At 72.8% G+C, this 50764-nt stretch carries 42 protein-coding genes (1 of these 42 running past the window's edge); 21 read left to right on the top strand and 21 right to left on the bottom strand.

Annotation, left to right across the window (positions count from 1 at the left end; genetic code table 11):
• On the bottom strand, positions 1-657 hold the beginning of the coding sequence (gene sthA, locus AB0M29_RS27620; RefSeq protein WP_365387265.1) for a Si-specific NAD(P)(+) transhydrogenase. Its footprint begins 747 nt before the window's first position; only the first 657 of its 1404 coding nucleotides appear in the window; its start codon is at positions 655-657; the stop codon falls past the left edge of the window.
• Between the two features lie 63 nt (positions 658-720).
• Positions 721-1887, bottom strand: a complete 1167-nt coding sequence (locus AB0M29_RS27625) for an ROK family transcriptional regulator (protein ID WP_365387266.1) — start codon at positions 1885-1887, stop codon at positions 721-723.
• Between the two features lie 220 nt (positions 1888-2107).
• Between AB0M29_RS27625 and AB0M29_RS27630 the strand changes: the two genes are divergently transcribed.
• Both AB0M29_RS27630 and AB0M29_RS27635 read left to right on the top strand, forming a co-directional pair.
• On the top strand, positions 2108-4249 hold the full coding sequence (locus tag AB0M29_RS27630) for a CBM35 domain-containing protein (protein ID WP_365387268.1): 2142 nt from the start codon (positions 2108-2110) through the stop codon (positions 4247-4249).
• 194 nt (positions 4250-4443) lie between these two features.
• A complete protein-coding gene (locus AB0M29_RS27635) occupies positions 4444-6654 on the top strand; it encodes an alpha-galactosidase (protein WP_365387270.1) in 2211 nt (736 codons plus the stop codon).
• Between the two features lie 45 nt (positions 6655-6699).
• Here the strand turns inward: AB0M29_RS27635 and AB0M29_RS27640 are convergent, their stop codons facing one another.
• On the bottom strand, positions 6700-7029 hold the full coding sequence (locus tag AB0M29_RS27640; protein WP_365387272.1) for a nuclear transport factor 2 family protein: 330 nt from the start codon (positions 7027-7029) through the stop codon (positions 6700-6702).
• Between the two features lie 194 nt (positions 7030-7223).
• On the opposite strand from AB0M29_RS27640, the gene AB0M29_RS27645 reads away from it, so the two are divergent.
• The 4 genes from AB0M29_RS27645 to AB0M29_RS27660 all read left to right on the top strand — a co-directional run bounded on the left by AB0M29_RS27645 (position 7224) and on the right by AB0M29_RS27660 (position 10853).
• Positions 7224-7523 (top strand): trypco2 family protein, encoded by a 300-nt coding sequence (locus AB0M29_RS27645; protein ID WP_365387274.1) that lies wholly within the window; start codon positions 7224-7226, stop codon positions 7521-7523.
• 4 nt (positions 7524-7527) lie between these two features.
• Positions 7528-8661 (top strand): trypsin-like peptidase domain-containing protein, encoded by a 1134-nt coding sequence (locus AB0M29_RS27650; protein WP_365387276.1) that lies wholly within the window; start codon positions 7528-7530, stop codon positions 8659-8661.
• A 114-nt stretch (positions 8662-8775) separates the two neighbouring features.
• Positions 8776-8952: a hypothetical protein gene (locus tag AB0M29_RS27655; RefSeq protein ID WP_365387278.1), complete on the top strand. Its 177-nt coding sequence runs from the start codon at positions 8776-8778 to the stop codon at positions 8950-8952.
• A gap of 29 nt (positions 8953-8981) precedes the next feature.
• Entirely contained in the window at positions 8982-10853 is a 1872-nt protein-coding gene (locus tag AB0M29_RS27660; RefSeq protein WP_365387280.1) for an HEXXH motif-containing putative peptide modification protein, read from the top strand.
• A 26-nt stretch (positions 10854-10879) separates the two neighbouring features.
• On the opposite strand, the gene fxsT is transcribed toward AB0M29_RS27660, so the two are convergent.
• The 3 genes from fxsT to AB0M29_RS27675 form a co-directional block, all read right to left on the bottom strand.
• The gene (gene fxsT, locus AB0M29_RS27665) at positions 10880-14848 is read right to left on the bottom strand and encodes an FxSxx-COOH system tetratricopeptide repeat protein (protein WP_365387283.1); all 3969 of its coding nucleotides are present in this window, start codon (positions 14846-14848) and stop codon (positions 10880-10882) included.
• Positions 14849-15122: 274 nt separating this feature from the next.
• Positions 15123-16631, bottom strand: a complete 1509-nt coding sequence (locus AB0M29_RS27670; protein ID WP_365387285.1) for a hypothetical protein — start codon at positions 16629-16631, stop codon at positions 15123-15125.
• Positions 16632-16865: 234 nt separating this feature from the next.
• Complete coding sequence (locus AB0M29_RS27675) at positions 16866-17375, bottom strand: Lrp/AsnC family transcriptional regulator (protein ID WP_365387287.1); 510 nt, start codon at positions 17373-17375, stop codon at positions 16866-16868.
• A gap of 120 nt (positions 17376-17495) precedes the next feature.
• Here AB0M29_RS27675 and AB0M29_RS27680 point away from each other — a divergent pair, with 120 nt between their 5' ends.
• Complete coding sequence (locus AB0M29_RS27680; RefSeq protein WP_365387290.1) at positions 17496-18476, top strand: aldo/keto reductase; 981 nt, start codon at positions 17496-17498, stop codon at positions 18474-18476.
• Positions 18477-18524: 48 nt separating this feature from the next.
• Here AB0M29_RS27680 and AB0M29_RS27685 read toward each other — a convergent pair whose 3' ends face one another.
• On the bottom strand, positions 18525-20366 hold the full coding sequence (locus AB0M29_RS27685; RefSeq protein ID WP_365387292.1) for a SpoIIE family protein phosphatase: 1842 nt from the start codon (positions 20364-20366) through the stop codon (positions 18525-18527).
• Positions 20367-20555: 189 nt separating this feature from the next.
• On the opposite strand from AB0M29_RS27685, the gene AB0M29_RS27690 reads away from it, so the two are divergent.
• From AB0M29_RS27690 to AB0M29_RS27700, 3 genes are all read left to right on the top strand, one after another.
• Positions 20556-21938, top strand: a complete 1383-nt coding sequence (locus tag AB0M29_RS27690; protein ID WP_365387294.1) for an NAD(P)/FAD-dependent oxidoreductase — start codon at positions 20556-20558, stop codon at positions 21936-21938.
• A gap of 54 nt (positions 21939-21992) precedes the next feature.
• Positions 21993-22862 (top strand): helix-turn-helix domain-containing protein, encoded by an 870-nt coding sequence (locus AB0M29_RS27695; protein WP_365387296.1) that lies wholly within the window; start codon positions 21993-21995, stop codon positions 22860-22862.
• A gap of 150 nt (positions 22863-23012) precedes the next feature.
• Positions 23013-23483 (top strand): VOC family protein, encoded by a 471-nt coding sequence (locus tag AB0M29_RS27700; RefSeq protein ID WP_365387299.1) that lies wholly within the window; start codon positions 23013-23015, stop codon positions 23481-23483.
• On the opposite strand, the gene AB0M29_RS27705 is transcribed toward AB0M29_RS27700, so the two are convergent.
• Complete coding sequence (locus tag AB0M29_RS27705; protein ID WP_365387301.1) at positions 23480-24202, bottom strand: hypothetical protein; 723 nt, start codon at positions 24200-24202, stop codon at positions 23480-23482. The genes AB0M29_RS27700 and AB0M29_RS27705 overlap by 4 nt on opposite strands.
• 265 nt (positions 24203-24467) lie before the next feature.
• Here AB0M29_RS27705 and AB0M29_RS27710 point away from each other — a divergent pair, with 265 nt between their 5' ends.
• The 3 genes from AB0M29_RS27710 (at position 24468) to AB0M29_RS27720 (ending at position 27288) form a co-directional block, all read left to right on the top strand.
• The gene (locus tag AB0M29_RS27710) at positions 24468-26030 is read left to right on the top strand and encodes a Na+/H+ antiporter (RefSeq protein WP_365387302.1); all 1563 of its coding nucleotides are present in this window, start codon (positions 24468-24470) and stop codon (positions 26028-26030) included.
• Positions 26031-26205: 175 nt separating this feature from the next.
• Positions 26206-26799 (top strand): hypothetical protein, encoded by a 594-nt coding sequence (locus AB0M29_RS27715; RefSeq protein WP_365387303.1) that lies wholly within the window; start codon positions 26206-26208, stop codon positions 26797-26799.
• Between the two features lie 174 nt (positions 26800-26973).
• Positions 26974-27288 (top strand): hypothetical protein, encoded by a 315-nt coding sequence (locus tag AB0M29_RS27720; RefSeq protein ID WP_365387304.1) that lies wholly within the window; start codon positions 26974-26976, stop codon positions 27286-27288.
• A gap of 70 nt (positions 27289-27358) precedes the next feature.
• On the opposite strand, the gene AB0M29_RS27725 is transcribed toward AB0M29_RS27720, so the two are convergent.
• From AB0M29_RS27725 to AB0M29_RS27760, 8 genes are all read right to left on the bottom strand, one after another.
• Positions 27359-28765 carry an aminobutyraldehyde dehydrogenase gene (locus AB0M29_RS27725; protein ID WP_365387347.1) on the bottom strand — a complete coding sequence of 469 codons (1407 nt, stop codon included), beginning with the start codon at positions 28763-28765 and terminating at the stop codon, positions 27359-27361.
• Positions 28766-28934: 169 nt separating this feature from the next.
• Positions 28935-30254, bottom strand: coding sequence for an NAD(P)/FAD-dependent oxidoreductase (locus AB0M29_RS27730; RefSeq protein WP_365387305.1), 1320 nt, complete (start codon positions 30252-30254; stop codon positions 28935-28937).
• Between the two features lie 83 nt (positions 30255-30337).
• Complete coding sequence (locus AB0M29_RS27735) at positions 30338-31417, bottom strand: ABC transporter ATP-binding protein (RefSeq protein WP_365387306.1); 1080 nt, start codon at positions 31415-31417, stop codon at positions 30338-30340.
• A gap of 5 nt (positions 31418-31422) precedes the next feature.
• Positions 31423-32271 carry an ABC transporter permease gene (locus AB0M29_RS27740; protein WP_365387308.1) on the bottom strand — a complete coding sequence of 283 codons (849 nt, stop codon included), beginning with the start codon at positions 32269-32271 and terminating at the stop codon, positions 31423-31425.
• Entirely contained in the window at positions 32268-33197 is a 930-nt protein-coding gene (locus AB0M29_RS27745; protein WP_365387310.1) for an ABC transporter permease, read from the bottom strand. The genes AB0M29_RS27740 and AB0M29_RS27745 overlap by 4 nt, the downstream gene beginning before the upstream one ends.
• 1 nt (position 33198) lies before the next feature.
• Positions 33199-34332, bottom strand: a complete 1134-nt coding sequence (locus tag AB0M29_RS27750) for a spermidine/putrescine ABC transporter substrate-binding protein (RefSeq protein WP_365387312.1) — start codon at positions 34330-34332, stop codon at positions 33199-33201.
• Positions 34333-34450: 118 nt separating this feature from the next.
• Positions 34451-35095 (bottom strand): TetR/AcrR family transcriptional regulator, encoded by a 645-nt coding sequence (locus AB0M29_RS27755; RefSeq protein WP_365387314.1) that lies wholly within the window; start codon positions 35093-35095, stop codon positions 34451-34453.
• Positions 35092-36312 carry an aromatic ring-hydroxylating dioxygenase subunit alpha gene (locus tag AB0M29_RS27760; protein WP_365387316.1) on the bottom strand — a complete coding sequence of 407 codons (1221 nt, stop codon included), beginning with the start codon at positions 36310-36312 and terminating at the stop codon, positions 35092-35094. Before AB0M29_RS27760 ends, AB0M29_RS27755 begins: the two co-directional genes overlap by 4 nt.
• 363 nt (positions 36313-36675) lie before the next feature.
• Between AB0M29_RS27760 and AB0M29_RS27765 the strand changes: the two genes are divergently transcribed.
• The 7 genes from AB0M29_RS27765 (at position 36676) to AB0M29_RS27795 (ending at position 44143) form a co-directional block, all read left to right on the top strand.
• Positions 36676-37143, top strand: coding sequence for a hypothetical protein (locus tag AB0M29_RS27765; RefSeq protein ID WP_365387319.1), 468 nt, complete (start codon positions 36676-36678; stop codon positions 37141-37143).
• Positions 37140-38429, top strand: coding sequence for an NADH-ubiquinone oxidoreductase-F iron-sulfur binding region domain-containing protein (locus AB0M29_RS27770; RefSeq protein ID WP_365387320.1), 1290 nt, complete (start codon positions 37140-37142; stop codon positions 38427-38429). Before AB0M29_RS27765 ends, AB0M29_RS27770 begins: the two co-directional genes overlap by 4 nt.
• A 95-nt stretch (positions 38430-38524) precedes the next feature.
• Entirely contained in the window at positions 38525-38716 is a 192-nt protein-coding gene (locus AB0M29_RS27775; protein ID WP_365387322.1) for a ferredoxin, read from the top strand.
• A gap of 2 nt (positions 38717-38718) precedes the next feature.
• Positions 38719-40776 (top strand): acetate--CoA ligase family protein, encoded by a 2058-nt coding sequence (locus AB0M29_RS27780; protein ID WP_365387323.1) that lies wholly within the window; start codon positions 38719-38721, stop codon positions 40774-40776.
• A gap of 37 nt (positions 40777-40813) precedes the next feature.
• A complete protein-coding gene (locus AB0M29_RS27785) occupies positions 40814-41986 on the top strand; it encodes an acyl-CoA dehydrogenase family protein (protein ID WP_365387325.1) in 1173 nt (390 codons plus the stop codon).
• Positions 41987-42024: 38 nt separating this feature from the next.
• On the top strand, positions 42025-43197 hold the full coding sequence (locus AB0M29_RS27790; RefSeq protein ID WP_365387328.1) for an acyl-CoA dehydrogenase family protein: 1173 nt from the start codon (positions 42025-42027) through the stop codon (positions 43195-43197).
• An 85-nt stretch (positions 43198-43282) separates the two neighbouring features.
• Positions 43283-44143 carry a 3-hydroxybutyryl-CoA dehydrogenase gene (locus AB0M29_RS27795; protein ID WP_365387330.1) on the top strand — a complete coding sequence of 287 codons (861 nt, stop codon included), beginning with the start codon at positions 43283-43285 and terminating at the stop codon, positions 44141-44143.
• An 18-nt stretch (positions 44144-44161) separates the two neighbouring features.
• Here AB0M29_RS27795 and AB0M29_RS27800 read toward each other — a convergent pair whose 3' ends face one another.
• On the bottom strand, positions 44162-45049 hold the full coding sequence (locus AB0M29_RS27800) for a hypothetical protein (RefSeq protein WP_365387332.1): 888 nt from the start codon (positions 45047-45049) through the stop codon (positions 44162-44164).
• 66 nt (positions 45050-45115) lie between these two features.
• On the opposite strand from AB0M29_RS27800, the gene AB0M29_RS27805 reads away from it, so the two are divergent.
• On the top strand, positions 45116-45622 hold the full coding sequence (locus AB0M29_RS27805; RefSeq protein ID WP_365387335.1) for a MarR family transcriptional regulator: 507 nt from the start codon (positions 45116-45118) through the stop codon (positions 45620-45622).
• Here AB0M29_RS27805 and efeU read toward each other — a convergent pair.
• The 4 genes from efeU to AB0M29_RS27825 form a co-directional block, all read right to left on the bottom strand.
• Positions 45611-46456, bottom strand: coding sequence for an iron uptake transporter permease EfeU (efeU, locus tag AB0M29_RS27810; RefSeq protein WP_365387337.1), 846 nt, complete (start codon positions 46454-46456; stop codon positions 45611-45613). The two genes, AB0M29_RS27805 and efeU, sit on opposite strands and share 12 nt — an antisense overlap.
• A gap of 52 nt (positions 46457-46508) precedes the next feature.
• Positions 46509-47870, bottom strand: coding sequence for an iron uptake transporter deferrochelatase/peroxidase subunit (gene efeB, locus AB0M29_RS27815; protein WP_365387339.1), 1362 nt, complete (start codon positions 47868-47870; stop codon positions 46509-46511).
• A gap of 71 nt (positions 47871-47941) precedes the next feature.
• Positions 47942-49087: an iron uptake system protein EfeO gene (gene efeO / locus AB0M29_RS27820; protein WP_365387341.1), complete on the bottom strand. Its 1146-nt coding sequence runs from the start codon at positions 49085-49087 to the stop codon at positions 47942-47944.
• Positions 49088-49304: 217 nt separating this feature from the next.
• On the bottom strand, positions 49305-50087 hold the full coding sequence (locus tag AB0M29_RS27825) for a hypothetical protein (RefSeq protein ID WP_365387343.1): 783 nt from the start codon (positions 50085-50087) through the stop codon (positions 49305-49307).
• Positions 50088-50764: the final 677 nt, after the last annotated feature.

Genomic DNA, 50764 nt, shown 5'->3' on the forward strand with positions numbered 1-50764 from the left:
CTCGACGATCTCCGCGTCGCAGAAGTCCAGCATCCCCTCGCGCTGTTCGACCACCGTGATCTTGCTGCCGAGGGCGGCGAACATCGAGGCGTACTCCATCCCGATGACGCCCGCGCCCACGATCACCATGGACCGCGGCACCCGTTCCATGTTCAGGATGCTGTCGGAGTCCATGATCGTGACGTCGTCGAACTCCACACTCGCCGGCCGGGCCGGCCGCGTGCCGGTGGCGATCACGATATGACTCGCCGTCAGCAGCCGTTCCTGGCCCCGCGCGTCCCGCACCGCCACGGTGTGGTCGTCGACGAACCGGCCGGTGCCCGACAGCAGCGCGACCTGGTTCCTGGACAGCTGGCTGCGCACCACGTCGACCTCGCGGCTGACCACGTGCTGGGTCCTGGCCGTCAGGTCGGCGACGGTGATGTCCTCCTTGAGCCGGTAGCTCTGGCCGTACAGATCGCGCTGGTTGAGCCCGGTGAGATAGAGCACCGCCTCGCGCAGGGTCTTCGAGGGGATCGTCCCCGAGTGGATCGACACCCCGCCGACGGTGTCGGGGCGCTCCACGACCGCCGCGCGCCTGCCCAGCTTGGCCGCCGCGATGGCGGCCTTCTGGCCGCCGGGACCTGAACCGATCACCAACACGTCGAAGTCGGGCACGCGAGTGAGTGTGCCAGCCCGCGGGACCCGCCGGAAGGCTCTCGGAGCACCCGCTACCCGACGCTACCTGACCGGTGCGAAGAGGTGCTGCGCGGCGACGGCGGCGCCGCCGCGGGCCCACTCCTCGAAGGGCAGCGGGCGCAGCACAAGATCGCACTCGGCGGCGGCGCCGAACGCCCGCGCGGCGAACGTCTCGCGGATCTGGTCGGCGAACAGGTCGTACGTCGCCACGCCTTCGCCGGAGATGATGATGCGCTCCGGGCCGATGAGGTTGGCCACCGAGGCGATGGCCAGCCCCAGCGCGTGCCCGGCGCGGGCGAAGACCGCGCGCACCGCCTCGTCGCCGGAGTGCGCCAGCCGGACGGCCTCGGTCATGGTCAGCGCCGGGTTGCCGGTGGCCAGCCGGGCCTGGTCGGTGATCGCGTGGGTGGACGCGACGGCCTCCACGCAGCCGGTGTTGCCGCAGGTGCAGATCCGTTCGGCCCCGCCGACCGGCAGATGGCCGACCTCGCCGGAGACGCCGTGCGCGCCGGAGACGACCCGGCCGCCGATGGACAGCCCGCAGCCGATCCCGGCGCCGACGGTGATCAGCGCGAAGGACGACAGGCCCGCTCCCGCGCCGAACCACTGCTCGGCGACGGTCAGCGCGCGGACGTCGTTCTCGATCAGCGTCGGCGTGCCGGTGGCGGTCTCGACGAGCTGGGCCAGCGGCACCCGGCGCCAGTCGAGGAACGGCGAGTACTGCACGACACCGGTCCGGCCGTCCACGTCGCCGGAGATGGTCACGCCGACGCTGTGGATGTCCGTGCCGCCGTCGGCTCCCGCGTCCGCCCCGGCCGCCGAGCGCAGCCGCTTGACCAGTTTGGCGATCTCCAGGACGACGGTGCCGACGTCCCGCGAGTCGAGGGTGACCCGGCGGGCGGCCAGCGGCTCGGCGGTCAGGTCGGCCAGCACACCGATCAGCTCGTCGGCGGTCACCTTCACGCCGACGAAGCGGGCGCGCTCGGGCCGCACCGCGATCAGGGTGGCGGGCCGCCCGGTGGGGCGCCGGGGCGCCGGGGTGCTGAGTTCGGTGATCCAGCCGTCCGCCAGCAGCGGGCTGGTGACCTTGGTGACGGCGCCCGCGGACAGGCCCGTACGCCGGCCCGCCTCGGCCCGGGTGAGCGGGCCGTGGGCGAGCAGGGTCTGGAACACCAGAGCGGCGGCGGGTGGCTGATCGGCGAGAGTCACCCTCCGACCATACCTTTCCAGCGGAAGGTAAAGAAGCCTGGATCCATAGCGGATTCGCTCGATGCCCGGCGCGATGGACGGAGAGTCCCGACGTGGACGGCGCAACGACTATGTTGACGTTGGAAGGAAACCCTGGCTACAGTCGCCGCACTCCCGCCAACTCAACCCTCCTCATCCGACGGCCCGCCGTGCGCGTGCGCGGCGCCGAGATGGAGCAGTCATGGCACCTTCCGACAGACCCGTACGCCTGAGAGACCCCCGCCGCGGGGCAGCCGCCTTCCGCACGGGCGGCGGCGCCCGCCGCGCTCTCGCCCCCGCCCTCCTCGCGACGACCGCGCTGATCGCGGCCTTCTCCGTACCGGCGGCGGCTTCCGCGCCCGCCACCGCCAAGGCGTCCGTCCCTCAGGCCACGGCCGGCAAACCGGCGCCCGTCCTCGCGGCCAAGCCGTACATGGGCTGGAGCAGCTGGAGCCTGGAGTCCACCAACTTCCCCGGCTTCGGCGGCGAGAACTGGCTCACCGAGGCCCATGTGCTGCAGCAGGCGGACGTGCTGGCCTCGAAGCTGAAGTCCCACGGCTACGTCTACGTCAACGTGGACGCCGGCTGGAACGTCGACAACGGGCACAACCTGTCCGACGGCTACGCCAGGCCGACCGCGGACCTGAAGAAGTTCCCGCACGGCATGAAGTACCTCGGCGACCAACTGCACGCCAAGGGACTGAAGTTCGGCGTCTACCTCGCCGTCGGCCTCTACCAGGACTACTACAACGACGGCACGACGCCGATCTACGGCGCCCCGGGCTGCACCACCAAGGACATCGTCTACCCCGACCTGCGCAAGACCAGCGGCTGGGACAACGTCTCCTACCAGCTGAACTTCGCCAGCCCCTGCACCGCCAAGTACATCCAGTCCGAGGCGGACGAACTCGCCTCCTGGGGCGTGGACTTCCTCAAGATCGACGGTGTCGGCCCCGGCTCCTTCCAGGGCGACGCGGCGCACGACAACACGCAGGACATCGCGTCCTGGCACACCGCGCTGCAGCACACCGGCCGCCCGATCCAGCTCACCATCTCCTGGGCGCTCAGCCACGGCAAGGCCGACGTGTGGAAGGCGAACTCCAACGGCTGGCGGGTCGACACCGACGTCGAGTGCTACTGCGACTCGCTGGTGACCTGGAACAACTCGGTCAAGCAGCGCTGGAACGACGTGGTGCCGTGGATCGGCGACGCGGCACCCGGCCACTGGAACAACCTCGACTCCCTCGATGTCGGCGTCGGCGCCATGGACGGCGTCAACGACGTCGAGCGCCAGAGCTACATGACGCTGTGGGCCATCGAGTCGGCCCCGCTCTACACCGGTGACGACCTCACCAAGCTCGACAAGTACGGCCTGTCGCTGCTCACCAACGACGAGGTCATCGCGGTCGACCAGGCGGGCAACCCGGCCAAGCCGGTCAGCCAGAGCGCGAGCCAGCAGGTCTGGTACGCCCGCAACGCGGACGGCGGTTACACGGTCGCGCTGTTCAACCTCGGCGCCGGCTACGCCGATGTGACCGCGAACTGGAGCGACCTGGGATTCAGCGGCAAGGCCGCGGTCCGCGACCTGTGGAGCCACAAGAGCCTCGGCAGCTCCAGCGGCGCCTTCACCGCCAACCTGCCGCCGCACGGCTCCCGGCTGCTCCACCTCACCCCCGCGAGCGTCGGCAGCGGGCCCGGCACCCCCCTCGCCGTCCACGGCACCGCCTCCACCGCGACCAGCGTCTCGCTGGCCTGGGACGCCGTGAACTCCGGTACGGCCACGACCGGTTACGACATCTACGCGGGCGGCGCGAAGGTCGCGTCGGCCACCGGCACCTCCACCACCGTCACCGGCCTGACCGCCGCCACCGGCTACTCCTTCACCGTCGTGGCGCACGACGCCAAGGGCCGCCGGTCGGCGGCGAGCACGGCGGTGCCGGTCACCACGCCCGACACCACCGGACCCGTCGCCTACGAGGCCGAGGCACCCGGCAACACCCTCACCGGCAACGCCAGTGTCAACGGCTGCGACGAGTGCTCCGGCGGCAAGAAGGTCGGCAACCTCGGCGGCGGCAGCAACGCGGTGACGATCAACAACGTGACCGCGCCGAAGGACGGCACCTACCTGCTGAAGCTCGACTACACCGACGGTTCCTCCGGGCGCACGGTCGTGGTCACCGTCGGCGGCACGTCCTTCCAGCTCCCGCTGGCGGGCTCCAACGACAACAACTGGGGCTCCCCGCACACCGTGACGGTCCCCGTCCCGCTCAAGGCCGGTGCGAACGCGATCCAGTTCGGCAACCCGTCGGACTACGTCTCGGACATCGACAAGATCACCGTCTGACCCCGGGTACCGGCAGCCCGTCCCCTACTGCCCGCGCACCTGGCGCCCTGGCCGGCCGGCCGGGTGCGCGGGCTCGGCCGGAACACGCCGATTCGCTCCCGCGGCACACGGACGCCCATCTGGCACACAGACGAAGGCGGTAGCTTCGGCACCATGATCGCCCACCTCACGCCCCCTGCGGAAAGGACCTCTCCATGACCGCCATCCCCGCGCGGATCGTCTCCCTGCGCGCGGCAGGCACCGCACTCGTCGTGGAACTCACCGAGCCGGTGCCCCGGGTCCTCCACTGGGGTGCGGACCTCGGCGATCTCTCGGACGCGGACCTTGCCGCGCTGAGCCTGACCGCCGAGGGCGCGGTGCTCAACAACTCGCTCGATGTGCCACGGCGGTTCACCATCTGGCCGACCGAGGCCGACGGCTGGTCGGGCACCCCCGCCCAGCAGGGCCACCGGTCGGGCACCGCCACCAGCCCCCGCCTGGTCACCACCGGCACCGCCTACCAAGAACTCCCCGCCGGGGGAGGCGAGTTGACCATCAGCCTGCGCGACACCACCGCCGCCCTCGACATCACCGTCGGCTACCGGCTGGAGCCGTCCGGCGTCCTCGGCGTGCGCACCACCCTCACCAGCGACCCCGACGCCACCGTCGACGCGCCCTACGACCTCGCCGGGCTGCACACCCTGCTGCCGCTGCCCGAACGGGCCGCCGAGATCCTGGACTTCACCGGAAAGTGGAGCCGCGAACGCTCCCCGCAGCGGCGCACGCTCGGCTTCGGCACCCACGCCAGGGACGTACGCCGCGGCAAGCCCGGCGCCGACTCGCCGTACCTGCTCACCGCGGGCGTCCCCGGCTTCGGCTTCCGGGACGGCGAGGTGTGGGGCGTGCATGTCGCCTGGAGCGGCGACCAGCGCTATCTGGCGGAGCGGCTGCCGGAGGGCGCGGGCACCCACAGCGCGGTACTCGGCGGCGGTGAACTGCTGCGGGCGGGCGAGGTGCGCCTGGGCCCCGGCGAGTCGTACACCGCACCGGTCTGCTGGTTCGGCTGGTCCGCCGACGGTCTCGACGGTCTCGCCGACCGCTTCCACGCCCTGCTGCGCGCCCGCCCCTCGCACCCGGCCCGCCCGCGCCCGCTGGTCCTCAACAGCTGGGAGGCCGTCTACTTCGACCACGACCTCGACCGCCTGCTGCGGCTCGCCGACCGCGCCGCGCAGGTGGGCGTGGAGCGGTTCGTGCTGGACGACGGCTGGTTCACCGGGCGGCGCGACGACACCTCGGCGCTCGGGGACTGGACGGTCGACAAGGACGTCTGGCCCGAGGGCCTGTCCCCGCTGGCCGACCATGTCCGCGCCCTGGGAATGGAGTTCGGGCTGTGGGTCGAGCCCGAGATGATCAGCCTCGACTCCGACCTGGCCCGTGACCACCCCGAGTGGATCCTCGCCCCGTCCGCCGGCGTCGGACCCAGCGCCCGCCACCAGTACACCCTGGACCTCGCCCACCCCGACGCCTGGCGGTACCTCCTCGACGCGCTCGACACCCTGGTCGGCCGCTACGGGATCAGCTTCCTGAAGTGGGACCACAACCGCGAGCTGCACGAGGCGGTGCACCGCGGGCCCGGCGGGGTGGACACCCCCGGCGGCCGGGCGCAGGTGACCGCCCTCTACCGGCTGCTGGACGCCCTCAAGGAGCGCCACCCCGGTCTGGAGATCGAGTCCTGCGCGAGCGGCGGCGGCCGGATCGACCTGGGCATCCTCTCCCGTACGGACCGGGTCTGGGCCTCGGACTGCAACGATCCGCTGGAACGCCAGACGATCCAGCGCTGGACCGGGCAGCTCCTGCCGCCGGAACTCGTCGGCGCCCATGTCGGCCCCACCCCCAGCCACACCACGGGACGCCCGGGCACCGACACCTTCCGGATGGTCACCGCCCTGTTCGGGCACGCGGGCATCGAGCAGGACCTCGCCGTCTGCACCCCGGAGGAGATCGCCCGGCTGACCGCCTGGGCCGGTCTCTACCGGGAGTTCCGCCCGCTGCTGCACACCGGCCGGGTGGTCCGCGCCGACCTGCGCGGCGACGCCACCCTGCTGCACGGCGTGGTCGCCGCCGACGGCGGGCGCGCCCTGTTCTGCTGGGCCCGGCTGACCACCTCGGCCGAGGGGCAGTCCGGCCGGATCCGGCTGCCGGGACTGGACTCCTGCGTCTCCTACCGCGTCCGGATCCGCACCGAACTCGGACTGCCGTCGGCGCACCAGACCGCGGGCCCCGCCTGGACCGCCCGGGCCGCCGACGACTGGCTCCCGCTGCCCGGCGCGCTGCTGGCCGGCGCGGGCCTGCCGATGCCCACCCTCAACCCCGAACAGGCCCTGCTCATCGAGGTCGAGCGGGTCTCCCCGGCGGCCCACCCGTAGCCGCCCCGCACCGGGCCCGTGCCGCGCGTCGTCGGCGGCACGGGCTCAGCCGGTGATCCGCATCAGCACGATGCCGTTGTCGCCGACGGTGAAGGCGAAGTCGGACGGGCCGTTGAACCCGTCGCCGCCCACCGTGCTGCTGACGGTCACCGTGTCGCCGTCCCTGCGTACGCCGTTGACGTCCAGGGAGACCCGGACGCCGATGAACTCGCCGTCGCTCCACCCCCTGATCGCCTCCCGGCCGCGGAACAGCCGCCCCCAGTCGTCCACCGCCCCCTCGGTGGCGAAGGCGTCGAGGAACGCGTCGGTGTCGCCCGCGTTGGCGGCGTCCAGCGCGCGCCGCACCGCGGGGTGCATCGCGGGGTCGGTGGTCATGGCGGGTTCCTTCCACGCAGGGGCGGCTCACCCACGAGTATCGGCCGGACCGCCGCCGCGGGCGCGGCGCCACACGCCGGTGCGGGGGGAGGGACGTACGCCAGTCGGCGTAGCCCGGCACGCGCCGCCGGTCGGATACGGTTCCCGGTCGGGGCCGCCGCGTGGCCGGGCCGGACGAGGGGTAGGGGACGGGCGTGATCGAACTCGCCGAGATGATCGAGCAGTTACGCAGGGAGCTGAGCACCGCGATGGCCGCGGGCCGCGACGAGGAACTGCGGTTCGCGCTGGGGCCGGTCGAGCTGGAGGCCGACGTCGTGGTGGAGCGGTCGGCGACCGCGGGCGCGAAGATCCGGTTCTGGGTCGTCGAGGGGAACGCCGACGGCCGTACCGCCGCCACCACCACGCACCGGGTCAGGCTCACCCTCGAACCCCGCACACGCGACGGCAACCGGCGGCCCTGGGTGAGCGGGGCCGAGGCGGACGGGGAGCGCTGACGGCGTGCCGACGCACCAGCCGCCGCCGGTCGCGGGGCTCGACCCGGCCAGGGTCGCCGAGATCCTGGTGACCGCGGCCGCCGGGCAGCCCGGGCGCCGCGGATCCGGCTACCGGGTGGGCGCCCGCTGCGTCCTGACGGCCGCTCATGTCGTCGGCGGACCTGAGACCGTGGTGCACGTGCGGTTCGACGCCGACCGGCCGGGGGAGTGGACCGCCCGCGCCCGGGTGCTGCTCGCCTCCGCGGCGGCGGACGCCGCGCTGCTGGAGATCACCGACGCCGTACCGGACGCGGACGCGACCCCACCGCGCCCGGTGCGCTTCGGGGCCGTGCCCGAGGCCGATGTCGTCCTGGCCTGCAGCGCCATGGGCTTCCCCCGGTTCAAGCTGCGCGCGGACCCGATGGGGCGGCTCGGCAGCGGCGAGACGGTGCCGCCCGCGCGGTACCGCGACTCCTGCCATGCCACCGGCACCATCTCGGCGCTGTCGAACCGCCGCGAGGGCACCCTCGAACTCGCCGTCACCGCGCCCCACGCCGACCCCGACGCCGCCCGCTCGCCCTGGGAGGGCATGTCGGGCGCCGCCGTCTGGCACGCCGGCACGCTCATCGGCCTGATCAGCGCCCACCACCCCGCCGACGGCCTCGGCCGCCTCGCCGCCACCCGGGTCGACCGCTGGTACGACCTGCTGACCCCGGCGGAACTGGCCCTCCTCCACGAACACGCCGGACTGCCGCCCGCCGCCACCGGTCCCGACCCGGCCGCGGCGCTCCCCGAGCCCGAGCCGGACCCCGCTGCCACTGAACCGAACCCGGGCGCCGACGCCCCCGCCCCGCCGCCGCCATTCCCGCGCACGCTCCCGCTGCTGGCCATCGAGGGACTGGTGAGCGTGCTGACCGACCTGCCGACCGTACGGAACGCCACCAGCCTGGCGCTGCTGCTCGACAGCGTGAAGCCCGAGGTCGCCGCCCACAGCCCGCGCCACCCCGCCCTGCGCGTCGACGTGATCAACATCGTGCGCACCTGCCTGAGTTACGGGGCACTGGACCAACTGCTGGAAGCCGTAAGGCTGATGGAGGGCGACTCCGCCGGGGTGGCCCGGATGGAACGGGAGGCCGCACTGCTGCGGGCCGCGCGCTGACCGGATATCGCGCCACAGGGGACGCGCGGGGTTTCACGGTGCCCCGCTCTGGGCCATCATGAGAGGGGCGTGGGTCAACGGTCAGCCGGAACCGGGGGAAGGGGCCAGGCAGCTATGGAGCAGTCGATGCCCGCCGTCGAGTCCGGACTCGTCGATCTCGCGGGGGTATCACTTGAAGCGCTGCGCTGCCTGGACGGCCGGATCCTGGCCTCGTCATTGGCCGAACTGCTGCACAGGATCGACAACCCCCAGGCGAGCGTCAGCGACTACACCCCGCAGCACCTCGACTGACGGCCCGTCCGCCGTCGCGGAAGCCGACGATGCCCGCTGACACCGGCGACTCCACCCGCCACCCCGCTGTGCCGGACGAGCTGCCCCGGCACCGGCTTTCGGCCGAGAATCTCCGCGCCCTGGCCCACGGCGACGGCGGCCCGGGCACGCTGGACCAGCTGCGCGCCGCCGAACGAAGTCGCCGCCTGCTCCTTTTGCGCGCCCTGGACGACGCGCTCGCCGCCCACGGCTCTCCCACGCCCTTCGAGACCGCTCCCGCCTGGGAGCTGCTGGCCCGCGCCCAACGGCAGGCGCCCGCCGACGTCGACGACCTGCTGATGTACCCGCAGACCGGTATGTGGCTGGCCGTCGCGCTGCGCCGGCTGCGCGGGCCGCGCGGCGCGGCGGGCAGGGGGCAGCCCCCGCTGTGGGTGGTACTCGGCCATCTGTCCGCGCTCGCCGCCGCCGCGGGCGTACGCGCCGGTCTGGACTTCGCGATCACCGTGCCGGTACGGCGGGGATACGCGCCGCTGCCGATGCTGGGCTGCGCGGTGCTGGAGACCTCGGGGGAGGACTGGACGACCGCCCGGGTGCGGGCGGCGGGCGGCACGGTGTGGGTGGAGACACCGCGGGAGACCGTCGCGTTACCGGACCGGGGCGCCACGGACGGCCCCGGCTGGCACGCGCTGCGCCGGATCGGCGCGGGACCCGCGGACCGGCGGCTGTCGCTCGCCCTGGAGGACATGGACCCCTACCGCACCTACGCGCGGCCGAGCGAGCCCGCCCCGCTGTCCGCCGCCGCCGCGTCCCGCTGGCAGGAGGTGCTCACCCGCGCCTGGACCGTACTGGAGCGGGACGAACCCCGCACCGCCGACGCCATGCGGCACGGGCTGATGTCGCTGACCCCGGTGGCCGCGGGGGAACGGTTCCGGCCGCACAGCGTCTCGGCCGGCGACGCCTTCGGCGGCGTCATGGTGTCGGAACCGGACGACCCGGTACAGCTCGCGGCGACCCTCGTGCACGAGTTCCAGCACATCAAGCTCAGCGGTCTGCTGCATCTGGCGCCCCTCTGCGACGCCGGGGAAGCCCCGGACGGGGGGGAGGAGTTGTTCTACGCCCCCTGGCGGGACGACCCCAGACCGCTCGGCGGCATGTTGCAGGGCATCTTCGCCTTCATGGGCGTCACCCGCTTCTGGCGCGCCCACCGGCACACCGCGGGTCCTGACACGGCGCCCGCCGCGCATTTCGAGTTCGCGCTGTGGCGGACCCAGCTGTGGTCGACGCTGCTCCTGGTGCACCGTCACCGGCGTCTCACCCCGCTGGGGTTACGGTTCCTGGAGGGCTTGCGGAAGCGGTGCGCCGCCTGGCTGGACGACCCCGTCCCGCCCGAACCGCTGGCACTCGCCGAAGCCGCCGCCGCGGACCACCGGGCCCGCTGGCGCGCCCACCATCTGCGGCCCGCCGCGCACGCGGTGGAGGAGGCCGTGCACGGCTGGCTGCGCGGCAGCGACCGGCCGCCGCGCGCCCTGGCCGCCGAGCCCCTGCTGGTCCCCGACGCCCGGGCCCGCTGGCTGGACAGCGCGGCGGCACTCACCCGGCACCGCCTCAGCGGCCCGCCGCGAGCCGTGTCGGACGCGGCGCACGTCAGCGGGGCGCTGCCCGGAGACACGCTCCTCGCCGTGGGCGAACACACCGCGGCCCGCGCCGCCTATGTCGCGCAACTGATTGCCGAACCTGGCCACGCCGCCGCCTGGGCGGGCCTGGGCCGGGCGCTGACGGCGGCCGGTTCGCATCCCGAGGCCGCGGACCTCCTGCGTCACCACCCCGAACGCGCCCGCGCCGTCCACCCCGCCCTGCTGCACGCCACGGGCCAGGCGCCCGACCCGCTGCGCCTGGCCGACTGGCTGGCCCGTACCGGCTGACCGCCCGTCAGAGCGGCATCGGGCGGCTAGAGCGGCATCGGGTCGACGTCGCAGTTGGCGCGCTCGCCCGCCCGTGCCTGGACCGTGGCCGGGTGCGGGGTCGCGGTGGCGGAGGACTCCCGGCGGGGGACGTCGAGGACCCGTTCCATCCGGGCCAGGGTGTCGGCCCGCAAGGCGGCGCCCTCGTCCGCGGCGCCCAGTGCGATCATGTCGAGGGAGACGTTCCCCGCGCACACCAGTGTGGTGGGGTGGTCCTCGCCGAGCGTGGACCGTGACAACGCCAGGGCCCGCTCGCCGAGTTCGCGCGCCTCGCTGTCCAGCCCCAGCGCGCTGAAGTCACTCGCCAGGTTGATCGCGGCCACCAGCGCCGTGGGATGGCCGGATCCCAGCCGTTCCGTCAGCGACGCCAGTGCGGCCTCGTCGAGCCGCCGCGCCTCCTCGGTCTGGCCGAGCAGCCGCAGCGTCACCGCCAGGTCGATGTCGGCCGCCAGCACATGCGGGTGCCGAGGGTCGAAGATCCGCCGGTAGCGCTCGCACGCCTTCACCCCGCGGTCCTTGGCCGCCTCCATCTCGCCGTTCTGCCGCAGCGCCACCGACAGGGTGAGTGCCGCCGACAGCGACTGCGGGTGGGTGTCGCCGTAGCGGCGGGTGAACTGGGCGAAGGCGTCCCGGGCCAGCTCCAGGGAGGTGGCGTGGTCGCCCTCCTTGCGGCACGCGACCCCGAGACTGCGCATCGCGCCGAGGGTGGAGGGGTTGGCGGGCCCGAGGACGTCGCGGTACGCGTCCAGCACGTTCTGCTGCAGCGCGCGGGCGCCCACGTAGTCGCCGGTCTCGCGTACGTCGATGGCGATACTGCCCTCGGTGACCAGCGAGTTCTGGTGGTCCCTGCCGTACAGCCGCAGCTTCAGGGCGTAGGTGTGCCGGTCGAGTTCCAGCGCCCGGCCGAAGTCGCCGACCAGCCGCAGGCTCACACCGAAGTTGTGCGCCACGTTCAGCGTGGTCGGGTCCTCCTCGCCGAAGGACCGCAGCGCCCGGTTGTAGACCGTCTCGTCCAGCCGGGCGCCGGTGCCGAAGTCGCCCTCCACCCGGCGGACGGCGGCCTCGAAGTTCAGCGCGTCCAGCGCGTCCTCGCGGGTGTCCTCGCGGCCCTCGGGCGCGGTACGGGCGTAGACCTCCTGCAGCTGGGTCACGAGTTGGGCGGCGTCCCGGTAGCGGCCCACCACCAGGTACATGAAGCCCAGCCACTGGCCCATGATCCCGGTCTGCTGGTCCTCGTCGCCGAAGAGGGTCCGCCAGGTCTTCCAGGTCTGCTCCGAGAAGTCCAGCGCCACGTCGTGGTCGCCCCAGAAGTAGAGGTACTGGGCGATGTTCATCACGAGCTGGCGGACCCACGGCTGGTCCGACTCGTTGGCCCGGGAGGCGATGACATGCCCGTACAGCTCCGCGTAGCGGGGCCAGTTCGCGGCGATCGCCGGTCCCTTGGGGTCGGCGGCGGCCAGTAGCGTGTGCGCGCCTTGGCGCATGAGGTTCTGCTCCTCGACGGTCATGCGGTTGATCAGAACGGCCTGCACCAGGCGGTGCATCTCGATCGAGTTGGTGCGATGGTCGATCCTGGCCAGGGAGTACCGGTTGACCTCCCTTATCGCCCGGGCCAGCCGCATCGGGTCGTTGAGGGCCATGTCCAGCTCGGGCACGATCCGGCTGTTGCCGAGTCCGGAGAAGATGGAGCGGGAGATCGGGTCGGGAGCGAAGTACGAGCAGAGCTGGAGCAGCCGCAGTGAGGCCGGGTTGCGGGTCTCCAAGTGGTCCAGCGAGACGTTCCAGGCGGCGGCGACCGGGAGTTGGTAGTCCGGCGGCGGCGAGACCTCCAACAGCTCGCTGCGCTTGCCCTCGAACAGCCGCAGGTACTCCGAGACCGGCATGCCGGTCTCGGCCCGCCAGGCGGCGGCCTGCTCCAGCGCCAGCGGCAGGTCGCCGAGCGCCTCGGCGAGCTGGTCCGCCTCGTCCTCCAGCAGCGGTGAACCGGAGCGCCGCAGCAGCTCCTTGCTCTCCTCGCGGGTGAAGACGTCGACCTCCAGCGACCCGCCCACCAGGCCCCAGCGCCGGTTGCGCGAGGTGACCAGGATGGTGCCGCTGCCGCCGGTGGGGAAGTAGTGCCGGACCCGCTCGGGGCTGTCGGCGTTGTCGAAGATCAGCAGCCAGCGGGCGTACGGCCGCCCCTCGCGCAGGGCTTCGCGCACCGCGGGCCCCGCGGTGTTCGCCTCCATGCTGGTCTCGAGACCGAGCCGCTGCGCCAGTTCCACCAGGGCGCGGCCGATGTCCCCCGGGCGCTCGGCCGGGATCCACCACACGATGTCGAACTCGCTCTGGTGCCGGTAGGCGTACTCGATGGCGAGCTGGGTCTTGCCCACCCCGCCCATGCCGTGGATCGCCTCGGGAAGGACCGTGGTGGTGCCCTCCCGCAGCCGCTCGCCGAGCAGTTCGAGCAGCTCCATGCGGCCGGTGAAGTTGGGGTTGCGCGGCGGGATGTTCCCCCAGATGCGGGGTTGTGACGAACGCTCGCCGTCCACCGTTGCCTGCGGCGTTGTCGTCATCGCCGACGCTCCTTCTGGAGTTGTCCCGGACCGCGCCGCGCCACCGACCGGCGGAGGCTGCTCCGCGGGCCGGGTCGGCCGGCGGTCCGGCCGGGTGGGAGTGTGTTTGGCCAAGCTGACGGCGTTCTGCCGGTCGTACCAGCTCACTACGCTGGCCAGCATCTTGGCGCGTTGCAGGAAGCGGCCCGACAGGGCGCGCAGGGCCGTCAGTTCGACCCGGAGGAAGGTGATGTTGCGGTGCGTCACCGTGGGCATCGCCAGGGTTTCCAGCGGCTCGTCGGCGGGTGGCAGCAGCGCCGCACGTCCTTCCGGCGGGTCCTCGCCGAGCAGGGAGCGCACGTCGTACAGCACACGGGCGGTGTCACTGCGGCGCCCGAGCGCCAGTAACTCCTCCCGGATATCGGGTCCGAAGGCGAACGCCACATCCGCCGGGCCGTCGCCGTCCGCGTCGACGGGCCGCACCAGGCCGCTCATCAGCAGCTCGGCCAGATGGACGGTTCCGGCGCCGGGGGTGGCGGCGGCCACCGAGCGCAGCACCGGGAACGACAGCGGCGCGGCGGCCAGCCGGGTGGCCAGCGCGAAGGCGGTCGGGGAGGCGGCGGCACGGAAGTCCGAGACGCGGGCGTGCGCGGGCACCCCGCTGCTCGGGTCGGGCACGCCCTCGGTCCACGGCACCGCGCGCGCCGCGTCCGAGCGCCGCTTCCACACCCTGGCCCGTACCGCTGACAGGTCCAGCCAGTCGGCCGACGGGCCGCGCAGCAGTTCGGCCCACGCCGAGGTCCACCGCTCGGTGAGCTCCAGCACCGGCACCGGTACGACGTCCGGGTCGGCGGGACCGTCGGGGCTGCTCGTGGCGCCGCCACCGGGCGGGGCCACCGGTTCGGTGCCGCGCTGCTCCCAGCGCAGTTCGCTGTTGGCCGCCCAGGCGTGCGGGGCGCGCAGCCGTACCCGTTCGATGTCCAGACCGGTGCGGTACCACAGGCGCTGCGGCAGCAGGTGCACCACGGCGACCGGACCGGACCGCGCCCAGCGGTGCAGCAGCGGGAGTACGGCCTCCGAGCGCCATCCGGCGGCGAGTCCGTCGGTCAGCACCAGCACCAGACGGCGGCCGCCGCCCGCGGCGGGCAGCGGGTGCTCCAGCCGGATCCGGCCCGGCTCGGTCTCGTCGGAGCCCAGCAGCCGGATGGTCCCGACGCCGGTGAACGACTCCTCGCCGGTCAGTTCGCCGACGACCTCGTCGACCGTCTCCGCCCAGATCCGCATCGTCAGATGGGCGTCCACGACGAGCAGCACCTCGGCGCCGCCCTGCCCGTGGGACCGCGCGAGGCGGCCGAGCCCCTGTAACGCCGGGAGCAGGGGCCCGGTCCGGGGCGCCGGCCGCTGAGCGTCATCGCTGTGCATAGGCCCCAGAGCTCTCGGAGCGTCCGGCGGACGAGGAGAGGAACGAGGAGTCCCGCACACAGCGGGCATGCGTGACGTCCACAGGCAAAGCGTGGCAGCGCCGTGTCGCGGGTGCAAGGCGACCGGCCAGCCACGGAATGGGTTGACCCGAATGCACTGTGGTATGCGCTCTTGTGCGGTTGTCGCACGGTGAATTGACCAATGCCTCTGACTCCTTCACAGCGTGACACTGCCGATCGGCGTGTGCAAGACGCCCATGTGGGTGACCGGTCGCTCAGGTTTTCAGAGGTGCGCGTGGCGGCCCCGGTGGTCCGGGGCGGCGTTCGGGGTCGTCGAGCAGGATCGCCAGATGCCTTCCCACATGGCTGTCCCACCCCTGCGGGCCCAGCGCCAGAGCCTGATTGCGCCATTTCGCGGTGCGCTCCACCAGGCTGCCGAGCCCGCGGTCCTGCAGGATCTCGCTGACCGCGTCCTTGAAGGCCGGGTCGGCGCAGTCGCCGCGGTGCCAGATCACCGCCGGGACACCGGATCTGAGCCCGGCCAGCAGTTCCCGGTCGCCGACGCCCGTACCGTCCCCCGGCGGGCCGCTGAGCACCAGGCACACCGCGCCCTGGTCCTCCTTCAACTCCCGTTCGAGGTGGAAGAAGTAGCTCTCGTCCTGGCCCGGACGGCTCCAGTGCGAATGGCTGTCGGCGGGCTGCTCGCGCAACTGCCGCCATTTGTTGTGCCACGGCCGGTGCCAGGACGCCCGGCGCAGCCGCTCCAGGCTGCGCACCAGGACCGCGTAGTCCATCACCAGCGGTGTGGGGGAGGCGGAGTCGGATTCCTTGTGCCACCACTCGACCGGCTCGTTCAGCAGTTCCCACGGAAGGATGAATTCCAGGATGACGGGCTGCCGCAGGTCGGCCCATTTCTCCTCGGCCTGCTCGACGAGGCGTTCGACCTCGCCCGGCAGGTCGTCCCGGTGCAGATGGACGGTATCGCCGGGTACCGGGTGCCAGCCCTCGGAGTCCGACTGCCGCCAGTGCGACAGGTAGTAGCGCGCCGGGTCCATGCCGTCCGGCTCGAACTGGATCATCAGATAGGCCGGTACGTGCGACGACGACGGCGGTACGTACTCGGTCCGCTGCCACTGCGTCATCTCGTCGTCCAGCCCCCAGTCGCGGGCCTGCACCCGGTTCCAGCGGCGCAGCAACTCGGCGGACACGGGCTGGCCCTCCTCCACGAACCGGTCGGCCACCAGCGCCAGGAACGCCAGGCTCGCGGGCAGTTCACCCCGCGCGGAGTTGGCCCCCGCCAGCCGCAGGAAGACCTGCCAGGCGGTGTCGCACCAGAGCGGCAGCTCCTGGGTCCGCGACCGGCTCGCCCTGCGGGCCAGCGCGGTGAGGCCCTTGGGCCCCACGGACTGCAGGACGGGCCGTAACACGTGCAGATCGGCGCCGTCGAAGAACTCGACGGCCTCCCACTCGTCCACCAGCCGCCACAGGTCCATTACCGACGGCGACTGCTGCTCCACGTATCCCAGCGACCGCACCAGGCAGGACAGGCCGTTGCGGACCGAGGAGCACTTCTCCACCATGCCCAGCAGCCAGGGTCGCAGCGTGTCGCCGGTGAACGCCTCGACAGGCGAGGCGAGTTCCTCGCCGAGCATGGTGAGCCACAGGTCGCGGCTGACCGGCTGGCGCACCGTCGCCGACTCCTGGAGCACGTCGACGACCGCCGCCGTCAGCTCGTTCCGCACCCGCGCAGGGCCGCGCTCTTCCGCCGCGTCCACCCCGTCCACCCCCCACAACTCCACAGGCACCGGACGGCGCCGAACCGCCGTATTCCGATGGTGAAAACAGCGTAGGGCAGCGGGAGAGCACACGGCAGATGATGGGACAATTACATGGTCAGCACGGTGTCACGGAATTACCCCCGCATTCGGCGGGCGAATTGCGCGCCGCATTGTTGCTCCTATTGCGAACAGACGCCGCCCGGTGGCCGGTTCCGCCCACCGGGCGCGGTGAGTTCCGCGTCACCCGCCGTCCGGCGGGGCGGGGAAGGGCAGCGGGCGCGGGGCGACGGGTGTCGAGACGACGATCGAGGTCGTGGTCTGGCCGAAGAGCAGGAAGCGGTCGATGATCTCCTCCAGTCCCTCGATCGACGGCGCGTGCAGCTTGAGGTAGAAGCAGTCCTCGCCGGTGACCCGGTGGCACTCCACCACCTGCGGGGTGTCGCGGGCGGTCTCGGCGACCCGGGGGAGCTGGCCGGGGCCCGGCCGGATCCGCAGCAGCGCGGTCACCGGCATCCCGAGCGCCACGGGGTCGACGTCCATCCGGAACCCGGTGATCACGCCCACCCGCTCCAGCCGCTGCACCCGCTCGGTGACCGCGGGCGCGGACATGCCGACCCGGCGGGCCAGCTCGGACATCGACAGCCGCGGATCGGCGTGCAGCTCGGTCAGCAGCCGCACATTGACCGCGTCGAGCAGCCGGGTGCGGTCTTCGTAGGTGCTCTGGCCGTTCAGGCTGGAATCTCCAGGCATTTTGTCGCTCCCACCGTGAAACAGCCCTTCATCTTCGCGGCGATGATCAGGAAAATACTCCCATGGAATCGATCCGGACGAACCCGGGCCGGACCCGCGGAGCCTGAGGAGGCGGACAGCATGCGATACACCCGACTGGGTACCTCCGGGCTGAAGGTGTCACGGCTGGCCCTGGGAATGATGAGCTACGGCGACAAGGCGCACCGGGAGTGGATGCTGCCGGAGGAGGAGGCGGAACCCATCGTGCGGCGGGCCGTCGAGGCGGGGGTGACCTTCTTCGACACCGCCGACATGTACTCGCTCGGCCGCAGCGAGGAGATCACCGGGCGGCTGCTCGGCAGGCTCTTCCCGCGCCGTGAGGACTACGTGCTCGCCACCAAGGTCTACTTCCCGATGGGGCCGGGCCCCAACGACCGGGGCCTGTCGCGCGCCCACATCATGAGCTCCATCGACGCCTCGCTGCGCCGCCTGGGCACCGACCACGTCGACCTCTACCAGATCCACCGCTGGGACTACGAGACGCCGATCGAGGAGACGATGGCGGCGCTGGACGACGTCGTACGGTCCGGGAAGGCGCGCTACATCGGCGCCTCCAGCATGTTCGCCCACCAGTTCGCGAAGGCGCAGTACACCGCGCGCACGGCGGGCGGCGCCGCCTTCGTGTCGATGCAGAACCACTACAACCTCGTCTACCGGGAGGAGGAGCGGGAGATGATCCCGCTCTGCCTCGACCAGGGCGTGGGCTGTGTGCCGTGGAGCCCGCTGGCCCGCGGGCTGCTCGCGGGTTCGCGCGGGCGCGGCGGGGTGCGGCACACCGTGCGGGCCGGGAGCGACCCGCTGGGCGAGGAGATGTACACCGACGACGATTTCGACGTGGTCGACGCGGTCGCGGCCGTCGCCGCCGAGCGCGGTGTGCCGATGGCCCAGGTCGCCCTCGCCTGGCTGCTGGCCCGGCCCGGCGTGAGCGCGCCGATCGTCGGCGCCACCCGCACCGCCCACCTCGACGACGCGGTCGCGGCGGTCGAACTCGAGCTGTCCGACGAGGAGATCGCCCGCCTGGAGAAGCCGTACCAGCCGCACTCGGTACGCGGCCACAGCTGACCCGGCCGGTGCCTGGAGGAGCAGGACGGGCGACCGTTCCCGGGCAGGTCAGAGGCCGGCCTGGGCGGAGCCCGAGCCCTCCTCCAGGGCGAACCAGACCGTCTTGCCCTCGGTCTCCGGGCGCACGCCGCACTCGTCGGACAGGATGTCCATCAGCATCAAGCCGCGTCCGGAGGAGGCCAGTTCGCCCGGGGTGCGCTGGTGGGGGAGCTCGTCGCCGCTGTCGGCGACCTCCACGCGCAGGGTGCGGGCGCCGTGTTCGCCGCTGACGGTGGCGATCAGGGCCGCGGCCTGGTCGGTGTGGACCAGGACGTTGCCGAGCAGTTCGGAGGCGAGCAGCATCGCGGTGTCGACCTGGTCGGGCTCGGCCCAGTCGTGCATCAGCGCCTGGAGTTCGGCCCGGGCCTCGGACAGGCCCTCGGCCTCCTCCTGCTCGATGGTCAGGACCAGGCGGCGCTGCGGCACCGACGGCAGCGCGCCGCCGTCGTCGCGGCGCACCAGCAGCAGCGCGATGTCGTCCTCGTTGCGCGGGGCGAGCGCCGTCCCGTCCTCCTGCGACAGCGGGTCGTTGACGGCCCCGATCAGCCGGTCGGCCATCCCCTCCAGGTCGGAGACGGGACCGGGGGAGAACGCGTCGCGCACCCGTACCCAGCCGCTGTACATGTCGTGGCCGCCGGTCTCGATCAGACCGTCGGTGCACAGCATCATGATCTCGCCGCGGTGCAACTCCATGACGCTCACCGGGTAGTCCTCGCCGCCGGGCATCAGGCCCAGCGGCAGACCACCGCGCACGTGCTTGATCAGGCAGGTGCCGTCGGGCAGCCGCAGCACCGGGTGCGGATGGCCCGCGCGGGCGATGCTGAGGGTGCCCTTCGCCGGGTCCGCCTCGACGTACAGGCAGGTGGCGAAGCGGTCCGGGTCGAGACCGGTCAGAAAGCGCGAGGCCCGCGCCAGCACCGCGTCGGGACCGTGCCCCTCGGCCGCGTAGGCGTGCACCGCCGGACGGAGCTGGGCCATCAGCCCGGCCGCGTGCACGTCGTGGCCCTGCACGTCGCCGATGACCAGCGCCAGCCGTCCGCCGGGCAGGTCGATGGCGTCGTACCAGTCCCCGCCGACCACCAGTCCGCCACCGGTGGGTACGTAGCGGGTGGCCACCGTCATCCCGTCGTACACCGACCCGTTGGCGCCCATGCTGCTGCGCAGGCCGCGGGAGAGCGCCATCTCGGCCTCGCCGGTGTGGGTGCGCTCCAGGGCGCGGGCGATCAGCCCGGCCAGCGTGATCAGCAGGTTCCGCTCGTCCGCGGTGAAGACCAGCGGTGCCCGGAAGGCCGCCATCCACACCCCGGTGATCCGCCCGGACGTCGCCAGCGGCAGGAAGGCCCACGCCCCGCGGCCCTTGCCCGCGGAGATCTGCCAGGTGGCCGGGTAGTGCGCGCGGTACGCCTCGGTCGACGGCAGGAAGACCGGATCGCCGGTACGCAGCGCCACCGCCGCCGGGTAGTCGGTCCCGGCGGGCATCCGGAAGGACTCCTCCGCCTTCCTGCCGAACCCGTACTGCCCCAGCGTGGTCAGCGACCTGCCGCTCACCCCGAAGACCACCTGGCCGTCCAGGGGGAAGTCCGGCGCGTAGAGCGTCGCGACCGACTTGAGCACCTCCTCGACGCTCTCGGCACCGGCGAGCGCGCTGCCGGTGTCGAGCAGCAGCACATCGCGCCGCCGGGACGCCGGATCGGCGTTCTCTCTGCTCCGCGCGCCGGAGTGCTGGTCAGCGGCCCCGGGCGGCGATACCCTCCGGTTCCCCTCGTCGGCCTCGATCTGGTTCATCGCCTCGATCTGGCTCAGCTCGGCGGCCCGGTCGTCCGAAGGGGGCCCATGGTCGTGCTCACTCATCCGCAGCCCCTTCACCTCGATCGCCTGCCGTTCGTTCCATGCTCCGCCCGGCGCGCGTTCCGCGCAGCGCGCCGCCCCGCGCCCGGCTGGCGGGCGCGGCCCCGGCGGGTTAGGACAGAGAAGTGCCAGGTGGAGATGAGTGGGCAGGGGAGAAGACGACCGCGCAAGCCGGAGAAGGGACGGAATGACGTGGCACGACCCAGAATTCTCGTGGTGGGCGCCGGGTTCGCCGGGGTGGCGTGCGTACGCCGTCTGGAGCGCAAACTCGCCCCCGACGAGGCGGACGTCTCGCTGGTGACCCCCTTCTCCTACCAGCTCTACCTGCCGCTGCTCCCCCAGGTGGCCTCCGGCGTGCTGACCCCCCAGTCGATCGCCGTGTCGCTGCGCCGCAGCTCCCGCTACCGGACCCGGATCATCCCGGGCGGGGCCGTCGGAGTGGACGCCAAGGCCAAGGTCTGCGTGATCCGCAAGATAACGGGCGAGATGCTCAACGAGCCCTACGACTACATCGTGCTGGCCCCCGGCAGCATCACCCGCACCTTCGACATCCCCGGCCTGGTCGACCACGCGCGCGGCATGAAGACGCTCGCCGAGGCCGCGTACATCCGCGACCACGTGATCACCCAGCTCGACCTGGCCGACGCCAGCCACGACCCGGCGGAGCAGGCGTCCCGGCTGCAGTTCGTGGTGGTCGGCGGCGGCTACGCGGGCACCGAGACCGCCGCCTGCCTGCAGCGGCTCACCAGCAACGCCGCCAAGCGCTACCCCCGGCTCGATCCGAAGCTGATCAAGTGGCATCTGATCGACATCGCGCCCAAGCTGATGCCGGAACTCGGCGACAAGCTGGGCCGCAGCGCGCTGGAGATCCTCCGCAAGCGGGGGATCGACGTGTCGCTGGGGGTGTCGGTGGCCAAGGCGGCTGCCGAGGAGGTCACCCTCACCGACGGCAGGGTGCTGCCGTGCCGCACGCTGATCTGGACCGCGGGCGTGGCCGCCAGCCCGCTGGTGGCCACACTGGACGCCGAGACCGTACGCGGCAGGCTGGCGGTCACCGCCGAGATGACGCTGCCCGGGTTCGACGGTGTCTTCGCCCTCGGCGACGCCGGGGCCGTACCCGACCTGGCCGGTGGCGAGGGGGCGGTCTGCCCGCCCACGGCCCAGCACTCCATGCGGCAGGGGCGGAAGATCGCCGACAACATCATGGCCACGCTGCGCAACCAGCCGCTGCAGCCGTATGTGCACAAGGACCTCGGCCTGGTGGTGGACCTCGGCGGCCGGGACGCGGTCTCCAAGCCGCTGGGCATCGAACTTCGGGGCATGCCCGCACAGGCGGTTGCCCGCGGCTACCACTGGACGGCGCTGCGGACCAATGTGGCCAAGACCAGGGTGCTGACGAACTGGCTGATCAACGCGGTGGCGGGCGACGACTTCGTCCGTACCGGGTTCCAGTCCCGCATCCCCGCCACACTGCGCGACTTCGAGTACACGGACGCGTATCTCTCCAAGGAGCAGATCCGCGAGCAGCTGGCGTCCGGCGCGGGCGGGCCGGGACCCGCGGCCGGGGACGACTGACGGGCCGCGCCGCCCGACCGGGCCGCGCGGCCGCCGCGGCGGGACAATGAGGGCGTGGAGCCCGACCCGGACGTGGTGGACGAGGCGGTACGGGGTGTCCCGGCGCCGCCGCTGCGACCGCTGGTGGGCTGGTACTCCGGCTACCGCCAGCGCGGGGTGCCGCGCGCCCGCCACCGCGGGCTGCCGTCCCCGTACCTCACCCTGATCCTCACGCTCGACGAGCCGCTGCGTATCGCCGCGCACCCCGACCCGGCCGCCGCGCCCGGCGAGTACACCGCGGTGCTCGGCGGGCTGCACACCACGCCCGCGATCATCGACGTCCCGGGCCGCCAGTCGGGGGTGCAGATCGCGCTCGGCCCATTGGGTGCCCGCCTCCTGCTGGGGCTGCCCGCCGGGGCGCTGGCCGGGGCCGACCTCGCGGCCGAGGACGTCCTGGGGCCGTCCGTGGCCGAGGCGCGCGAGCGGCTTCGCGCCGCGGTCGACTGGCCCGGCCGCTTCGCGGTGATCGACGGCTGGCTGCTCGGCCGGGCCCGGCTGGCCGCCGGCGGGCCGGGTACGCCGGGGCCGCCGCCCGAGATACGGCACGCGTGGCGGCTGCTGACCGACAGCGGCGGCACCGTCGGCGTGGCCGCGCTGGCGGCCGAGGTCGGCTGGAGCGACCGCCGGCTGAGGGAGCGCTTCGCCGCCGAAGTGGGACTCGGCCCGAAGGCCGCCGCCCGGGTGATCCGCTTCGACCGGACCCGGCGCGGGCTGGCCGCCGATCCGGAACGGGCGGGGCGGCTGTCCGCGCTGGCCGCCGAGCGCGGCTACTTCGACCAGGCCCACATGGACCGCGAGTTCCGCGCGCTGGCGGGCTGCCCGCCCACCGGCTGGCTCGCCGAGGAGCGCCGAAACATCCAATCCGGGCACCATCCGCCGGGGTGAGACTGGGCCTGTCCGGCGGATCGCGACCGGTACGGGCGGCGTCCGGGGTCCGGGGTTCGGGGTCCGGGGGAGAGTGCCCCCGCGGCGAAGCGGCCGTCGGCGATCGGCCGGGCAGACCCGGGGGCCCATACGACCAAGGAGGCCGCTCCCATGAGTGACACCACGCCCAGGAAGACCACCGCCGCCGCAGCCACCGGCACGACCGGCAGCGCGGCCACCGGCACGGAGCCCGCTCCGCAGGTGTGGCCGACCCTGCGCGCCAAGGACGCCCGCGCGCTGATCCGCTTCCTGGTGGAGGGGTTCGGCTTCGAGGAGAGCGCGGTCTACGGCGAGGGCGACATCGTCCACCACGCCGAACTGGCCTGGCCCGAGGGCGGCGGCATCATGCTCGGCTCCGCCCGCGACACCGACGAGGGCAGGACATGGCCGCTGCGGCCGGGCACCTTCGGTGCCTACGTCGTCACCGCCCACCCCGAGGCCGTCCTCGCCCGCGCCAGGGCCGCGGGCGCCGAGATCACCGCCGACCTGCACGTGACGGACTACGGCTCCCGCGACTTCGCCGCCCGCGACCCCGAAGGCAACCGCTGGTCCTTCGGCACCTACCCGGGCGCACCGCGCTAGGCGTTCTCCCGCCGGTCCTGCTGCCGGTCCTGCTGCCGGTCCTGCCGCTGGTCCTGCTGCCGGGCGGGCAGCGCCAGGATCTCGCGGGCCGATCCGCCGTCGATGGTCTCGGCCAGCTCGCGCAGTACGGGGACGCCCTCGACCAGCAGGCCCGCGGCGCGGGCGCGGCGGGCGCCGACGTCGAGACGGTGCCAGAGCAGGGGGTTGTCGGCGAGCACGCGGGGGTCGAACTCGGCGCGGGCGCCGGACGCGTCACGCAGCACCAGGCGCGGCTCGGTGCCGTGCGCGGACCAGACCGAGACCAGCCGCGCGGTGTCCACGCGCTGCTCGCGCAGCGGTCCGCGTACCGCCAGCCAGCCGTCCCCTGCCGTGACCCGGCGGGGGAGCAGCACGGCGAACGCCGCCAGCGCGAACGCCGCCCACACCAGCCCGCGCACGGGGGTCAGGGTGCCCGCGGCGCCGTCCAGGAGCAGCAGCGCGCCCAGCAGGGCGCAGGCGGACCACACGGCGAAGCGGAAGCGCCGCGGCCAGTCGCGGTCGCCGGCCAGGACGCGCTCGCCCGGCAGCGCCGCCGCCCCCGTCGCGGGGATCGGCTTCGCCCCCGGGGCCGTACCCCTCGCCGCGGACGCGTATCCGCTCCGGCGGGCGGGGCGCGGACGGATGGAGCCGGTTCGCCGGTAACCGGCCTGGATGGCCGAGCGTTCCTGGTGGCGTCTCATACCTCCGACCGTAGGAGTGGCCCCCTGGCCCGTCCCGGATCTTGACGCGACCCTGATGCCCCGGCCCCCGTTCTTGACGGCGCTCCTACGCGGCGCACGGCCCGGTCGCGCGGGGGGAGCCGCACCACCGGGCGTGGTCCTGACGCGAGATCGCGCCATCTTGACGACGCCTTGACGGGGAAGGAGCCGATAGAGTGGACGCGGAGCGCCGGGAAGTCTGGTCGGCACAGGACATCGTCCTGTCAACGATCAGGGGGTGGCCCGTATGGGCGGTGTCGGCGCGGTTCTCTTCCTCGTGGTCCTCGCGACCGCCGTGGCCACCGGTGCCAGGCGGTGGCGCATTCCCGCCCCCTCCCTGCTGGTCGTCGCCGGACTGTGTGTCGGCCTGCTCCCCGGCGTCCCCGCCGTCCATGTGGAACCCGGGACCATCGGCCTGGTCGTGCTGCCGCCGCTGCTGTACGCCTCCGCCGAGGAGATGTCCTGGCAGGACCTGAAGGCGGTCTGGCGGCCGGTGACGATCCTCGCCGTGGGGCTGGTGCTGTGCTCCGCGGCCGCCGTGGGGGCCGTCGCGGCGGTCTGCACCCCGCTGCCGTTCTCCATGGCCTTCGTGCTCGGCGCGGTGCTGGCCAGCACCGATCCCGTGGCGGTCACCGCGCTCGGGCGCAGGCTGGCGCTGCCGCCCAGGATCCAGGTGCTGGTGCAGGCCGAGAGCCTGTTCAACGACGCCACCTCGCTGGTGCTCTTCCGCGTCGCCGTCGGTGTGGCGGTGGCCTCGGGCGCGGTGTCCTGGCAGGGCGCGGGCGCGCAGTTCGGCGTGCTGGCCGGGGGCGGCTGCCTCGTCGGCGCGGCGGTCGCGGGCGTCGTCACCCTGATCCGCCGCCGGACCACCGACCCGGTGCTGGAGACGGTGATCGCGCTGGTCACGCCGTACGCCGCCTATGTGCTGGCGGAGAGCCTGCACGCCTCGGGCGTCACGGCCGTGGTGGTGGCCGGGGTGGTGCTCGGCGGCTCGGGCCACCGGCTGAGCGACGCACGCATACGCCTGCAACTGCACGCGGTCTACGGCACGGTGGTCTTCCTGCTGGAGAGCGTGGTCTTCAGCCTCATCGGCCTCCAGCTCCCGACCCTCATCCGCGAGCTGGACGACGCCGGGGGCCGCTGGCCGCTGCAGGCGCTGGCGGTGACCGTCACCCTCCTCGCGGTCCGCGCGCTGTGGGTGTTCCCGCTCTCGGCCGCCCTGCACCGCAAGGAGGACGACGGCCATGCGCCGTGGCGGGTGGCGGCTGTCGCCTCATGGGCCGGTACGCGCGGCGTGGTGCCGCTGGCCGCCGCGCTCTCCATCCCGCTCACCGGTGACGACGGCCGGGACCTGCCGCAGCGCGCGCTGGTGCTGGTGCTCGCCACGTCCGTGGTCGTGGTCACCCTGGTCGCCCAGGGCTTCTCGCTGGAAACCGTGGTCCGCAGGTCCGGTATCGCCCTCCAGCCCGAACACACCCGGCGCGAGGAGGCGCAGGCGCAGGCGAGCGTCACCCGGGCCGCCCTGGAGCACCTGGAGGAGATCGCCGGACTCGAGGCGCTCCCCGAGGTGGTGGTCGACCGTATGCGCCGCCGCCTCGGCCACCGGCTGGACGTCAGCCGCGACCGGCTGGCCGACGACCTCCCGCGGCAGAGCACCGACAGCGTCTACCGCGACCTGCGCCGTGACCTCATCGCCGTGGAGACCGCCGAACTCCAGCGGCTGCACGCCACCAACGAGATCAGCGACACCACCCGCCGCCGCCTCCAGCGCCGGCTCGACCTCGAGGAGGCCGGTCTCGGCGACCCGTAGCGGCCGCCGCCGGAATTGTCGGCGGAAACGGCTTTCCGGGCGCCGCCCGATGGCCCGGTCCCGACGGGCACCCGGGCGCGGCCCGTGTCAGACTGAAAACGGTGGCGGAAGTTATGCGGAAGCGTGAACCCGACCGCCCGCACTTCTCCCCTCCCGAGTCCGAGGAGGATCCGGCATGACCATCACCAGGAAGCCCGGAAACTACCAACGCGTCCACGCCACGGTGCAGTTGGACGACGACCACGCCGTGCAGGTGCTGCAGCTCGCCTCCGGCATGCAGGCGGTCGTGGAGGGCGGACGGGCCGTCAAGCAACTCCCCTCGACCCGCGCCGAGGTGAAGGCGCCGCCCGAGGCGGGGTCCATCAGGTCGGGCGAACACGCCCTGTCCCGGGAGGATCTGCTCCACGACGCCGGTGAGCAGGACTGGTTCAAGAACACCTTCTGCAACGGCGCCCAGACGTGCATCCAGGGATTCGAGTTCACCGACCATGTGCCGGACCACGCCGTCAGCAACGCGACCGGCATCGCCATGGTCGGCTCCGAGGGCACCACCAACGGCACCCTGACCGTCAGCGTCTGGGAGTGCGTGTGCGCCGGCCCCTTCTGCATCGGCGGCCACCACTGCTTCTGGGTGCAGAACTGGCAGGGCCTGGTCCTCCCCGGCCACTGGCTCTCGGTGGACACCCACTCCTCCGACAGCGTCTACCTCCGCTGGGAGCTCACCGGCGCCGGCGCCGACACCCAGGTCAGCTTCGCCGCCCGCTACTGACCTCGCCGCGCGGTGCGAGCCGTGCAAACGGCGGATCCCGCCTATTTGTTGCAGGCGCGCACAGGGCGTGCAACGCGCCGCCGGGGCTGCTCCTGCGGTGCCTAACGTGGCGTCGTGCCGGTCGGACAGAGGCCGGGGACAACACATCCGGGTAGTCACTGGGGGGAGCGCGCAGTGAAGTGGAAGAGGACAGCCTCCGCGGTCGTCGCGGCGGGGGCGATCACCGGGGCCGTGATGGTGGCGGCGCCCGCGGCGTCGGCGTACGGCCCGTCGTACTGCAACAGTTCGACCTGCAGCCTGTCGAACGCACCGAACACCGGCGGCATCTACTTCGAGATGCCGCGCCTCACGCCGGTCAGCATGGTCTGCTGGACCGACAACCAGTGGTGGAACGGCACCAACCGCTGGTTCAAGGTCAACACCGTCTACGGGCAGGGTTACATGATCGCCACTCAGGTGTCGAACCAGACGAGGGTCGGGCACTGCTGACACACGTCCCCGTCGCGTGACCGGCGACCGGTCGGCCCGGGCCGACCGGTCGCCGCGGCGCGTGGGGCCGTCAGAGCATCACGTGCTTGGGCTGGGTGTATTCGAGCAGGCCGGACATGGACAGGTCGCTGCCGTAGCCGGAGTGGCCGGTGCCGCCGTGGGGCATCTCGGAGACGGTGGTGCCGTGGGTGTTGACCCAGGCGATGCCGGTGCGCAGGGTGCGGGCGGCGCGCATCGCGCGGTCGTGGTCGCGGGTCCAGACGCTGGCCGCCAGGCCGAAACGGACGCCGTTGGCCAGGCGCAGCGCCTCCTCCTCGTCGGCGAACGGCTGGACGGTGACGACGGGGCCGAAGATCTCCTCCTGGACGATCTCGTCGCTCTGCCGGACACCGGTGACCACGGTGGGCCGGTGGAAGTAGCCCGCCCGGTCGACGGCGGAGCCTCCGGTGACGATCTCGGCGTGGCCGGGCAGGCGTTCCAGCAGCCCGGTCACGGCGGCGAGTTGACCGGCGCTGTTGAGCGGGCCGAAGTCGACGCCCTCCTCCAGCGGGCCACCGGTGGTCAACGCACCGCACTCGGCCGCGAGCGCGGCCACGAAGTCGTCGTGCACTCGGCGGTGGACCAGCAGCCGGGTCGCGGCGGTGCAGTCCTGGCCGGCGTTGTAGAAGGCGACCCCGGCGAGCGCCTTCGCGGTCGCCGCCACGTCGACGTCGTCATGCACCAACACCGGTGCGTTGCCGCCCAGTTCGAGATGGACCCGCTTGAGGTCGGCCGCGCACGCGGCGGCGATCTCCCGTCCGGCCCGTACGCTGCCGGTGACCGCGACCAGGCGCGGAACCGGGTGCGCCACCAGCGCCCACCCGGTGTCGCGGTCGCCGCAGACGACATTGAGCACACCCGGCGGCAGATCCTCGGCCGCCAGCCGGGCCAGCAGCACGGCGCTCGACGGAGTGGTGTCGGCGGGCTTGAGCACGACCGTGTTGCCCGCCGCCAGCGCCGGGGCGATCTTCCAGACCGCCATCATCAGCGGGTAGTTCCACGGCGTGATCTGGGCGCACACGCCCAGCGGCTCGCGCCGCAGCAGCGAGGTGCGGCCCTCGGTGTACTCGGCGGCGACACTGCCGGGCATCGTACGGGCCGCGCCCGCGAAGAAGCGCAGGGTGTCGCCGATCGGGGCCAACTCGTCGTCCAGGAAGGCCGCGTACGGCTTCCCCGTGTCCCGGACCTCGGCCGCCGCCAGCTCCTCGGCGTGCCGCTCGATGCCGTCGGCCAACCGCAGCAGCGCGCGTTGCCGTTCGGCGGGAGTGGTGAGCGACCAGCCGCCGAAGGCGGCGTCGGCCGCGGCGCAGGCCGCGTCGACATCCTCGGGGCCCGACCTGGGCGCGCTCCCCGAGACGCGGCCGGTAGCCGGATCGGTCAGCGGCATGACGGCGCCGGAGCGGGCGGGACGGTCGACGCCGCCGATGTGGTTGAGCACGGCGTACGGTGACGGCGCGTCAGCCAGGGCGAGCCCTACTCCGACCGCGTCGCGGGGGCCAGCCGTGGTACGGCGTGCCTCGGCCGTGTCGCCGGGCGCGGCGGTTCGTCGTGCGTCTGCCGGGTCGCGGCGGTCAGCGGCGGTACGGCGGGGCGCCGTACGGGATTCGTCAGCCACGGCGCAGCGCCTCCCTCGCGGCGGCGCGGCCCGTGCGGACGGCGCCCTCCATGTATCCGGCCACCCACTGGTCGGAGCCACACACGTAGAACGGCGGTTCGTGTGTGCCGTGCAGCGGGCCGACGGCCAGGACGTCGCCCGGGGTCCACTGGGTGACGTACCCCCGCGTCCAGGGGTCGCTGCCCCACAGCCGTAGATAGGCCGCGTCGGGACGCAGCGCCTCGGGGCCGAACAGTGCGGCGACCTCGGCCAGCAGCTCGCCCTGGCGAAGGTGCTCAGGGATCCCCAGCAGCACGCCGAAGCGCTCGGGCGGAATCAGCGCGGAGAGCACGTCCTGGCTCTGCGGCCAGGTGCTGCCCAGGACGCCCTCGCACTCCGACAGCCCGCTGAACCCGGTGTCCTGCCAGAAGGGCCGGTCGTACCCGGCGACGAACTTGGCGGCGAGGGCCTGCCGTTGGGCGTGCAGGGAGGCCAGTCGCGCGTCGGAGACCCCGCTGACCGCGACCTGCCGCAGCGGGCCGACCGGCAGGGCGCTGACCACGGCTTCCGCGGTGAGGGTCTCGCCACCGGCCAGCCGTACGACGCACCCGCCGGGGCGTGGACCGACGGACACCGAGGTAACGGGCGCCGCCAGCCGGACGCGGGGGCCCAGTTCGTCGGCCATCCGCAGCGCCACCGTGGCCGAGCCCTCGGCGACCCGCAGGCCCTCCCAGTCCTCGTAGTCGTAGTGCCCCGCGCTCGGCACCGCCGCCTGCTTCCGCAGGGCGGACAGCAGCGAGGTGCGCTCGTGGGAGCCGCTGGCGAGGCCGAGCTGCCCGATCTCCCAGAGCCTGACCACACCGGGGCCCGCGCCCTGCGCCCGCAGCCAGCCGCCGACCGAGAGCCGGTCAAGGGCCGCCGCGTCCGGGTGGGACCAGGGGTCGTCCGGGTCGACGGTCTTGGCCAGGGCGACGAACTCCGCGGTGACCCGCTCGTGCGCGGCGCTGTCGCCCGGCCCGAACCAGTGCGGCGGGTCGCCCGCGGAGACGCCCTCGGGGGTGGCACGGGCGATGGCACCGGGTTCCGCGACATAGCTGCGGGTCAGGGTGAGTCCGAGCTCGGCGACCAGGTCGAGATAGGCCGTGTGGGCCCGGCCGACGACCTCGCCCCCGAGCTGGACCAGCCGGCCGTCGGGCAGCCGCTGCTGCTCGACCCGCCCGCCGACCCGGTCGCGCGCCTCCAGCACGAGCACGTCCGCGCCGCCCGCGGCCAGGTCGCGCGCCGCGCTCAGGCCCGCGAGACCGGCGCCGAGCACGATGACGTCATGGTTCATCGGGGGGTCCTTGTCCTTTCCGGTGTGATCTCCGGTGTGATTCCGGGCGTGAACCCGGGTGTGGACCCGGGTGTGATCGACGCTCAGCTGAGTACGAGGCAGTGCTCGGTCTTCCAGCCGATCTCGACCGACTCGCCGCCCTGCCAGCGGTCCTCCATCCGGGACCGCGCGGTGTTCTGCTCCAGCGCGGCGACGGTGACGCCGGGCGCCAGCTCCACCAGGTACGTGGTGGTCGGCCCCGAGTAGACGGTCTCCCGTATGACGCCGTTGACGACCGGCATCCCGGGCTCGAAGTCGGAGAGCCAGATCTTCTCCGGGCGGATCGACATGTTCACGGTGCCGCCCTCGCTGATGCCGGGCCGGGAGCCCACCGGCAGCGCGGGCCCGTCCTCGAGGTGGACCGAACCGTCGCGGTACACACCGGTGATCAGGTTGGAGGTGCCCATGAAGGAGGCGACGAAACGGCTCTCGGGACGCTCGTAGACGTCCTCGGGCGTGCCGCACTGCTCGACCTGGCCGCCGTTCATCACGGCGACCCGGTCCGACATGGTCAGCGCCTCGTCCTGGTCGTGCGTGACGAAGACGAAGGTGATGCCGACCTCGCGCTGGATCTGCTTCAGCTCGACCTGCATCTGCCGCCGCAGCTTGAGGTCCAGGGCGGCCAGCGGTTCGTCCAGCAGCAGGACGGCCGGGCGGTTGACCAGCGCCCGGGCCAGCGCCACCCGCTGCCGCTGGCCGCCGGACAGCGTGCGCGGCTTGCGGTTGCCCAGGTCGGCGAGCTGGACGAGGTCCAGCATCGCGCCGACCCGCTCGCGGATCTCCTGCTTGGCGGTGCCGCCGCGCTTGAGGCCGAAGGCGACGTTGTCGGCGACGGTGAGGTGGTCGAAGAGCGCGTAGCTCTGGAAGACGGTGTTGACGTTGCGCTTGTTCGGCGGCAGCGCGGTGACGTCCTCGCCGGAGAGCAGGACGCTGCCGGAGGTGGGGTCCGCGAAGCCGCCGATCATGCGCAGGCTGGTGGTCTTGCCGCAGCCCGAAGGGCCGAGCAGGGAGAAGAACTCGCCCGCAGCGATGTCCAGGCTCAGCTCGCGGACCGCGTAGGAACCGGCGAACTCCTTGCTGACCCGGTCCAGCCGGACCGCTGGGGTGGTGTCCGTGGTGTCCATGGGTGTCACTCCCCGGAGAGGATGTCGAGGCCGCCGCGGCGGCCGAAGAAGCGAGGGATGGCCAGGGCCAGGGCGATGAGCAGGATCGAGCCCAGGAGCATCAGCGAGCCCACGGCGTTGATGGTGGGCGCCACACCGAAGCGGATGGCGGAGTAGATGCGTACCGCGAGCGGCTGCGGGTCGACGCCGCTGGTGAAGTACGCGAGCACGAAGTCGTCGAAGACCAGCGCGAAGATCAGTACGGCGCTGGCGAGGATGGCGGGGAGCAGGGCGGGCAGGGTGACCAGCCGCAGCGACTGCCAGCGGGTGGCGCCCAGGTCCATCGCGGCCTCCTCCACCTCGGGGTTGAGGGCCGCGACACGCGAGCGCAGGATCACCGTGACGTAGGAGATCGAGAAGGTGATCTCGGCGATCATCACCGTCCCCGTGGACAGCGTGATGCCCAGGCCCTTGAACAGCAGCAGCGACGCCACCCCGCTGACGATCTCCGGGGTGATCAGCGGCACCAGCATCACCAGGCCCGCGTAGCTTCCGAGCCGGCCGCGGGCCCGTACCAGGCCGAGCGCGAGGGCGACGCCGAGGACGACGGAGCCCGCCATCGCGACCAGGGAGACCCGCAGGCTCATCCCGAGCGAGGCGAGCAGGACGTGGTCGTGGAAGAAGGCGGTGTACCAGCGCAAGGAGAAGCTCCTGAACACGGTGAGCGACTTCTGCGAGTTGAAGGAGAACAGCACCACCATGCCGATCGGCAGGTAGAGCAGCACGAAGAACACGACGGTGATCGCGATCGCGGTCCACGGCTTGCGCTCGGCGCCGTGGCGGCGGCCCGTCCCGGGGACCCTCCCGCGGCTCATCGGGTGGCCTCCGCCTCGTCCTTGCGGGTGCGCCGCAGGTAGCCGAGCATCCCGACGAGCAGCACCGCCATCAGCAGCATGGTGAGCGCGGAGCCCAGCGGCCAGTTCTGGCCCTCGAAGAACTTGTCCTGGATCAGGTTGCCGATCATGATCTGGTTGGGCCCTCCCATGAGCTGGGCGCTGACGAAGTCGCCCATGGCGGGCAGGAAGACGAGCACCATCCCGGCCGCCGCGCCCTGCCGGGTGCTGGGGACGGTGACGTAGAGGAACGTCCGCAGCGGTCCGCCGTAGAGGTCGCGGCCCGCCTCGATGAGGGACACGTCCATCCGTTCCAGCGCCGCGTAGAGCGGGATGATCATGAAGACCACGAAGCCGTAGACGAGTCCGGCGATCACACCGAAGCCGGTGTTGAGGATGCGGGTGTGGCTGTCGGCCAGGCCCACCGCGCGCAGCGCGTGCAGCACGGGGCCGTCGTCGGACAGCAGCACCGACCAGCCGTACATCCTCACCAGGTAGTTGGCGAAGAACGGGACCACGATCGCGGCGATCAGCGCGTTCTTCAGCCGTCCGCCGTGCAGCGCGATGGCGTAGGCCACGGGGTAGGCGATCAGCAGGCAGACCACCGAGGTGATCACCGCGTATTCGAGCGAGCGCAGCAGGACGCGGCTGTACGCCGGGTCGGTCAGCGCCCGCCAGTTGGCGAGGGTGTGGCCGAAGCGCGGGTCGCCGAGCGTGGTGGTGGTGCCGAAGGAGAGCATGGCGACCAGCAGCAGCGAGGCGAGGAAGATCACCGACATCCACAGGGTGCCCGGCAGCGTGAGCAAGGTCCAGATCCGGCTCCCGGCCGCGGAGGGCCGGGCCGCCCGCTCGGGCGGCTTCTCGGCGGCGGCCGTGGCGGCGGGCGACGGCTCGGTGGTGAGATTCATGTCAGCCCGCCTTCACATCGGTCCACGCCGCGTCGCGGGCGTGCGAGTCGGCGGCGGTGGCGGGATTGCGGAAGTAGAGGTCCGGCTTGAGGTCCTGCGGGGTGATGACGCACTCCGGCATCCGGCTGACCAGCGCGGCGTAGGCGGACTCCGTGCCGTGCACCGGCATCGGGTAGCCGATGTACTGCATGTTCTTGATGACGTTCGCCGGCCGCAGCATGTAGTCGATGAAGAGCATGGCCGTGCCCGGGTGCTTGGCGTTCGAAGGGATCGCGTAGCAGTCCGAGTTGATCGGCGAACCCTCCTTGGCGACCTCGAAGCCGTAGACCGAGGCGTTCTTCGCCTGGTTGAGCACGCTGACCATGTCCCCGCTCCACGCCTGGGTGATGGTCGTGTTGCCGTTGAGGAGGTTGTTGTAGTCGTCGCTGGAGAAGCCGCGCAGATGGGAGCGGAGGTTCTTCAGCAGTGTGGTGATCCGGTCGAGGTCGGCCTTCTCGCTGGTGTTGAGGTCGATCCCCAGCTTCAGGGCCGCCATCCCCAGCGCCTCGTCCTGGTCGTCGAGGACGAAGGCGGTGCCCTTGGCGGCCGGATCCCACAGGTCCTGCCAGGAGCCGCTGAGGTTGCCGAGCTTGTCCTTGCGCCAGCCGATGCCGGTCTTGTACATGGTGAAGGGCACCGAGTGCGCGGAACGGGCGTCGTACCACGGGTCGTTGAAGTAGTCGTAACCGCTGTAGACCGCTTCGGCGTTGCGCAGCTTCGTGTGGTCGATACGGCGCAGCCGCCCGGCCTGGACGAGCCGCTGGGTGTACTTGGCGGAGGGGAATATCAGGTCGTAGTTGTTGCCCGCGTCGAGCTTGGCGAGCATGCCCGGCATCGAGTCGAAGTTCGACTGGACGACCTTGACGCCGTACTCCTTCTGGAATCCGGCGAAGACCGACGGGTCCACGTAGTCGGCCCAGTTGAAGTAGACGAGGTCGCCGTCGACCTTGACGTCGATCGGGGGCTGGGTGTCCTCGGCGGCGGGGGCGCGCGAGGCCATGAACCCGCAGCCGCCCAGGCCGATGCCGACGGAGGTCAGCGCGCCGGCGCGCAGCAGGGAGCGGCGGGAGAGCGGTGGTGCCTGACAGGACATCATTTGTCCTCTTCGCTGGGGGAGTTCAGGGTGTGCGGAATCACGGGTTCCGCTCGATGGCCGCGTGGGGTGGCGGTGGGGACGGAGCGGGGGCTCGGATTCCGGCGGGGCCGGCGAGGGCTCAGTGCTGGCGTGGTGCGGCGAGCGGTTCCGCGACTGGGAACGGGGTGTGGACACCGAGGGGGAGGGCGACGGTGGACCAGATCTGGTCGCGTGCGTCGGTCAGTGCCATGGCGGCGTTGCCCATAAGGATCCGGGTCCCGTATCCGTCGGTCAGCGCGATCACCAGGTCGGCCATCCGGCCGACGTCGCAGGGCTCGAACTCGCCGGCCGTCTGGCCGTCGCGGATCACGCCCGCGATCCACTCCCGCAGGTTGTCGTAGAGGTCCTGCGCGACCTTGAGCGAGTCCGCGTCGCGGACCGCCCGCAGGTGCAGCTCCTGCCAGAGCAGGAAGTCACGGCGCAGCTCGCCGTCGAGCGGCAGGCAGGCGTCGATCACCCGGGCCAGCCGCCAGCTGTGCGGGCTGTGCTCCGGTGCCTCGGCGGCGTAACCGTCGGCCCCGGCGTGCTCGTAGGAGAACTTGAGCGCTTCGAGGAACAGCTTCTCGCGGTTCTCGAAGTGGTAGTGGAGCAGAGCGGTGGAGACACCCGCGCGCTCGGCCACCATCCGCATCCTGACCTTCTCGAAGCCCGTCTCGGCGATGGTCTCGCAGGCGGCGAGCAGGATGGTCCTGCGGGTCTGCTCGGTGCGCTCCTCCGCGCTCATCGGGCCGCCCCGGCGAGGGACGCGCGCACCCGGTCGGCGAACCAGCCCACCGCGCTCTCCCGGCGGGACAGCGGGCCCGGCGCGAAGCCGGGGGTGGACAGACCGTGCTGCACCCTGGAGACCAACTCGGCGTCCTCGTCATTGGTGATCCACCCGATGTGGATGTTCAGCCGGCGGGCCAGCCGTGTGCGCAGCCCGACGCCGTGTTTCGTGTAGTACGCGCCCGGAATGGCCACGCGGTCCTGAGCGGTGGGCAGGGCGGTCCAGGCGAGCACGTGATCAGGATAGAAGTCGATCAGGGTGTTCGGATAGATAACGGCGTAACGCCACGTGCGCCGGTCGGCCTCGGTCAGGCCGGGCATCGGGTCGGCGAGCTTCTGGTAGAGCCGCTCGACCAGGTTGGAGGACGGTTTGTCGCGCAGCGGCGACTCGAACAGGACGTAGTTCTCCGCGATCTCGCAGGTGTAGTTCTGGTAGTCGAGCAGCCGCATCAGCCCCGGGTGGGCGACCGGGACGTGGTAGCCCTCCAGGTAGTTGTCGACCGCGACCTTCCAGTTGGCGTGCTGCACCTCGGCGCCCGCCAGGTCGTGGATGCGGCCGCGGCCGAGCGGGATGAGATCGGCTCCCGCGTAGTGCCCGACCGCCTCGGCCAGCCCGGCGCACTGCTCGGCCAGGGGTACGGCCGCCATGTCCAGGTTGACGAAGACGAAGCCCAGGAAGGACTCGACCCGTACCGGGTGCAGCCCCAGATTGGGCTTGTCCAGGCACGGGATCTGCCGGGCCTCGGGGGCGCCGACCAGCGTGCCGTCCAGCTTGTACGTCCAGCCGTGGTACGGGCAGCGGATCGCCTTGCCCGACGGCTCGGGGGCGGAGACGAGGCGGGTGCCGCGGTGGCGGCAGACATTGAGGTGCGCGGCGAGGCCGCCGTCCTCGGTGCGGACCACGAGCGCCTCGCGCCCCGCCACCTGCGCGGCGAGCCGGGCGCCGGGCCCCGGCAGATCGGACTCGTGGCAGACGAGCTGCCAGGAGCGGGCGAAGACGTGCTCGGTCTCGGCCTCCGCGATCAGCGGATCGGTGTAGTAGTGCGCCGCGAGCGCCGCGGCGGGGTCGGGCCCCGGGGCGGGGCGGGGAGCCGATCCGGGGGAGCTTCCGGGGGAGGCTCCGGGGTCGGCTCGGGGGGCCGATTCGGCCGCTACTGAAGGGAGTTCGGACTGCATCTGGCACTCCTGCAGGTCGCGCGGGGCCACATGTGGGCGGCGGCCAGGGCAGCGGGAGGACCCGCCGTCCACGGCCGTCGAAAGGCCGCGCTGACTGTTTGTTCAGCCAGGTTGGGACCAGACCTCGACCATGTCAAGACTTGCTGACTGACTAATTGATTAGTTACGGTGGAGGAGCAGTCACCGCCGCTACCGGGTGCCGCTGCCCGGTACGTCCGGCGGCCCCACCTGCGCGGCGTGACCCTCTCTCCCCGGGCCCACCCCCTCGCCCGCACTTCTCCGCCGAGGCCGTCGTACGCCGCCGCGCCTCCCCGCACCGCCTGTTCCCACCCCCATCCCACTCCCATACCTGTGGAGGCCGGCATGCACGGTCATCGCAAGCTGGTCTGGCTCGGGCTCACCCCCGAACCGGAACGCGAGCTGCCGCGCGCCGTCGCCGCGCTGCGTACCCCGCCGCCCGGAGCGGCGCCGGTGACCGCGGCCGACGAGGGCCGCCGTATCGAGCGGCTCGTCCTCCACGGGAGCCAGCGCGCCTGGCTGCGGTACCTGTCCGAGGTCACCGCCCTGGTCGCGGCCGTCGCGACCGGCACCGCACCCGGCGACCCGCGCACCGCACTGCTCGCCGGAGAGGTGGTCCTCAGCCACCACCAGATGCTGATCGGGCTGCCCGGACCCGGCTACGACCGCGCCGCGGCGGACCGCACCGCGGCGGCGACGGCGGTACGGGCGCTGCGGGAGCGCCTCGCGGCGCCCGCGCCGGACGGCTTCGGGGACCGTACGGCGTCCGCCGGGGATCAGCCACAGCCGAGTACGCGACGAGGTGAGCGATGACCACGATCCGAACCGTGACCGGGCAGCCGGCTCCGGTGCTGGGACCGGCACCGCAGGCCGCGGAAGGGCTCGACGCCTATCTGGCCGCGGGTGGCTACCTGCCGTGGCCCGACCCCGGCACGCTGCTGGAGCGTGTCGCGGCCGCGGGTCTGCGCGGCCGGGGCGGGGCGGGATTCCCCGCCGCGGTCAAGCTGCGCGCGGTGAGGGATCAGCCGGGGACGCCCGTCGTCGTGGCCAACGGCGAGGAGGGGGAGCCCGGTTCGGTCAAGGACCGCTGGCTGCTGCGGGCCCGCCCGCACCTCGTCCTCGACGGGCTGGCCAGGGCCGCCGCGATCACCGGGGCCGACAGGGGATACGTCTATCTCTCCGACGACGTGGCCGCCGAGCGGGTCCGGCGGGCCCTGGCGGAACGCGACCTGGGACCGCGGGTCACCGTCGTCCTGACCGAACACACCTATGTGGCCGGTGAGGAGAGCGCCGTGGTCCGCCGTATCGACGGCGGGCCCGCGCTCCCCACCGCGAAGCCGCCCCGCCCGTACGAGCGGGGAGTCGGCGGCGCACCGACCCTGGTGGCCAATGTCGAGACGCTGGCCCGGCTGGCGCTCCTCGCGGGCGGCGGCGCGGACCCGGGGTCCGGAGCCGGCGCCGCGGACACCACCCTGGTCACCCTCTCCGGCGGCGGGCGCCGCGCCCTGCTGACCGAGGCCGGCCACGGCACCGCGCTGCACACCCTCGCCGCGCTGCACGGCGTCCCGCGGCCGCGCGCGGTGCTGATGGGCGGGCTGTTCGGCGGACTGCTGGGCCCCGACCGGCTCGGCCTGCGGCTGCGCCAGGACGAACTGGCCGCCGTCGGCAGCGGCCTGGGCTGCGGCGCGATCCGCTTCCTCGGCGACGACGAGTGCCCCGTCGGGGCCGCCGCCGACGCCGTGGCGCTGCTCGCCGCCGAGAGCAGCAGGCAGTGCGGTGTCTGCGTCTCGGGAACCCGTGCCATGGCCACCACCCTGGCCGCCCTCGCCGCGGGCGGCTGCGGCACGGACGGTACGGAGAACCTGGCCCGCTGGTCCCAGGGGCTGCCAGGGCGCGGCGCCTGCGGCCTGCTCGACGCCGGGGCCCGGCTGACCGGCTCACTGCTCGCCCACTTCCCCCACCTGGTCGCGGCCCATCTGCGACGGCCCTGCGAACGCTGCGCGGCCGCCCCGCCCGACGACGGCCGCCGACTGCGCGTCCCCGTCCCGCACATCACCGCGGACACCGGGCCGCGGGCGCGGCAGACCGCCCGCACCTGACCACACCCCCTCGACCGGCCCCGATCCCCGTAACCCCACGCCCCACCGCCGCACGGCTCCACCGAATCGCCGTACCCGAAACACGAGGCCCCGCCATGAAGTTGCTGCTGGATTCCACCCTCTGCCAGGGCTACGGGCTGTGCCAGGAGCACGCCCCGACGCTGTTCGACATCGACGAGTGGGGTTACGCGAAAGTCCTGGTCGCGCAGCCGTCCGCCGAGCAGGAGGAAGCCGCCCGCGCGGCGGTCGAGTCCTGCCCCAACCGCGCGCTGCGACTGGAGAAGTGACGATGCGACGCGATCTCACCGCGCTCTTCGACCCGGCCTCGGTGGCCGTGCTCGGCGCCAGCGACGACCCCGCCAAGTACGGCCACGCCGTGGCCTCCCAGGCGCTGCGCGCCCCCGGCCGGCGACCGGTCCACCTGGTGAACCGGCGCGGCGGCACGGTGCTCGGCCGTACCGCCGCCACCAGCCTGACCGGCATCGGCGAACCCGTCGGCCTGGTCGTCATCTCCGTGCCGCAGGCCGCCTTCGAGGACTCCGTCGAGGAGGCGCTGAGCTGCGGCGCCAAGGCGATCGTCGGGATCACCGCGGGCTTCGCCGAGACCGGCGAGCACGGCCTGACCCGCCAACGGGCCATCGCCGAACGGGTCAGGGCCGCGGGCGCGGTGCTGGTCGGCCCCAACTGCCTGGGCATCGCCGACAACACCACCGAGCTCTATCTGGCCTCCGACACCTTCACCCCGGGCGCGGTCGCGCTGCTCAGCCAGAGCGGCAACCTCGCCCTGGAGCTGCAACTGCGCCTCGACCCCTACGGACTGGGCTTCTCCCGCTTCGTCTCGCTGGGCAACCAGGCGGACGTCACACTGGTCGACCTGGTCGCCGACTGCGCGGCGCACGAGCAGACCCGCGCCATCGCCGTCTACGCCGAGGACTTCGCGGACGGCCGGGCCTTCGCCGAGGCCGCCGCGACCGCCGACAAACCGGTCGTGCTGCTCACCGCGGGCCGGGGCACCGCCTCCGCGCGCAGCGCCAAGTCCCACACCGGCGCGCTCACCACCTCCGCCGACGTGGTCGCCGCCGCCTGCCGCGACGCCGGGATCCATCTGGTGCACACCCCACGGGAGATGGCCGCCGTACTGGCCGCCCTCCAGGAGCGCCCGGCCCGCGGCCGGCGCGTGGCGGTGTTCACCGACGGCGGCGGCCACGGCTCGATCGCCGCCGACGCCGTCGAGGCCGAGGGACTCGCCGTCCCCGAACTCGGCGCCGACGCCCAGCGGGAGCTGAGCGGTGTGCTGTGGGAGCAGTCCGCCGTCGGCAACCCCGTCGACCTGGCCGGGATGGGCGAGCAGGACCCGATGTCCTACGCCCGCAGCGTCCAGGCCCTGTTGGCCGCCGACGAGGTGGACGCGGTCCTGATGACCGGCTACTTCGGGGGCTACGCCGCCGCCGAGGGCGGACTCGGCGGCGCGGGCAACGTGCTCGGCGCCGCCGAACTCGACGCCGCCCACACCCTGGCCGCGCACCTCGCCCGCAGCCCCAAGCCCCTGGTGGTGCAGTCGATGTACCCCAGGTCCCCCAGCTGCCAGGTGCTGTCCCGGGCCGGAGTGCCGGTCTACGAGGCGGTCGAGGACGCTGCCCGCGCCCTGCGCGCGCTCGCCGCGGACCCGGTGGCCGGACGCGCGGGCGTCACCCCGCTGCCTACGGCGGCCGCCCCGCTCACGGACGCCGACTACCACGGCACCCGGCGGCTCCTGGAAGCCGCGGGAGTGGCCTTCCCCGCCGCGCGCGAGATCAGCTCCGAGGTGGAACTGCTCGGCGCGGCGGCCGAGTTCGCCGGACCGTACGTCCTCAAGGCGCTGCACGTGCTGCACAAGTCCGACGCCGGAGGTGTCGCCCTGGGCCTGCCGGACCGGGACGCCCTGGTCGCCGCCTACCGCACCATGCACGCCAGGCTCGGCGCGCCCTCCTACTCGGTCGAGGCGATGGCCGACCTCTCCGACGGCGTCGAGCTGATCGTCGGGGTCAACCGCGACCCGCGCTTCGGCCCCGTCGCGATGGTCGGACTCGGCGGGGTGCTCACCGAGACGCTCGGCGACGTCGCCTTCGCCCTCGCCCCCGTCACGGCGGCCCACGCGGAACAACTGCTGCGCGGGCTGCGGGCCGCGGCGCTGCTGGACGGGGTACGCGGTCGCCCCGCGCTCGACGTGACGGCCGCCGCCCTGGCCGTCGAGCGGATCACCCAGGTGGCCGCCGCCCACCCCGAGATCGCCGAACTCGAGGTCAACCCCCTGCTGGTGAGCCCGTCCGGCGCGCTCGCCCTCGACTCCCGCGCCGTACTCGGCTGAGCCCTCCCGCCCACACCCCACCCTCCGGAGCGTCACCATGGACTTCCGCTACACCGCAGAACAGACCGACCTGAAGCGCCGGGCCGCCGCGTACGCACGGCTGCTGATGCAGTACGAGGACACCTCCGAGCAGGCCGGCGGGCCACTCCCGGCCGAGACGGTACGGGAGTTGACCCGGGCCGCGATCGACGCCGGGGTCTACGCCATCAACATGCCGAAGGAGTGGGGCGGCGCCGGTCTGTCGCTGCTCGACCAGGTCATCGTCGAGGAGGAGTTCGGCAAGGTCACCAACTGCCTGTGGGACATCCCCTGGCGGCCCGCCAACGTCCTGGCCTTCGGCACCGAGGAGCAGCGGGAGAAGTACCTGCTGCCGATCATCCGCGCCGAGCGGTTCGACGCGTTCGCCGTCACCGAGCCGGGAGCCGGGTCCGACCCGTCGTCGGGCACCACCACCGCGACCCGCACCGAGGGCGGCTGGCTGATCAACGGCGAGAAGTGGTTCGTGACCTGCGGCGACATCGCGGACTTCCTGCTGGTGCAGGCCGACGCGGGGCCGGAGCGGGCCGCCACGCTGTTCTTCGTCGATAAGCAGGCGCCCGGTGTGGTGATGAGCCGGGTGCCGCACTTCATGCACACCGCCGTCAACGGGCACCCCGAGTTCACCTTCACCGATGTCTTCGTCGCCGACGAGGACGTGCTCGGTGGTGTCGGCAACGGCTACGAGCTGACGAAGCAGTGGTTCACCGACGAGCGGCTGATGATCGCCGCGCGGACCGTCGGCGCGGCCGAGCGGGCGCTGGAGCTGGCCCGCGACTGGGCCGTGGAGCGCGAGCAGTTCGGTGCGCCGATCGCGTCGTACCAGCTCATCCAGGGGATGCTCGCCGACAGCGCGGCGGAGATCGCGGTGCACCGGGCGTACACCCACCAGGTCGCCTGGGAGGCGGACCAGCCCGGCACCGACCCCAAGACCCTGCACGCCAAGGCGTCCACCGCCAAGCTCGCCGCCAGCGAGGCCGCGGGGCGGGTGATCGACCGCTGCCTGCAGATCTTCGGCGGCCGCGGCTACGACCGCTCCTACCCGGTCGAACGCCTCTACCGCGAGATCAGGGTCGACCGGATCTGGGAGGGCACCTCCGAGATCCAGCGCCTGATCATCGCCAACGAACTGATCAAGCGCGGCACCCGGGCACTCGCCCTGCCCACGCACTGATCCGCCCCGCCCACCCCTCGTTCACGACAAGGACCACCATGGACTTCCGGCTCACCCCCGACCAGGTCGCACTCAAGACCACCGCCCGCGCACTGACCGAGTTCGTCATGACCTACGAGCAGGAGTGCGAGGAGAACAACGGGCTGCCGCCGCAGGCGCACGACGCGGTGCGCGCGGCCGTGCTCGACTCCGGGCTGCAGGCCGTCAACATGCCCGCCGAGTGGGGCGGCGCGGGCCTCACCATCTTCGAACAGGTCGTGGTCCAGGAGGAGTTGGGACGGCTGACCGGAGCGCTGTGGGACATGGTGTGGCGCCCGGCCAACGCCCTGCGCTTCTGCACACCTCAGCAGCGCGAGCGCTTCCTGGTGCCGGTCATCAAGGGCGAGCGGCGCGACTGCTACGCCGTGACCGAGCGCGGCGCCGGCTCCGACCCGCAGAACCTGGCCACCACCGCGACCCGTACCGACGGCGGCTGGCTGATCAACGGCGAGAAGTGGTTCGTGACGGTCGGCGACCACGCCGACTTCCTCATCCTGCTCGCCGCCGCGGGCGAGGAGAAGGCCCCCACGCTCTTCCTGGTCGACAAGGACACCCCGGGGATCGAGATGACCCGGGTGCCGCGCTTCATGCACACCTTCGTCTACGAGCACCCCGAGTTCACCTTCACCGACGTCCTGGTGCCCGAGGACGCCGTCCTCGGCGGGATCGGCAACGGCTACGACATCACCCGCTCCTGGTTCACCGAGGAGCGGCTGATGATCGCCGCCCGGACGATCGGCGCGGCCGAGCGGGCGCTGGAGCTGGCCCGCGACTGGGCCGTGGAGCGCGAGCAGTTCGGTGCGCCGATCGCCTCCTTCCAGCTCATCCAGGGGATGCTCGCCGACAGCGCCGCCGACATCGCGGTGCACCGCGCGTACACCCACCAGGTCGCCTGGGAGGCGAGCCTGCCGGACGCCGACCGCAAGACGCTGCACGCCAAGGCCGCGATAGCCAAGCTGTCCGCGAGCGAGGCGTCCGGCCGGGTGATCGACCGCTGCGTGCAGATCTTCGGCGGCCGCGGCTACGACCGTTCGTACCCGGTGGAGCGGCTCTACCGCGAACTGCGGGTCGACCGGATCTGGGAGGGCACCTCCGAGATCCAGCGGCTGATCATCGCCAACGAACTGGTCAAGCGCGGCACGGGCGTTCTGCAACTGCCCACCGCGGACTGACCGCTGCCACCCGGGTGCGCCGCCGGCGGCGGCGCACCCGCGCTCGGCAGTGCCCCACCTCAGCATCGGACGGAAGGGTTGCCGCATGGCGGAGATAGCACGCATTGGGGTCGTGGGCTGCGGCCTGATGGGCTCGGGCATCGCCGAGGTCTGCGTCCGCGCCGGGCTCGACGTGGTGGTCGCGGAGGCGGGCGGCGACGCGGCCGACGCGGGCGCCGCGAGGATCGCGGGCTCGCTTGACCGCGCGGTCGGCCGGGGCAAGCTCACCGCCGGTGAACGCGCCGCCGCACTCGGCCGGTTGACCGTCACCGACACGCTGGAGCGGCTGGCGGACCGCGATCTGGTGATCGAGGCGGTGGCCGAGGACGAGGCGGCCAAGCTCGATGTGTTCACCCGCCTCGACGCGATCCTCACCCGGCCGGACGCGATCCTCGCCACCAACACCTCCTCGATCCCGGTGATCCGGCTGGCCCGGGCCACGTCCCGGCCGCAGCAGGTGCTGGGCCTGCACTTCTTCAACCCGGTGCCGGTGCTCCCGCTGATCGAACTGGTGCCGACACTGCTGACCGGCGCGGAGACCGTGGAGCGGGTCACGGCCTTCGCCGCGGGCCGGCTCGGCAAGGAGGTGATCCGGGTACGCGACCAGGCGGGCTTCGTGGTGAACGCGCTGCTCGTGCCCTATCTGCTCAGCGCGGTACGGATGGTGGAGTCGGGCCGGGCCAGCGCGGAGGACGTCGACCGGGGGATGGTGCTGGGCTGCGCGCACCCGATGGGCCCGCTCGCCCTGGCCGATCTGATCGGCTTGGACACCACCCGCGCGATCGCCGCGTCGCTGTACGACGAGTACAAGGAACCGCTCTACTCACCGCCCCCGCTGCTGGCCCGGATGGTCGACGCGGGCCTGCTCGGCCGCAAGTCCGGCCGGGGGTTCCACCGCTACACCTGACCGCCCGCGGCGCGTGGTTCAGGACGCGTCGGAGGGCAGCGCGGTCGGGTCGGCGCCGTCCAGGAAGGATATGCATCGGGCAGCGAGGTCGTCGGCGCCGATCGCCGCAGCCCACCGGGCCGCCGCACCCGCCAGCGCCACCGCTCCCGCCTCGTCGCCGCTGTCGCGGGCGAGGACGGCCAGCAGCAGCTGCTGGGAGAGGGTGCCCGGGACGGCGCCCGCGCGGGCACCGACGTCCGCGGCCAGCCGCCAGCGGCTCAGCGCCTGGGCATCGCGGCCCGCGTCGTGGTCGTGGTCGCCCAGGTGCCGCAGCGCCTCCCGGGCGAGGAGCCCGTCGCCGCCGTCGCCGTCGCCGTCCGGGCCTTCACCGCCCCGGAGAGCGGCGGCGAAGTGCGGGTGCGCCGCGTCCCGCTCGGCGAACAGATTCTCCGTGATCAGCCCCAGATAGAAGTGCGCCCAACCGCGCCGCACCTCGTCCGGCGCCCGCTCGGTCAACGCGACCGCGCGGCCCCTCAGCTCCGCGGTCACCGCGGGGTCCTTGCCGTCGGGACCCAGCCGGTAGGTGCCGCCGGAGCGGATCTGCGCGGCGTAGTCGTGCCGCAGCCGCAGGAAGCCGAGGGTCCACAGGGCGGCGTGACCGGGCTCGTCCGCGGTCGCGCACACCTTCTCCGCCGCGCTCAGCCGGTCGTCCGCCAGCGCCGTACCGGCGAACCAGTCGCTCTCCAGGGCCACTTCCGCGGCGGTGAGGGCGAGCCGTACGCGGCTCGCCTCCTCGTCCACGGCCGTCGCGTCCAGCAGGCCCAGGGCCCGCCGCCAGCGGCCGCCCGTACCCAACTCCAGTGCGGAGGCGGTGACTTCCGCGACCGGCACCGCTGCCATGACCACATTGTCCTCGGTGTTCGTCATGGCCAGGACGGTAGTTATCCGAAAAACTATCCACAAGAAAACTACTTCGAGCGCCTGGAGCTACGGATGCGGGACTCGGTCGACCAGCACGTCGCCCTCTGGTCGGGAGAACTCGACTGGCTGGACCCGGTGAAGGAGGCGATCCTCGCCCGGCTGGCGATCCTGGCCCGGCACGCCGCCCAGAGCCGCCGCGACACCCTCGACTCGGACGGGCTCAAGCACTGGCAGTTCAAGGTGCTGATGATGCTGCGGCGCGTCGGCCCGCCGTACACGGCGAGCCCTTCGCACCTCGCCGACATGCTGGGCCTCACCCGCGGCGCCCTGTCGGCGCGGCTCGGGCCGCTGGAGGAGGCGGGTCTGCTCGCCCGTACCAACGAGACGGGCGACCGGCGCCGCGTGCGGGTCAGGCTGACGCCCGCGGGTTACGAGGCGTTCGAGCGGCACGGCGTCTCCGAGGAGCAGGAGGAGCAGGTCCTGCTCTCGCCGCTGACCGCGGGGGAGAAGCAGCAGCTCGCCGACCTGCTGCGCAAGCTGGTCGTCGGCGTCGAGAGCCGTCCGCCGTCAGGCGGTTGACGACGTGGCCGGGGCCGGAGCGGCGGGCACCGGCCGCTTGCCCGCCCCACGCAGGAAGGACGCCAGCGTCGGGACCAGATAGGCCGCCCAGGCGCACAGCTGCAACACCGTCGGATCGGCCTGGAAGTTGAAGACGCCCTTCAGCAGGGTGCCGTACCAGCTGTCCTTGGGGATCGTGGAGGTGATGTCGAAGGCGAGGTTGTTCAGGCCGCCGATCCACCCGGCCTCCTGGAGGTCGTGCAGACCGTACGCCAGCACGCCCGCCGCCACGACCACCAGCATCGCGCCGGTCCAGGTGAAGAACTTGGCCAGGTTGATCCGCACCGCGCCCCGGTAGAAGAGGAAGCCGAGGACCACCGCGCTCACCAGGCCGAGCATCGCGCCGACCAGCGGGCGTACCCCGTCGTCGCTGGACTGCACGGCGGTCCAGACGAACAGCGCGGTCTCCAGGCCCTCACGGCCCACCGACAGGAACGCCGTGACGACCAGCGCGGTGGTGCCCATGGCCAGGGCCGCGTCCAGCTTGCCCTGCAGCTCCGTCTTCAGATGGCGCGCGGTGCGGCGCATCCAGAACACCATCCAGGTGACCAGCCCGACCGCGACGATCGACAGCGAACCGCCCAGCGCCTCCTGTGCCTTGAAGGTCAGCGTCGAGGAACCGAACTGCAGCAGCGCGCCGAAACCGAAGCTCAGCACCACCGCGGCGCCGATCCCGCTCCACACCGGCGGCAGGCTCTCGCGGCGGCCGGTCTTGACCAGGTAGGCGATCAGGATGCAGACGATGAGGCTGGCTTCGAGGCCCTCACGAAGGCCGATCAGGTAGTTGGCGAACACGGCGGTACTCCAGGGGCAGCAGAGGGTGAGCGGGTCGGGGCGGACGGGGGTGTCAGCCGAGCAGGGCCTGTCCCCACCACTCGCCGGGCTTGCGGACCCCCGGCGGGCAGGCGAAGTGGGCCGAACCGACGTGCTGGATGTACTCGTTGAGGGCGTCGTTCGCGGCGAGCCTGCGCTGCAGCGGGATGAACGCCTCGCGGGTGTCGCGCTGGTAGGCGAGGAAGAACAGCCCGGCGTCGAGCCTGCCGAGACCGTCCGAGCCGTCGGTGAAGGAGAACCCGCGGCGCAGGATCCGCAGGCCCTTGTTGCTGTCGGGGTGGGCGAGCCTGACATGGCTGTCCTTGGGCAGCTTGGCCAGATCGGGCGTGTCGCGCTCGTGCCGCTTCCCGTACGGCGCGCCCTCGCCCTTGGTGCGGCCGAAGACGTCCTCCTGCTCCTTGAGCGCGGATCGGTCCCAGGTCTCGATGTGCATCCGGATCCGCCGCGCGACCAGGTACGAGCCGCCGGTCATCCAGTCCTGGCCGTCCCCGGCCGCCGCCCAGACATGGGCGTTCAGCGTCGCGGTGTCGTCGCCCGCCACATTGTGCGTGCCGTCCTTGAAGCCCATCAGATTGCGCGGGGTCTGCGCCTCCGGCGTGGTGGAGGACGTCTTGCCGAAACCGAGCTGGGACCAGCGCACCGACACCTTGCCCATGCCGATCCTGGCGAGGTTGCGGATCGCGTGCACGGCCACCTGCGGGTCGTCGGCGCACGCCTGGACGCACAGGTCGCCGCCGCTGCGGGCGGGGTCGAGGGCGTCGCCGGGGAAGTGCGGCAGGGCGACCAGGGCCTCGGGACGCCGGGCGCGCAGCCCGAACCGGTCCTTGGTGCCGCCGTCCGGGGCGACCTGCTCGAACAGGCTCGGCCCGAAGCCGACGGTCAGCGTGAGCCGGGAGGCGGGCAGGCCCAGCGCCTCACCGGTGTCGTCCGGCGGTGCGTCGGCCAGGCCGTCCACCGCGCCCTGGCCGACCTCGCGGCCCGCGGTCATCGCGGCGGCGGCGCTGGTCCACTGCTTGAGCAGCGCGGCCAACTCCGCCCGGTCGTCGGTGAGTACGTCGAAGGCGGCGAAGTGCAGCCGGTCCTGTACGGGGGTGGCGATGCCCGCCTGGTGGTCACCGTAGAACGGCACCGCCCCGTCGGCCACCGCCGCGCCGCCGTCACCGCCGCCGGTGACCGCCGCGGCCACCGAGCCGCCGCCCGCCGCGCCGAGCGCGAGCCCGGCACCGGCCCAGCCCATCACCGCGCGGCGGCTCGGCGCACGCGTCGAAGCGCTGTCGGCAGTGGAGGCGGTGGAGGCGGTGGACGCGGGGGAGTCCGGAGCGGGGGACGGGGCGGCGGACGCGGTGTCGTCGCCGGTCCCGGCTGCTTCGGCCATGAGCGGTTGCCCTTCTGCTGGTGGTTCCGCGATGCGCGGGGGGAGTGCCGGACGGTGCCGTGCCGCGCGGGCTACTTCGCCGGGGCGACGGCCGCCGCGAGCTTGGACAGCGGCTCGGCCAGCGCGTTGACCGCGTCGGAGAACGTCTTGCGCTCCGGCTGGGTGACCTTGTCGTACGAGACGAAACCGGCGCCCTGGCGGTACTTGTCGAGCAGCGTCTGCAGGTGCGCGAACTCGGTGTCCAGGGTCGTGGACAGCGCCGGGTCCTTCCGCGCGGCGACCGGCTTCAGCAGCTCGTACGCCTTGCGGGCGCCCGCGACGTTGGCGTTGAAGTCGGAGAGGTCGGTGTGGCTGTAGCGGTCCTCCTCACCGGTGACCTTGCCGGTGGCGACCTCGTCCAGCAGCTCCTTGGCGCCGTTGGCCATGCTGGTGGCGGTGATGTCGGCCGAACCCACCCGCTTCTGCCAGCCCTTGAGGTCGCGGACGAGCTGGTCGGCGAGGGCGCCGTCCTCGGCGGTGAGCTTGCCGGTCACCCACAGGGACTTCTCCAGCCGGTGCCAGCCGGTCCACTTCTGCCCGGTCTCCAGACCGTCCTCGCGGGTGTCGGTCTTCGGGTCGATGTCACCGAAGCTCTCGGCGACCGGCTCGGTGCTCTCCCAGCCGACCCGCGACGGGGCGAACGCCGCCTTCGCCGCGGCCACGTCACCGGCCTTCACGGCGTCGGCGAACTTCTGCACCAGCGGGATCGTCAGATCCGCCTGCGCCTGGGAGTAGGTGCGGTACGAGGCGACCGCCTTGTCCAGCCGCGGGTCAGCGGGCTTGGGCGCGCCCGCCCCGGTGACGGTGACCTTCTGCCGGATGCCGTCGCCCTGCATACCGGGCTTGCAGGCGATCTCGTACGCACCGGCCTTGATCTGCGCGGTGATGCTCGCCTTGGTGCCGGGGCCGATGTTCTCCCGCTCGGTGACGATCCGGTCGCCGGGGGCGTAGACGTAGACCTCGGTGACCTTGGAGCCCTTGTTGTGCACGTCGAGGCTGACCGGGCCCGCGGGGAACTCGGTGCGGGAGACCTTGCAGCTGCTGTCGGCGGCGTCGACGCGGATGGCGTCGCCGGACGAGCTGTCGCTCTTCTTCGCGCAGCCGGTCACCGCGGCGGTGCCGAGGACGACCAGGGAGAGCAGGGCGACAGCGGTGGCTCTGGGGGCGACGGCAGACATGGGTCAACAACTCCACGGGCAGGCTCGGGGAACAGGGCGGTACGAGCGGGGACGGCGAGCACCCCGCGGGCAGCGGACACCGCGAGGCGAAGTAAGGCAAGGCAAACCTTAGTAAAGACCGCCTGAAGTGTCCATGTGACCGTCGTCGCCCGGTGCGGACGCCGCGAAAAGGGCAGGGAGAAGGATCAGGGGGAGGGTCGCGGCGGGTCCGGGACGGTCAGGACGGGCGATGGGAGGCCGCGGGCAACTGGTCGGCCAGGCGGCGCAGTACGGCGGCGATCGGTCCGGGGCGGCCGGGCGCGGTGGCGATCAGCAGATGGGCCAGCGGGAAACCCAGCGAGCCGGCGGCCGGTCCCGGCGAGGTGCGCAACCACACCGTGACCGCCTGCTGGAGGATCTGGTCGGCGGCCTCGGCACTGCCGCTGCCGCGGTAGCGGACGACCGCGGCGGCGGTGTACAGATACGCGGCCAGTTCCCAGCGGTGCGAGCGCACCGCGATCTCGGCCTCCAACTCGACGCCGAGCACGGTACGGGGGTGGCCGTGGCAGTCCTCGGGGGCCAGGGGATGGCCGGTCACCGTACGCGCCGCCACCAGCCGTCCCGCCTCCTCGGCGGCGCGGACCGCGTCCATCAGCCCGTGCGCGTGGCCGTCGGGCAGTACATCGCCCCAGTTCGGGTCGGGCAGCCGGCGGTGCGGTCCCAGCCGCGCGGAGCGCAGCACCGGGGAGCCGTCGACACCCACGTCGTACGCGTCCACCCGCCCGTCGGGGTGGCCGACGGCGACGGGGACCAGGCAGCCCATCCGCCGGGCGCGCCAGGCGGCCTGGCTCCAGGCCGGGTGGGCGGCGTCGCGCAGATCGCTGGAGTGCGAGATCACCGTGCCGACGGTGTGGACCGTGCCGCCCGGCAGTACCGCGATGGTCACGGGCGCCCGCAGGGTGTACGGATCGGGAGCGGGCGCGGCGTGGCGGCGGCGCGTCCTGCCCTCCACCGCGTTCATGTGCGTCCCCCTCACGCCGGCCGGTCGCGGGGAACATTCTCCTCGCGGATCCCGCACTCTCCGAATCATCCCGCACACAGGCTGTGCTGGCTACGAACCCGTAGGTACGCGACCGATGAGGGACGCTTTTTCGACAGCGTTGTCGGGCGCGGTTCCGGCCCGGGGCACCGGGACCTGTTGATCATGCCCTCTCGGCCAACCCGATGCCTGTTCGTACTATTCTCAGCCTACGCACGTAGTTCTGTGCGCGAGTGGAAGCACTGCTGGACCGCACGCAAGACGACGCCTACCCGCGACGAAGGAGCAACGCCACGCCACCAGGAGCTCCGACAGTCCACGCCGACCACCTACGAGAACGCGCTCCTCGCACGTCCAGCAAGCGGATACCTCCACCGTGTCCACCCGCTGGTCTCCTCCCTGGTTAACGACCCCCGGCGCACGCAACACCACCCATCACATCCTCCAGGAGATCACCATGGCTTCTGCCCCCACCGGCACCGGACGCGCCGCCACGCCAGGGGACATCGCTAGCTCGTCCATCTGGTTCCCGCTGATCTGGTTCCCGTCCGCCATCGCCTGACCCCCGGACACCGGATTCTCCGGACACCGGCCGAGCGTCCCCAGTACCGCTCCGCTCAGCACCGAGCCCGCCCGCCCCGCAGTGAACGCGGGGCGGG

The organism is Streptomyces sp. NPDC051976 (assembly GCF_040680795.1).
Taxonomy (GTDB): domain Bacteria; phylum Actinomycetota; class Actinomycetes; order Streptomycetales; family Streptomycetaceae; genus Actinacidiphila.

What these genes read in the sequence shown, in the direction of transcription:
- AB0M29_RS27735 (WP_365387306.1), bottom strand. Translation starts at nt 31,417, where the DNA reads ATGGACACCACGGACACCACCCCAGCGGTCCGGCTGGACCGGGTCAGC.
- AB0M29_RS27660 (WP_365387280.1), top strand. Translation starts at nt 8,982, where the DNA reads ATGCCCGCTGACACCGGCGACTCCACCCGCCACCCCGCTGTGCCGGAC.
- AB0M29_RS27730 (WP_365387305.1), bottom strand. Translation starts at nt 30,254, where the DNA reads ATGAACCATGACGTCATCGTGCTCGGCGCCGGTCTCGCGGGCCTGAGC.
- AB0M29_RS27740 (WP_365387308.1), bottom strand. Translation starts at nt 32,271, where the DNA reads ATGAGCCGCGGGAGGGTCCCCGGGACGGGCCGCCGCCACGGCGCCGAG.
- AB0M29_RS27825 (WP_365387343.1), bottom strand. Translation starts at nt 50,087, where the DNA reads ATGAACGCGGTGGAGGGCAGGACGCGCCGCCGCCACGCCGCGCCCGCT.
- AB0M29_RS27640 (WP_365387272.1), bottom strand. Translation starts at nt 7,029, where the DNA reads ATGACCACCGACCCCGCGATGCACCCCGCGGTGCGGCGCGCGCTGGAC.
- AB0M29_RS27635 (WP_365387270.1), top strand. Translation starts at nt 4,444, where the DNA reads ATGACCGCCATCCCCGCGCGGATCGTCTCCCTGCGCGCGGCAGGCACC.
- AB0M29_RS27785 (WP_365387325.1), top strand. Translation starts at nt 40,814, where the DNA reads ATGGACTTCCGCTACACCGCAGAACAGACCGACCTGAAGCGCCGGGCC.
- AB0M29_RS27715 (WP_365387303.1), top strand. Translation starts at nt 26,206, where the DNA reads ATGACCATCACCAGGAAGCCCGGAAACTACCAACGCGTCCACGCCACG.
- AB0M29_RS27760 (WP_365387316.1), bottom strand. Translation starts at nt 36,312, where the DNA reads ATGCAGTCCGAACTCCCTTCAGTAGCGGCCGAATCGGCCCCCCGAGCC.
- AB0M29_RS27800 (WP_365387332.1), bottom strand. Translation starts at nt 45,049, where the DNA reads ATGACGAACACCGAGGACAATGTGGTCATGGCAGCGGTGCCGGTCGCG.
- AB0M29_RS27680 (WP_365387290.1), top strand. Translation starts at nt 17,496, where the DNA reads ATGCGATACACCCGACTGGGTACCTCCGGGCTGAAGGTGTCACGGCTG.
- AB0M29_RS27655 (WP_365387278.1), top strand. Translation starts at nt 8,776, where the DNA reads ATGGAGCAGTCGATGCCCGCCGTCGAGTCCGGACTCGTCGATCTCGCG.
- AB0M29_RS27805 (WP_365387335.1), top strand. Translation starts at nt 45,116, where the DNA reads ATGCGGGACTCGGTCGACCAGCACGTCGCCCTCTGGTCGGGAGAACTC.
- AB0M29_RS27675 (WP_365387287.1), bottom strand. Translation starts at nt 17,375, where the DNA reads ATGCCTGGAGATTCCAGCCTGAACGGCCAGAGCACCTACGAAGACCGC.
- AB0M29_RS27770 (WP_365387320.1), top strand. Translation starts at nt 37,140, where the DNA reads ATGACCACGATCCGAACCGTGACCGGGCAGCCGGCTCCGGTGCTGGGA.
- AB0M29_RS27795 (WP_365387330.1), top strand. Translation starts at nt 43,283, where the DNA reads ATGGCGGAGATAGCACGCATTGGGGTCGTGGGCTGCGGCCTGATGGGC.
- AB0M29_RS27685 (WP_365387292.1), bottom strand. Translation starts at nt 20,366, where the DNA reads ATGAGTGAGCACGACCATGGGCCCCCTTCGGACGACCGGGCCGCCGAG.
- AB0M29_RS27750 (WP_365387312.1), bottom strand. Translation starts at nt 34,332, where the DNA reads ATGATGTCCTGTCAGGCACCACCGCTCTCCCGCCGCTCCCTGCTGCGC.
- AB0M29_RS27705 (WP_365387301.1), bottom strand. Translation starts at nt 24,202, where the DNA reads ATGAGACGCCACCAGGAACGCTCGGCCATCCAGGCCGGTTACCGGCGA.
- AB0M29_RS27780 (WP_365387323.1), top strand. Translation starts at nt 38,719, where the DNA reads ATGCGACGCGATCTCACCGCGCTCTTCGACCCGGCCTCGGTGGCCGTG.
- AB0M29_RS27755 (WP_365387314.1), bottom strand. Translation starts at nt 35,095, where the DNA reads ATGAGCGCGGAGGAGCGCACCGAGCAGACCCGCAGGACCATCCTGCTC.
- efeO (WP_365387341.1), bottom strand. Translation starts at nt 49,087, where the DNA reads ATGTCTGCCGTCGCCCCCAGAGCCACCGCTGTCGCCCTGCTCTCCCTG.
- efeB (WP_365387339.1), bottom strand. Translation starts at nt 47,870, where the DNA reads ATGGCCGAAGCAGCCGGGACCGGCGACGACACCGCGTCCGCCGCCCCG.
- fxsT (WP_365387283.1), bottom strand. Translation starts at nt 14,848, where the DNA reads ATGCACAGCGATGACGCTCAGCGGCCGGCGCCCCGGACCGGGCCCCTG.
- AB0M29_RS27630 (WP_365387268.1), top strand. Translation starts at nt 2,108, where the DNA reads ATGGCACCTTCCGACAGACCCGTACGCCTGAGAGACCCCCGCCGCGGG.
- AB0M29_RS27790 (WP_365387328.1), top strand. Translation starts at nt 42,025, where the DNA reads ATGGACTTCCGGCTCACCCCCGACCAGGTCGCACTCAAGACCACCGCC.
- AB0M29_RS27710 (WP_365387302.1), top strand. Translation starts at nt 24,468, where the DNA reads ATGGGCGGTGTCGGCGCGGTTCTCTTCCTCGTGGTCCTCGCGACCGCC.
- AB0M29_RS27765 (WP_365387319.1), top strand. Translation starts at nt 36,676, where the DNA reads ATGCACGGTCATCGCAAGCTGGTCTGGCTCGGGCTCACCCCCGAACCG.
- AB0M29_RS27745 (WP_365387310.1), bottom strand. Translation starts at nt 33,197, where the DNA reads ATGAATCTCACCACCGAGCCGTCGCCCGCCGCCACGGCCGCCGCCGAG.
- AB0M29_RS27775 (WP_365387322.1), top strand. Translation starts at nt 38,525, where the DNA reads ATGAAGTTGCTGCTGGATTCCACCCTCTGCCAGGGCTACGGGCTGTGC.
- AB0M29_RS27700 (WP_365387299.1), top strand. Translation starts at nt 23,013, where the DNA reads ATGAGTGACACCACGCCCAGGAAGACCACCGCCGCCGCAGCCACCGGC.